Consider the following 49478-nt stretch of genomic DNA (forward strand, 5'->3'; position numbering starts at 1 on the left):
ATCTACGATCGCAACTGTTGGGTGGGCATCTCTTGCCAAATGTTTCAGAATTTGTAGTTCTACATCCATTGCCCTGCTTAGTTTCCAGAGTTTTTTCTTTGAATCCTTTTATTCAGAATACCCGGAAAGTGACAGAAGAGGGATAAGACTATCTAATAGCAAGAGTAATAATTTTTTAAATTGCTGCCAGCCCCCCAACGCTGGGTAAATCGGCTCACCCAAGCTTGGGAGATATCTAGGATTTTGGGGATCGCCTCAGCATTACTAATCGGCAGCAACAACCCAGAAAACAACAGCACCGAGATTTTAGTATTTGATAAAGTCAGGTATCTGATTGAACTTGAAGTTTTGCAGCACAAACCCATCTATTGCGTCCTTGTTCTTTAGCTTTGTACAAAGCTTTATCTGCTGCATCAATTAATTCTTGAGCAGAGCTTTTAACTGTTGGTATTTGAGTCGCCACACCTAAACTGACGGTCACAAAATTTTGAAAGCTAGTATTTTTTCTATGATAAATTTTTAATTCTTCAATAGACTTATGAATCAATTTAGCTACTTTAATGGCACCTGATTCATTCGTATTTGGTAAAAGGACAACAAATTCTTCTCCACCATAACGAGCTAGTAGATCCGTAGGCCGCTTTAATACAGCTTGTGCTACACGAGCAACTTGTATTAAGCATTCATCCCCTGCTAGGTGTCCATAATTATCGTTATAATCTTTGAAATTGTCAATATCAAATAAAACTAAAGATAAATAATTCCCTGTTTGTTGTAGTCGATTCCATTCCCGCTCTAATAATTCATCAAAACAACGACGGTTAGCTATTTTAGTTAGACCATCTAGCTTACTAAGTTTTTCTAATTTATAATTTACTAATTCTAAAGAATGGTTTGCTTGAGTTAATTGATTAGCTTGGGAGCAGAATTGAGCTAATAATTTTGAATGTTCTAGAGCTACATTAAACTGAGCTGCTAATTGTCGAATAAATTGGATTTCCGACGTTTTCCACTCGCGAGAACAATAGCACTGATGAACGCATAGTAATCCCCATAAAGTTTTTCCTTTCATTAGGGGTACAACAATTTGCGCCTTGATTTGAAATTGCTCTAACACTAAGAGGTGGCAATCTCGTAGCCCAGCTTCATAAACATTTGATAATACCTGTATACGCCCTTGGTGATAAGCAACTGCATATTTTTCACCAAAACAATGATCCAACACTTTTATGGCAATCACCGAATCGTAATCAGGCAATACATTCTCAGAGACAAATTCACCACAGGTATAGTTCGATTCCGGGTCAAATCGAAAGATCCCAACGCGATCTGCACGGAGAGCTTTACGCACTTCTCGTACAGTTGTTTTAAACAAAGTGTCTAAATTAAGAGACTCACGAATTTCAGCAACTAAATTAAATAGAATTTCCTGTTGCTGATTAGCTTTATGCAGCTCTATTGCTTTTTGTTCTGCTTGAGCTAACAATTCTGCTTGTTTAACTGCAAACCCTAACTGCGTTGCAATTTGAGACAGAAACTGTATTTCTAATTTTTTCCATTCATGTGGCTGTGAGTGCTGATAAGCAGCAAGAACTCCCCACAGGTTTTTTCCCACAAAAATTGGTGCTGTTGCATAAGCTCGAATATGGAACTGTTCTAAAATTTCTAAATGGCATTGAGATAAACCTGCTGAGTAGACATCTGAAATTACTAAAGTTTCATTATTACGATAACGTCCACCTTGATGTTCTTGTAGATAAGAGTCATTCCAAACTGTATTTTTTCCTAATGTTTCTACATCATCCCATCCAGGCTCGGCAAACTCAAAGTCGCTGACAAATTCTCCACCCCAGTTTTCATAAAAACGATAGACAGCAATCCGCTCGATACGAAGTAACTTGCAAGTTTCTTTAGTAGCTGTACGAAAAATTGTTTCTAACTCTAGAGAAGCTCGGATTTTACTAATAACTTTATAAAGCGCCCTTTCTTGTTCTTCTAGTTGCTGAATTTGAACGTTTTTCTCACACAATTCACTTTTTAAATCACTAACACTAGGCTGTCCTAAAAGTTTACAGAATAAATCAGCAGATACTTTAGTAATATTATGTAAAATTTTATTTATCATAAAATACCAACTACCAAATTTTGCGTATAATTACTGATAAAATATTAAAATATTTTATACTAAAATTGATCTGTACCAAAGCTTTCTTTCAATCTAACTTTTTTACAAATTATTCTGTTAAAAAATTTAATTAAAATAAACAGCAAGTATTATGCTGTTTATTAGCACTTTTAGCCACATCTTGCTGGTATTTATGATTATTCTTGCACGTAGTCAGTTTTTTTAAATTAATATTTATAGGTGCAATATATAAATAAACAAAACAATATTTAAGGCTTAACTTTGAGAATGTTACAAGCCAGACTCAACCTGTACGCTGGATATTACATTCCGGAAGCAGGTTATCGTCTGGAATCAGTTCTTATGACTGTTCAAGGTGATAGCGCAGGTTCTGCGAGTGATGCAGAGATTGAAGAAACTGAGATTGAGTAAACTTCGGTGGGCAGACAACTCAGTACAATCATCAGCAAGTCAGCCCTAACAGCCGGGCTACATCTGTTTAAAACTCGCCGCATCGCCCTATTACCAAGAACTTGGGCAACTTCCGCCACACCTTCAAGCACAGTTGGGAGTGATGATTCTGATTCAGCAATCAACATCGGGAAGTATGTACGGGCTAACCACTTTTCATCGTCGTCTAAGTCAGTCAAATTTTTATTACTACCGCTATTAAGACTATCTAATAGCAGGATTAATAATTTTTTAAAGTGTTGCCAGCCCCCCCATCTCTGGGTAAATCGGCTCACCCAAGCTTGGGAGATTTCGGCAATGTTGGCGATCGCCGGTTGAGTAATTTTCTGTTTTGACTGCTAAAGGTGGGTTAGAGCATTAACTATAGCGTGTCCTGTTTGCTCACTGGCGTTACCAGCTTCAGGGCAGAGTTGGAAAGCATCAACGCTTTCTAATTTAACTCCTGGTAATTCACGATCAAGGAAACCCAAATCATAGTCAGCGCAGAAGTAGAATGTTAGCTCCACATTGGAGCGACGATGAGCCCCGTAGCGGTCAGTGGGTAAAAGGTGTTGAGTTAACAGTTGGTGTAAAACTAAGAGTGCAGGTTGCAGCTGTGATAGAAGATTTGGTTCTAACAGTAGCAGTTTGCCCACGGTGGTTTCAAAATCGCCTCGGTTCACATTAACCGAACGCACGGGCTTGATGAGTGTGCCAGCTTCTTCCCATAACCGCCCAACGGTGAAAGTTTGGTCAGCAGCGTTAGTTAAGGTGACAGGGGTAGAGTCTGGGTGCGCTCTAAGTTCAGAATAATTTTGAATTGCACTGCGCTTTTGAAAGCGGAAGCCAAAACCATCCCCTTGAGCGAAACGGCACTGATTTTTAAGGGAACAACCGCCACAGATGGGGCTGATGCCGCTCTCTTCAAAATCTAAACTGTTAAAATTCTTGTTACGAAATGCGTTAAATAAGTAAGTTCTATGACAATTACCATCAGTGTCAGCAGTCTCACCCGCTTTAGTCCACAGTTTAAGGGACTTCCAGAAAATAAACTATTCCATTAGCAATAATAATAATCATTTTAAAGGGGGATGAAGGGGCTGCCGACGGCAGCCCCTTCATCCCCCTTTTGTAGTAATTTGAATAATGATTGAGTTTTTGAGTGTGTCAACTGGTGACTATAGTATTAACTGATTCTCTTAAAAAGTTGTTGATTGAAACTGCATCTCAATTGAAAGGTGCTGAAAAGCGTAAATTTATGGCACAGACAGTTCAGGGCTTAGGTTTAGGAGGGCAAAGGCTTGCACAATCAGAACTAGGATGGAATAGAGACACAATTCGGAAAGGGACAAGAGAATTAAAAAGCGGTATTACTTGTGTTGATAATATGAGTGGCAAAGGACGTTATAAGGCGGAAAAACACCTGCCAAATCTTTTAGAAGATATAAAAAATTTAGTTGACTTCTATAGTCAAACCGATCCGAGTTTTAAAAGTCAAAGACTATATACTAGACTCAGTGCAGCCGAAGTCAGAAAGCAATTAATCGAAAAGTATGGTTATAGTGATGAAAAGTTACATACATTCCTATTCAATTCGAGTCAAATTAAATAATTTAGGTTACAAGCTCAGAAGGGTAAAGAAAGTTCAGCCTCAAAAAAAATCCCACAAACTGATGCAATCTTTGAGCAATTAGACGTAGTTAATATTGATGCTTCGGAAGATAAGAGTGTTTTACGTCTAAGCATGGACGGAAAAGCCCGTGTTAAGATCGGCTCATTTGACCGAGGGGGTAAAAGCCGGGATGGGGCGAAGGCTGAGGACCATGATTATAATCCGAAAACAACTGTAACTCCCTATGGGATATTTCTTCCAGAGCTTGATGAGTTATTTTTGTACTTTACAGAATCGAAAGTTACAAGTGATTTTATCGTTGATATTTTAGAAGATTTTTGGTCTTGTGAAAAGCATCGTTTTTCTCAAGTTAAAACACTACTTCTCAATCAAGATAATGGGCCGCAGAATAGTTCACGACGTACCCAATTTATGAAACGTATAGTAGAGTTTGCTCACAAACATCAAGTAAATATACGTTTAGCTTATTATCCTCCATATCATAGTAAATATAATCCAATAGAAAGGACATGGGCAGTATTAGAAAATCATTGGAATGGAAGTATTTTAGATGAACTAGAAACAGCTTTAAATTTTGCTAGAACTATGAAATGGAACGGGAAACATCCAGCCGTCAAGCTAGTACACGAAACTTATGAGAATGGGGTAAAGCTTACAAAAAAAGCTATGGCTCAAATTGAAAAACAGATTGAGCGGCTAACCGATTCTACTCATGAAGTTTTCCCAAATTTAGGTAATTGGTTTATTGATATTTGTTGTAGTAAAACAAAAATTATTTGATTTTAATAACAGCATTTATTTAGCTACAAAACATACTAATTTTACACTGTTAAACTTTAAAGCAGACGACAAGTGTATAGATTCTTCATGCATAGATGAGGGGGAGAAAAGGGGTTGCCCTCGGCAACCCCTTTTCTCCCCCTTAAAATGATTATCATTCTTGATAAAGCCTCTCTCTTGTTTTTCTTGGAATAATTTATTCTTTGGAAGTCCCTAAAGTCCTCACCAGTAGGAGTTTGCGGGTGGGGTCTAGTTTAAAGCCGTTGTGACGCACTGGTAAGTCAACAAAATTCGTCTCAATGGGCAGTGTGGATGGGTTTCTGTGGTTGACATCCTGGTAAATTAGTTTATCAACGCCGAATAGCCCTGCCGTAATTGCCCCGCGTTGTAAGACTTACCTAGTCCTGGGTGGGAATTATCTAAGATTTGTGTCCAGCCCTTAGAAACAGCTTCCACCCAAGCGGTAATATGTTCTTTTGGCTGGCAGGAGATAGAGATATTGCCTGTAACTTCAGTTATGTACGGGATATTGCCGGGCTTGTAAATAATTACATTGGGCGGAGGCGTGTCAATTTCGGGTAAGGGCTTGGGTGTTGGTGGGGCTTTAAATCCTTTAAATATCGAAGAAAATGGCGCGATGGGCTGCGCCCCAGCGTAGCTGATCGCTTGCTTTAATAAATTTTGGAAGCTGCTCAAGTCCTCTCTGACTCGCCCAAGTTCCCACTGTTCACGGTTAATTAGTCCTTTGGGCTGGTATGCTTGGTACTGCCGTTGCGGGAAGCGAAAGCCATACTGTTTGGCAATATGAAACAGTGTTCTGATCGTAATTCCCCCACGTCTAAAACTGCGAATCTTGGCGTGGATGTTCCAAGTTGAGCCTTTGATACTGGGCGACCACTGTTCTGCTATGATTTCCGCTTCTGATGCCCCATAATGGTTAACCAGCGCCATCAACACCTGACGGCATTCGTCGTAGTTACCGCTTCCTGGGGTGCGTGGTGGGATGAATGAAAGCGTGTTCTGGATAAGCTGGTCAATATCCCAGCCTTCAGTGAGGGAAATCTCACGCCACTCTTTACGCCGTGACTCAATTTCTTGAATTCTTAGCTGATACTCCTCCCGTTCATGCAGCGCGATCGCGATCGCTTCCTGAATCCATTCTGCTGGTAAAGTGGCTTCACGGTTGACTAACGGGAATTCGGCTTCTGTGCTGCCGTAAAATACACGACTTGCATCTTTACAAGCTGGATCATGCGGTAACTGCTGCATCAGCTTACGGGTACAAGCTTCTACAGTATCAGCACCTTCAACATATTGCGGTAAAGGGAAAATCAACCGGAATTTATGCCAGTCTGGTTTATGACTGGCAGTGGTGTACATGAAAGCGCAGTGCTTTTGAATGAAGGAATGGGCTAGGGCTTCCTCAATGGTTAGTTGCGGATCGTAAACTTTGATAGAATTTCCGTTTTCGTCCTTGATTGGTTTGCCGTCTTCATCACGGGCGACATCGGAATTATCAATGTCGAGGAGCAATCATTGAGAACCGATGACATTAGCCTTACTGCGCCATTTCCCACCCAATAAGCCAGCACAGATAGCGTGACCTGCTTTAATGTGTTGCTGCACATCTTCTAGAGTGCCTTCTGTATCTTGAAAGTTGGCGGCAAGTTTCTTAAAGTCCCAGTCTTTATTTCTGCCTGTGGCATTAAACGCAAACTTGATTTTATTACTAGGTATGACTGGGGGTAAAAACGCGCTATCGTAAATAGATTTTTTCCCTGATAGCGCCGTTCTTCTGCTCTCAACTACGGGGTTTGTCATTTATTAGTCACTCCTTCTAGGAAACCGCCGCTTATCAGCCATTACCCCTCTGTTGGTACACGCCAGGGTGCTTATTGTGGGAAGTAAGGTTTGAGGGCAGCTTAAGGTTTTCAGTAGCCAAAAAAGTTTTTGACATTTTTGGACACCAGGAAATAATGCCAGATTGGCCAAAACCACTAGGCAAAACTGATCTAATTAATCTAATTAATCAGGGCTGTTTTAAGAGGCTACAACCCTTATGCAGCAAGGATTTCAAAAATGGATTGTCCGGGGATTCTAGAGCCTTTGTTTTAAGAACCAAAGCCTTACAGGGCAAAGCTTTAAAGCCAATTTTTTGAATTATTTTTTTTAAAACAAGACTGCAACAGAAAACCAGCCAACCACAGCTGATCATCAACTCGTAGTTGGGAAATCTAGAGTAATAATACTTAGTCTTGGATATCTAGAAGCGTTTGGATCTGGGTGGCTAGCTGTGGATTGAAGGTGCGCTCACCCCGTTCAATCAGGGAAATAAGGTTTTGAGATACGCCGATAAAACCAGCCAGTTTAGCTTGAGACCAGCCTTTAGCAATACGTGCTTCTTTAACTTGACTGCTAGTCAAGCTGATGTGTTGTTCCTGTGTGGGGTTGGCTTTGGGCTGTAACTGTTCTACTTTGGGTTTAACTTTCAATTGCGATCGTTCAACCGTGAGTTTTACCTTGGATGCTATAAGTTCCGGGATAGGGGTTGGGGGTTTGATGGTGAGTTTTGCATCCAACAGCTTATCAAGGTAGCCTTTAGGTTTCTTATCCTTGGAGTCTGGTCTTAGCTCTTCGGGGTAAGTTTCGGGGTCAAATGCAATCTGCCAGCCCAGTTTTAGTAGTAGCTTTATGGCACTATCCCAGTGCTGTTTTAAGTCATAGGCTCGGCGGCGATCTAATCGAGCTTTATCTATAATCGGTTTGACAAATGCAATTTCTAATAGCTCCTGTACTTTGTAATTTCCATCAAGGCGAATTCGACTATCTAATGTTAGATATATAGCCAGCCTTAGCGCGAGTTCATCATGGTAGGGATCAATTTTCAAAACTTGTTGGGCTAAGTAGCCGAACTGATATAAAGCGTCCCTTGATTTTGCTCCTGCTCTGTTCAAAAAATGTTGAGTCCAAGCACCGGGTTGAATAATTAACTGAACTTCATTAGGTTCTTCTATTTTCCCTTGTAAATTTATCTGACCATAGGGCACAACTGTAATGTTCCACATTCGACCTACAGGGGTACTAGCATTTATTCCACCTTTTTTGTTCCTACCTTCTATCCATACTGCTTTAACTAACAAACAATCTAATGCAAACGCAGTTTTGGCTATTTCTGAGAGTTTTTTATGTTTGGGTAAATCTGTTCGCTGATCCCAACCCATATCTTTTATCAAGTCGCTGGCATATGAGAATAAATAAGCTTTCCCACGGTCTTTCCTGTTTCATTGCATAGGCAGCAAAGATTAAGTGCAGTTTGGCGCTGTTAAACCCAAATTTATCAATGATTTGTAGTGCTTCATCCCAAGGGATCATGGAAATATCACCGGGGTTGGCAATATAATGCTCAATGAAGTTTTGAGAATTGCCCTTAGCTCTATGTTGTAAGTAGGGTATCCCATCTTCATTTTGCTTCCACAATTAGTGGAAGTTGCGGATTTAAATCATTGGCTGCCATAAGAAAACTCTCATCGAATGGAATTTATCTTCTAGGACTGCATGGGCAACAGCAGGCGGATTTCATCGATTGGTGTATAAGTTAGCCGCCATCTAACGCAGGGCAAACGCATCTAAATATAGTACATAGATACTAAAAAAGGATAAAGGCAGCGATCGCGTGTGGTATGAAGGATAAGCAATGGGGCATTGATGATAAAGTCATTGTAAAAGTAACAATATTGACCCAGTTTGCGTGAATCGCCCTTTCTACCTTCAGCAACTTACGCCGCTACTGCCACTCGGACTCCCAGCAGCCCAATCACTTGTTCGGCACTAGGAGCCACGCGATTGAGTCCGTACTGTCTAGGTCTTGCGTACCAGCTTTGTTGATTGCACCCGACGAAGCCAACAAAGTGCCCGTCTTGGTAGAGTTTGGTGCTGAATCCTAACCAATCGATTTCGCCGTGATAAAGACCAAAAACAGTGCAAGCTATTTCTAGTTCATCGCTTAATCGTTCGTTCCTTTCTAGTGGGGTTTCCGGTAGAGTCGCTTTAACCTCTGCAACTCTTGCGGCGAACCAGTCCCTATCAAAGGGTAGCCGTCCGCCTTCCACAAACTGCACCCATACTGTGATTCCGCCTTCTATCCAGATGGTGCGGATTGATTCGGGTTCGACTTCAATAATCTCGCCAATGATGCGGCGATCTCTGCTGGTGAGAGGATCTTGGGTTGGGGCTACAGCTTCGGCTTGGGATTCGAGGTGGCTGTACAGTTCTGCTTGGGCTATCGCTTGCTCGTCTTTGAAGGGAGTATTTGCAATTATTGTTTGATTGAGTTTGAAGCTTGAGGGTGCTTGTTGTGTGTAAACGGATTGCGTCATAATAAGGATCTCCTGCCTCTACACGGGGTTAGGTTTTTACAGAGGGTGATCACAAACTTTGGACGGGGAGTGATCACCTTTTGATCTGAGCAAATAAAAGCTGATTTCTGAAGCTGACACTAGACTGTTCCGAAACAACCTCAGCCATTGGCTACAGCAATCTCAACACCAGTATCCAGGAAACCTTTACTGTCATCGACAGATTCGAGTGGCAGGCGGTAAATGAAATCCTCCAGATGAGGGAACAGCAGCTTTACCTGCAAGCTGGATATAAGAACTTTTCAGAATACTGCCAGCGTGAATTATACGCCTGGGGTGGATACCGACGAATCAACCAACTGCTAGGAGCTAAAAAGGTCATAGATGCAGTTGGCGAGTTGGGCGGACACATCAAAAATGAGCGTCAGGCTCGTCCGTTACTTCGTTTAGTCTAGGAACCAGAGAAACTAAAACAAGCTGTAGCGATCGCTCTCAAAGACAACCCTTCCCCTGGTGAATCAGACTTTGCGGCTGCGGCTAAAAAAGTGGTTCCATTCCCTAGAAAACGCACTTACCCCGCAGAATATACGGAAGTGATCGCTGCTATCGAAGAACGCCATAAACAAGAGTTAGAGCGACTTTCCCAGGAATTGAGGATTGGTTTGCAAACAGAGGCCACAGCCAAAGCAGAAGAACAAGTGCAAGAGCAAATCCAATCTCTGCAACAACTCTTTAAACAACAGAAATAAGAAAATATCCAGTTACAGCAACGCCTCTCGGAGATGGAGGGGCTAAGGAAATTGGAGGCTGAGAATCAACAACTCAAGCAGCGTATTCAAGATTTGGAAAACGCAGTACAAGAACGTCCTCAACAGCAGTGGGGAAATACCATGACCCAGCAAGCGACCAAAGCTTTGAACAAGCAGGTAAAGCAAGCACTGGAAAAGACAATTGATCTGCGATCGCATATCAGGCCGAACAATTGGAAATGTTGCCCCAGGCGATTAGTGATATTCGGCGGGTCTTGTCAAAGCCTGGGTGTAGCTGGGAGGACTATTGGGATGTTGCCCAAGAGTACGAGGTGATTAAACCAGATTATTGGGCAGAATTAACCACCCAAGAGACAGAATTAATTACCGTACTCCAGAAAACATCCTCTCAACCGGACACAATTGCACTCGGTTCTACTGTTGCCCATGCTGACCCATACCGCACTTTGTATGTCGAGAGAGGTGAGGTGGTGCAAGATTTGGGCGAGGAAATAGTGGTGGCTTGGGATTGCTGGAAGGAGCAATCGAAAAAGACTGATAGGTATTTCCGAAACGAATTGCGATTCTGGCAACCGGAAAAAGAGTAGGTGAAGTTGTTGATTAGAGCGATTGCTTAGTTAAAAACTGTGCAATCACCTAGGGTGTTGATTTTGTTGGAGAAACTTAAGAGTTTCTTCATGCAGTTTCTGTGTCGCCAGTTGAGGCAGAAAACAAAATTCTCCTTTTTGAGAGCATAGATTTGCCAAAAACAAGAGCTGCCCAGTCTTCAACATCTAAAAAACGGACTGTCTCTAATGCTTCTTTCACAAGATTAGTTGTCAAATTCATGGTTGATAAACAAATACTCGAAAATATTTGACCGATTTGTTTAAGAGGGCAACGAGAAGAAAACTGTTTGTATTTACCAAATAGTGATTCTAAGACATCAGAAGTAGCTAATAATGTTTGACCTGATGTAATGTGAGATATTTCCTGTGTTAAATAGCCGATAATTTTTTGTCTAAACCCTTTTGAATAATCCATTCCTATTGTTAAATATTGTTGCATAATATTGAAGGTTTCTTGATTCAATCCATCAAGCTTAATTTGAGTTTCTACTCTGCGGTCATGTAAACCATTTGTTTCCAATCGTTCAGTGAGTCTTGATAAGATGCTAACCAACCCAACTTCTGTTTCAATTTAGTCTTAAGAACTTCTGGCTCAATATTTGGTACTAAATTGGTTAAAATATCTAGCGGTGAATTCAGCAACTTTTCAGCCCAATCTAAAAGTTTTTCTACGTTAAAGTAACGACACTGCGAGCGTTGTGAGGGAGGAGCTAAGAAAGATAGTTCGGTTTGTTGTACTTGTCTCCGACATTGACCACACTGCTGTATAAAAGACTGATATTTTTCGGAACCAGTTAATTCATGCTTGAGTAACAAAGCCATTGCATGAGTTACATCATAAGTATAAATTACATCAGGATGATTCTGTTTATACAGTTTAATTCCTCTTTGAATATCACTTCCACGGTCAGCAATGATTTGTTTAGGATGACCAAATTTTAGAGCAATTTCCATCAGTTTCTGCTCTATGAGTTCCCCTTTCGTTGATTCGCCAACTCTTTTGCTCTCGCCTGAGAATCAAACTTTAATTTATTATCCCACTGCTGTGCTTTGTTGAACTTTTCAACAGCGCCATTAATATCATCATTTCGCGCTAACTTTTCACCTTGGATAACTAACGCGATCGCACCTTGCACTAACCGCGATCGCGTTTGGCATGATTGCAACTCTTCTAACACTTCTGGATGACCAATAAAGTAATTATTCAGCAAGTTGCAACCACTCAGTAATAAATTATCGAAATCCAAATCCCATAAAATTATTGTTTTGTCATCACTAGCAGAAGCTAACTGTTGTCCATTGGGGCTGAAAGCGATACTATTGACCCTATCAGTATGACCAGTAAAAGTTTTGAGTAGTTGACCACTGTTGACATCCCATATCTTGATGGTCTTATCTCGACTAGCAGAAACTAACTGTTGTCCATCAAGGCTATAGGCGATGCTTCTAACTGCATCAGTATGACCAGTAAAAGTTTTGAGGAGTTGACCACTGCTGATATCCCAGATGCTGATGGTCTTGTCAGCACTAGCAGAAGCTAACTGTTGTCCATTGGGGCTGTAGGCTACGCTAATGACCCAATTCCTATGACCAGAGAGAGTTTTGAGGAGTTGACCACTGCTGACATCCCAAATTTTGATGGTGTTGTCAGCACTAGCGGAAGCTAACTGTTGTCCATTGGAGCTGTAGGCTACGCTAATGACCCAATTTCTATGACCAGAGAGAGTTTTGAGGAGTTGACCACTGCTGACATCCCAAATTTTGACGGTTTTGTCAACACTAGCAGAACCTAACTGTTGTCCATTGGGGCTGTAGGCGACACTAATGACTGTACCGTTATGACCAGTAAGGGTTTTAAAAATTTTTTTACTGCTGATATCCCAGATTTTGATGGTTTTGTCAGCACTAGCAGAAGCTAACTGTTGTCCATTGGGGCTGTAGGCGACGCTAATGACCCTATCGCTATGACCAGTAAAGTTTTTAAACAGTTTACCACTGTTGACATCCCAAATTTTGATCGTCTTGTCATCACTAGCAGAAACTAGCTGTTGTCTATTAGGGCTGTAGGCGATGCTATTGACTTCTTTGCTATGACCAGTTAGGGTTTTAGGGGGTTTACCACTACTGACATCCCAAATTTTGATGGTTCTGTCCCAACTAGCAGAAGCTAACTGTTTTCCATTAGGGCTGTAGGCGACGCTATAGACTCTACCGCTATGGCCAGTAAGGGATTTGAGGAGTTGTTTACTGTTGACATCCCAGATTTTGATGGTGTTATCATCACTAGCAGAAGCTAGCTGTTGTCCATTGGGGCTGTAGGCGACGTTAAAGACCCCACTTCTATGACCAATCATGGATTTGAGAAGTTGACCATTACTGACACCCCAGATTTTGATGGTGTTGTCAGCACTAGCAGAAGCTAGCTGTTGTCCATCACTGCTGTAAGCGATGCTCATGACCTCTTTGCTATGACCAGTCAGGGATTTGAGGAGTTTGCCACTGTTGACATCCCAGATTTTGATGGTGTTGTCAGCACTAGCAGAAGCTAACTGTTGTCCATCACGGCTGTAAGCGATGCTCATGACCTCTTTGCTATGACCAGTCAGGGATTTGAGGAGTTTGCCACTGTTGACATCCCAGATTTTGATAGTCTTATCCCGACTAGCGGAAGCTAACTGTTGTCCATTGGGGCTGTAGGCGACGCTATTAACCGCATTGCTATGACCAGTAAGGAATTTGAGGAGTTTACCACTGCTAACATCCCAGATTTTGATAGTCTTATCCCGACTAGCGGAAGCTAACTGTTGTCCATTGAGGCTGTAGGCGACGCTCCAGACTTCATCGCTATGACCAGTAAGGGATTTGAGGAGTTGACCACTACTGACATCCCAGATTTTGATGGTGTTGTCATCACTAGCAGAAGCTAACTGTTTTCCATTGGGACTGTAGGCGATGCTATTGACCGCGCTGCTATGACCTTCTAAAGTATTCACCTCGATCGCACGATTTTCTTTTGGCTCGTTTGGCTTTAAGTAAACCGCTTGCTGTAAAGTTGTCACAGTTTGCATTCGGGTATCGCTTCTATGCTGTGCCCAAATTGTATGCTTGAGTTTGCTACCTGCCCTTAATGCTGCTATTAAAGCATCTGGATGTTGTCTAGAAACAGCAAAGGCCTCAGAAGAATTATTGATGGCGTTAATTAGATGAACATTTGCCTCTACTGTCCACTGGAATGTTACCGCTGCTAACCCAGCAAATCCTAAACCTGCGGCAATTGAACTAAAAAGGGCGCGTTTGAGAACACGATTAAGTTTTGCTTCACTTTGTTTTCTTTGTTCTCGTTCTTTTTCCAGTTCCGCCATCACCTGCTTTAACTTCGGTTCCTGTTGCTGGCGGATAAAGGCGGCAATGTAGTCATGCACCAGTTGATAACGGTCATTTGGGTTTTCTGGTAGCAAAACTACTAAGCCGGATTGGACAAAAATCTCTAAGACTAAATCTAATTTACTGATTTCAGAAGTTTGTTTCGCCCTAGTTTCTGATCCCCCCGCCTGCGGCGATCGCCTTAAAAAGGGGATAGAAAGAATAAAGCCCCCCTTTTTAAGGGGGGTTGGGGGGATCTGCGAAAAATACGGCATCAAATCACGTTCCAACTCAGCGCGAGTCTTCAGAGGGCGAGTTCCTTTTTCATCAGTCAGTAGATACAGTAAAATGTCTGCTGCTTGCTGATTTTCTTCACCGCAATCATGAACAACTTCATTTAAATAACGCTTAACCAATTCCCCCTTAGTACCACGTTGCTGATATTCTGCCAGAGTTGTAATATTCTCCGTTTGCAGTTGCGCCCCCACAACCTGCAACTCAATGGGACGCACTTCACCCAATTCTCCGGCTAAATCTTGCACCAGTTGTTCTACTAAAGCAGGTTCTAAGCGAAAACTAGTATTCTCAGTTAAACGCTGAATAATTGACTTCGTATCAGCAGGTGAGAAATTCCCCAACTTGTAAAGCACATTATTACTGAGAATGTCATTGCCAATAATCTTGAGACTGGACAAATCATTGCACTCCAGCAAGTAATGAATGTAATCTACCCGCAGTGATAAGATAACTTTCACTGATAGAACATTCAAACACTCTCCCAGAAACTCAAAGAATTGCTTTCTTTGTGCAGGTTCGGTGTAAACAAAGAAAAATTCCTCAAACTGATCGAAAATTAGCACCGTGCGGAGATTGTGCTGTTCGTTTTCTTTAAGTCTGGATATTAAATATTGCGGTATTCCGAGTTCAGAGGTCGAACGTCCGAGTTCAGAGGTCGAACGTCCGAGTTCAGAGGTCGAACGTCCGGGTTCAGAGGTCGAACGTCCGAGTTCAGAGGTCGAAGTTCCGAGTTCAGAGGTCGAAGTTCCGAGTTCAAAGGTCAAACGTCCGAGTGCAGAGGTTGAACGTCCGAGTTCAGAGGTTGAAGTGCCGAGTTCAGAGGCTGAACGTTGAGGTTCTGACTCTCCCCAATCAGTAGAGACGCGATGAATCGCGTCTCTACAAACTCTCGATTCCTCACTTTCTCCTAAAAGCCTGCCCAACTCTTCCACCCAGTTGGTGTAAACGCGCATTACCACCGGCAAATAATCTTGAGTACCGATCGCTTTATTCTTTAAAGCTGGTAACAGTCCTGCATTCACCAGGGAACTTTTGCCTACACCCGATTGCCCATGAATTACTATCAGCTTATAATCAGGGCGACCCATGCGTTCAATCAAACGTTCTATATCCAACAGGCGACCAGATGCAGCAATTTCCGGGGCAATGTTTCCCTGGGGAGAGTTTGAGGGCAATGTCTCGACAAATGCCTGTTTTGTAGCTTCTAACCTACCCGCACCAATAAAAGCCCGCAAGCCAAATTGCTGTTCAATGGAACGCCGTTGCTGTTTAATTTTGTATGCTTTGAGATATTTTTTTTGTTCAAAATAAAGCTGCTGTAAAAACCTGTGAATATCCAAAAAAAGCCTGACATCTTCTAGGGAATTACCCACATCCTTAGCATTTTCTAAGCTGAGGGTTGCCTCTTGACTTTGACCTAAATGGTATTGAGAACGACCTAAAATAAATTGATATAAGCTGAAGTCTTTTGATTTTAAAACCTTTTCAGTAATATTAGATAAAAGCCCTGATATATTAGCTGATTCCAGATTTGTAATCGTAGCAAAAACTTCCAAGGCTTGCTTAACTAACTGATTTGCTTTAACCCAATTATTCTGAGCCAAAGCTACCTCAGCTAAAAAACCGTAATCTTTGGCTAATTCTCTTAGCTGGTTGTTAGCTCGATGGATTACTAAACCTTGCTCAGAAAGACTCTGCAACGTTTCCCACTTTTGCAAGTCTCGCAAGATATCACCAAACTTAATTACTGCATTAGCAATTAAATCTGGACTTTTCAATCGGTTAATAAAATTTATATACTCTTGGATATAATGCCAAGTTGCTTGCCAATCGGGATGATTGATATCTTGATGTTTAAAAGCTTTGAGATAATAGCAAAAGCCAATCTCACCCAGAACTTTTGCCCATTGCTCTAAATTATGATTTTGTTGCCAAAGTTCTAAAGCTTTGTGATAATGCTCTAATGCCGAATCTTTTTGATTATTTATCTGTTTGATGAAACCTAACAAGGATTCTAGATTAGCTTGAATTTCTAAATTATAAACATCTGGCTTGTTGAGTAAATCTCTTTGTGCCGTTTCTAACTCATTTTCCAGTTTAATATATACATCTACACTGAAATTAAAGCTATTACTAAACCATTGATTAGCCGTTTTGGTAATAAAATCTACTAATTCTTGTGTTGATATGGCAAAATCTCTCGTAGTTGCCCAACTTTCCAAATCTGGTGCAAGCTGTATTAATTGCTTGTAGATTTCATCGTCAATCCACAACACTAAGGGAAAAGCAAAATTCTTGCGAAACTCTTCCCGCACCTGATTCGCAGAAGTTAACATCACAGACAAATTCTGCACTGATTCCAAACCCACAACCATCACACAGGCTGGTATTTCTGCGCCGAATTCTTCCTGAATCGCAGTATAAAGAGTTCTGTTTGATTGCTGCACTGCCAAGATACGAATTTCAACTTGACAAATTTCCTGCAATCTAGAGATTAAGCGATCGCGCAAGCTGGCATAATTACACCGTGCCAAAATCAGCTTAAACTGTCCCACGGAGGATTCGATCGCCCAAGCTAATTGTTTCAAAGAGCGATCGCTGTTTATACGAGCATCTTGTGATGATTGCGAGTCTGTCATAACTTTATGAAGGCAGGGGGCAGGAGGCAGGAGGCAGGAGATAAGAGGTAGGAGGGATTCAAGACTTCATCTTTTGAATAGTTGACACCAAGATTCCTTGAAACCTATCAACTTCTTCCAAAATAGGAGTAAATATTTCCGGGGATGTCAATCCAACTTCCTTGGCAATAATCAATTGGGTATCGAGTTCTCGAAGCGAGCCTAGAGCAATATGAAGAAACTGGATATATTCGTTTTGTGTTTTTCTACCATAGCCTTCTGCTATATTTGATGGCACAAAAACTGCCGAGCGTCTAATCTGACTAGTTAATCCATAAAGTTCAGACTTAGGGAATTTTTCGGTAAGTCGATAGCAGTTAATAGCGATCTACACTCCGCGCTGCCATATAAATTGCTCTCTATAGCTCATGATTTAGAACTTTGAAGTTAGAAAAAACGAGATAATTTTGCACCTCCTGCCTCCTGCCTTCTGCCCCCTGCCTCCTGCCTCCTGCCTCCTGCCTCCTGCCTCCTGCCTCCTGCCTCCTGCCCCCTGCCCCCTGCCTCCTGCCTTCTGCCCCCTGCCTCCTCACTGCAATTCCCTCGCCTCAGCCAAAACCGGATTAACATCAAACCAAGACTCGCCACCATCCCGATATTCAAAGACAAACCGACTGCGAATCAGTTTTTGATATCCGTGGTCATCACTCACCTTTTTCTTTTCCTTGACATGGCGTAACAATTGCCACTCATCCTCAGAAATTGGCAACATGATTTCATTCCGCCGAGAACGAATCACTTGCTCTAAGGTTTCACGAGTTAAGGGAAGACTCATCTCTTCCATAATCCAGGTATTTAGCAGCCTCAGCACATCCCGCACATGACCACCGCTCATTTGACATAAACGCTCTAGGCTAGCAGCACTATCAAAAATCTCGGTAACTTTATTTAAACGCTCCTCTGGTGTCATGTCAGGAAAAGCTCTAGCAAGTACCATTTGCTGCATGAGTGACATTCCCTGTATATGAACACTGCCATCAGACCATTGTACAGGTACCATTGGTAACACTTTGGGGTCTTCTGGGAAACGCTGAGTCAGCATTCCGTAATCATTGGAAAACTTCAAAGATAAGGGCATGGTGTAGATGAGATGACAATTCAGCTTCGTCAAAAACTCACCCTGATCGACAAATAAATATTCTTGCTGCGGACGACCCCAAGGTTTGGCGCGATTATCTATGCGGTCAAGATTATCGACAATTACCACTAGACCATTTTTACCTTGCTGTTTGAGTTTAGCGATCGCAGGTTCTAATAATTCTTGATTAATCGCTTCCAACAACTTAGTTTTCTGCGGTGCTAAATACTGATTGAGTTTTTCGCGCAGGGTTGGGTCGTTTTTCATCTTCGCGGTGATTTCACCAATACCCATAGACAGAGAAAACTTATCTTTATCTGCGGATAAACCAACATCACCAAGCACGGGAAGCTTAACTTTTCCCGCCGTCACCTCGGAGTTTAAGACTTTCCAAGCACCTTGCAGCAACTCATTAAACTTGTTAGGTGCCTCCAGAGTAATTTTATCCAGACTTTGACTCACCCGACGAGCGATCGCCAGCAGCACATCAGCAATATCGACATCGGTCATTTCCAAATCGTCACTAGACTCAAAATAGACTACATGGAAACCTAATTTTTCCAGTTCTGCCTGTAACCGTAATAGTTCTGTCGATTTACCACAACCAATATGCCCAGTAAATAAAGTGCAGGTGGGTTCATTGGGCTTAAAAAAAGTAATTTTCTGCTTCAGCTTGCCAAGAATATCACCACCTCGGACTGAGGAAAAATCTATGTAATACTTGCTATCAGAGCTATTGTTGACAAATAGAGTTCTGCTGGGATCGCTAGCCTGATAAAATTCCCGTAAATCTATGGGCATAACTTGGTAGTGCAATTATCTGGTATTGTCTTAACACATCCTTGTTGAAAAGGATCAAGTTATTTACATCTTTGCATCTCAAGAATGCCATAAAACATACATTTAGCGGCGTGCGATCGCTAATCTTGGTTCATAATTTAGATCAAATTGTGGGTAAAAGTATAGAATCTCCCATGTTTCAATCAAGAGAGATGTCAATCTTTTAATTGATATTAAACGTTTGATTCCTCTTGTACGTAATTATTATTTTGATAATCATCTTGCTTAGTAGAAGATGTGAGTTCTTCCAAAATTTGAATTGCACCACTAATCCGCAGTAAGGTATCGCGCAGATTTGCTTGTTTAGCCTCTAAATCTGCCATGACTTTTTGTCCTGATAGCAATTCGGCTTTGAGTTCAGTGAGGCGTTTTTCTAATTGTTCTTTCATTATTTAATTAAGTTCCTTTGACTTTGCTATTCACAGAAATAAATGTGCCTGTACCGGAATATTGGGGGGTTGCGTCGGGAATCGGACTAGGTACAGAAGGTTGTTGAGCGGGAACCAGGACTTGAAATTTGGCTTTAAATGAAGCACCTTTGAGCAGTACTGGTTTACCACCAGATTTTGTCTTTTTGGCTTTTTGGTTTCCAGCAAGGGATTCAATGGATAGTATCCCAACTCCAGGGATACTATATTGGGAAGTCATATAAGGACAACCAGGGACAATGACTTTTTTTTCGTCACCATCTACACAGACTACTTTCTGGTTAACTTTATCCTTGCCTGTGCCAATTAGATCGCCTGGACGGACGGTGACAATGGCTTGTCCAAAAGTCGGGTTAAACATGGCTTGATCGCCAGTGATAAGAATGAAGTCAGCCATTAGTGGGTAATAGTAATCAAACGTTTTTAGAGATAAATAAGGAAAGTTCTATGATTATCACGCTGCTCTAAAAGTAATGCCATCTAAAGAAACCCACCCATTGTTTCCCAAAACTACTTGGACTTGTCCATCAGTTAGAATATCAAGCCGACCTATTGTATTATTAAAGGTTTGAATTGCTTGAAGTTCCCGATTAGACGGTCTATAACCAACAGGAAGCGTAAAAATAGTCGTATTATTAGTTCCACTCCTTACTAAACCTCTGAGGTGAACTATCCCCAAGCTATCTTTGAAATATCCAGCGGGGTTATAAGTGTTGTCATAATTAACCCAATTGTTTTGGAATGTTGGCGTTTGCCATGGTTCTTGTTGCGTTATGTTTTGTAAACTTAGTAGTTGATAATAGGTAGTTTTTAAATGGGCATTAGAACCTTGATTAGGTTGTAATACTTCTATACATCTTGATTGCCCTTGAATAAATAACAGTGTATAAGGATAACGACCTGGTATTGATTGAAATACTCGCCCAGCATTAATGCTTCTTAATAACGTTTCTGCTGAACCACCTGTGGGAGCAATGTTTAAAGCGTCATAGCTGGCAACAGCAATTACATCACCAATAGCAGCAGTTGTATTAACCCAAGTAGCCCAACTATTCCATATAGTAGGATTACCAAAAACGTCATGAGTTGCCTTGTTCTTAAAAGTTCCATTGGGATTGAGAATAACTGTATTTAGCCCTCGGCTACTAGTCATACCCAAGTCAATATTGGCAATTTTTAAAAATGTGATATTTCCTTCAGATGATTCAAATGCTGATCCTCTTAAATAAATTTCGTAATTTTCATAAGCCACAGGGTTTCCACCTGCATATATTGTCCCAGCAATTTTTAAACTTCCTGTAATAACTCCATTGACTGTTAAACTCCCTTGGATTAACTGATTGCCTTGCACATTTAATTTGTATTCGCCTGGATTATTTGTGCCAATACCAAAATTGCCATTTGCTTTAATTCTGACAACTTCATTTCCTTCTTTAGTACCTCCAGATTGCACAGTAATAAATCGTAAGTCATCCTCTGGGTCGTCTCCCCAAGCAATTATGGCATCTTTTCTATTAGTTCCTTCATCCTTCAAACCAATAAATAGATTATCGCTATCCCAAGAAATCTTCATTCCTTTCGTCATCCAATCCCGACTTCCACCTACATTCCCGGTCATAGGTGTATCACCAATTGCTAAAATATTTGTGACAGCACCATTACTACATTGAACAGTACCACTAACCGTTAAATTTCCACCAAAAGAAGAATTTCCTGTTCCTTTGACTGTTAACCCACCATCTACAGCAGTGCTTAACAACATTCTTTCAATATTTTGATTATCTCGCCAAGAATGATTACCGTTAGCTGTATAGAATAAAGTAGAACCATTAACACCAAGTCCGTATCCACTCCAAAGTTGTAATTTCAGTTGGTTTGTAGTTCCAGTATCTGAAAAAGCAATTTGTTGACTGCCATCAAGACTAATTTTACCTTCCTGAATAGTTAAACTACCTTTAAGCAACTGATTGCCTTGCACATTTAATTTGTAGTTTCCTGGCTCGATCGTACCGATACCAACATTACCATTTACAATTAAACTGCCAGTGAAAGAAGAATTGCCTCTGCTATTCACTGTTAAATCGCCATCAATTTTTAAGCTACCTGTCAAAACTGCTAAGTTTGGATTAGTGTTTCCCCCAGAGCGAAGAGTTAAAGCTTTACTATTAGAATTTGGTAACGATAAACCAGAATATTCCCGAACATTAGCATCGAGAGTAATGGTATTTTGAGCTATTGTCAGCTTTCCCAGTTTGACGCTATTTTCAGGAATTGTAGTCGCAAATCCCAAAATAGGTTTTTCAATCCAACGAGTATAGCTATCTGGTACATCTTTTTGCTGTTGAACCTGTTTATCTTGAGCATATTGGATGTAGAGTACAGCGTCAGTAAGATTTTTGAAGTCAGAAAATGTAATATTTTCTTTTGAAATAATTAAATCACCATTACTATTGATAGCCGATCCAGATTTAATTTGAACAGATTTTGTATTCTGAACAACTATAACTTCCAGCCCTTCAATAATCCCTGAAATATGAAGACTTTGATTATGGTAGCGTTGGCGATCGCTAAGATATTTGTGTTGAATTTCAAAATCATCTTCTAGGAGATATTGCCCTGCAAAATAGTTAGGACGTTCATTACCAAAGTTGGTGAAATCAGTAGTTTGAGCCATGTTTTATCCTGAATTTAATTCAATGATTGACTAGTTGTTCCTAGAATGGTGTTACCAGAAACAATTTTACCTTCCTCGTTTTTACGGCAAATTTGTAAAATATTATAGGGAGAAACGGCTGTGAGGTTAAAGGTTTGCTCTAGTATTTTATAAGTAGATAAGCGCTGATTAATATTTAAGGAAGCTTGAACAGTTACTTTCCCAGCAATATCAAGATTATTGAGGTTTTTGACTGTCACTATAAATTTATCTATAGTTTGCATAAACTCTTGGTAGTAGAGGGTACGCTTAATTCTAATTGTATTATTTTCTTTGACAGTTTCTGGTGTCAATAAATAAAATTCTGAAACATCATCTTGAAGGCGGACTGTGATTTGATTTAGTAAATCTAAGTTGATGGTACTTGGTTGGGAAATTTCTACAATTGCCGCAATTTCCAGTTTTTCAATAATTGCAGTTATATCAGGTTGTAACTCTTGAGTTTTTGGTGGATCAAACACTAGAAAATTATATGGCTTAGTCCATATAGTTTCTGTAATCTTCATCCCCGATTGTTGTGGCTGAATATTTTGTTTAAAAATTGTATTTCCTGCGATAATTTCTCTTTTCTCGTTTTCACGACAAATTTTGAGGACTGGTGATAAATTTACAGGTTGTTCTAAGAGTGTATTGTTATATTCAATTTCATTAATTGAAAAATATAGCTTTATAGTTAAATTTCCCACGAACTCTTTATCGGTTCGGTTTGACAATATAATATTGAAACCTGCCAAATTTTCTTGTAAGTGTTGATAATTTAACTTTTGTTTAATTGAAAATGATTGATTATTGATAATTACTTCTGGTGAGTAAGGGGTAATTGATTGCGAGTTTCCTTGGATCTGAATAGCTAACTGGTTCGCTAATTGGTTAATTGGAACATTATTAATTTTGTTGGGAGTGATTGTGGCTTCTATAGCAAAGGTTTGATTTTTTGGGGGTGCAAATAATTTGCAAGGATAAGCAACGTGCGATCGCTTAGTTAGTTGCATAGTTGGCACAAGAATTTTTAGGGAATAAAATGTCTGTGCCGGCTTTTCTCTGTCGATAATTGCTTTAGCAATTTTAGCCTGTCGCCAATACTTATCAGGATCGCGGTCTTTTAAGGTTAGTTGAACTTGAAAATAATTCGGAAAATTATCAAATTGATCGAATACTTCAACTTTTTCTCCAAATCCTGAATTTTTTAAATAAATACTCAAAATTTCGATTAACCCTGCTTTCGTCCCTCGCAAACCGTATAAGTGAACAATTTGTTGAATAAATGCTTGTTTGACCTCTACTTCCCAATCGTCCCTTAAACTCAAGGCTACCCAACCCGCTAACCAAGGTAAAAATTCCTTTGGAGTATGTTGAGGATTGAAATAGACATGAATATTATCAATAATTTCTTCTAATCCTGGTATATTCTGAGTCTTAGCTGTAATAATTTGCTCTTGATTTGGAGTTTCATTTAATCCACTGAGAATTTTTTCAAATGACAGCAACAACTGAGCAATAAAAACATCTTTTTGGAGAATTGCTGGTAAATATTGATGATAGGTACTAATTGATTCAGATTTTTTTTCGTTCATTACCAACTTCTACCAATATTGTAAATTTGCTATCTTGGATATTGATTTTTACTAACTGATTATCTGCTAAATTAATTTCGGATTTAGAGTTATTATTGTTATCTTTAATTTGCAGGTTTTCAATATAGTCAACACCTTCCAATTCATCTAATAATTTATATAATTCTGATAGGTAAACACTCCGACCAAAAGGCCATCCTTTTCCCTGCCAATATTTTCCCGATCGCAAGGGTGCAAAAAATATCTTGACTTCCTTTTCTGCCTGTTTTTTAACTTCTTCTGCTTGTGCGCCATCCCGAAGCACTAATTCTGCTTCTATAGCTATGGATACATACTCAGGTTCTAAGATATGCAGGCGGGTAGTTAAAAGTCTGCGATCGTCAAGAAATTTAAATAATAGTTCATATTTATTTACTTGATTTATTTCATTATTTTCAGGAACAACTACTAAACTAATATGTCCTTTGGCAAAGTTATCAGATGTTGACTCTAGATTTCGTTGTGCTAAACATTTAACTCTGGCAATTTTTAAGTTATCAGCATCTTCTGATTTATTCCAATCAATAAGCACCAATTTTTCAAAATCTGCTGGAGTAACAGCTCGATAAATTTTGCGTACTTCTAATAAAGTCTTCTGAATTTCTGATTGCAAAATATTTTGTCGTTCTTGGCTAGAAATATTAATGGGTAAATTCCATTCTTCGCCTTTAAGTAAACTCAAAAAACTAGCATAATTATCATCAGGAATTTGATTAACTCGGTAGAGAACCATTTCTGTTAACCATGCCAATAATTCAATCAGAATTATTCCCGTATCTGTAGGATTATGATCCGTCCATTCCGGGTATTCAAGCGGAATCTGAGAAATTGCCTCTTCTAGTAAGTTGGCATAGCTGCGATCGTCAAGATTGGGTAAGGGTAGAGTCATGATTAGAGGAATGGGGAATGGGGAATGGGAGATGGGGAATAGGGAATAGGCAAATAGGCAATAGAGGGTAAGGAATAGTTTTTAATTTTTTAATTTTTTGAGAAGGGAAATAATCAAAATAGCATTTCTCAGCAATTTCCATACCTTTTTGCCAAATTATTAAGTCTTTAAAATCCCGAATATCTGACATTTTTCACTCCTTTCTTATATTCACGAACCATTTACCTATTTGCCTATTCCCCATTCCCTATTGCCTATTGCCCTCTACCTTGACGTTGTGATTGCCAGAATAAATTAAAGAATCAGCACTTAGTAATGACTTGCTTTCTGTTGCAGGTAACTGTACCTCTAGGGAATTAACATGATCTACTCCCGTAATGGATTGAATAATGGCGTAAAAATCGGATTTTTGCGGGTAGCGTCCAAATTGCCAGCCCTCTCCTGTTCCTCCAGTTAAGGGATGGAGAAAGGCTTCTAAGTGTTGTCTAACGATGTTTCTCACTATGTCTGCATCTTCGATCAACACAGGAGTGATAGTTGCAGTTACGGTGACTTCTCGCCATTTTGGGGCTGTAACCACTAAATCTACTGTCCCCGCACAACGGGAACGAATGTAAGTTTCGACTTGCTCTAGTAAAGCTAAACTAGGGGTTGGTTGGCGATCGCTACTGTAGGGCAGAACGATCAGCTTAACTTGTCCTGCACGGCGGTTAATTTCCCGCATCATTTTTTCAAAGTTATCTGCTTCGGTAGCATTAATTGTCTGCAACTTTTCCCGGAGGCTATCTTCAAATAACACATTTGGTTTAGTCGGATCGAGCCAAAGTTTTTCATTGAGAGGGCTAAAATCAGTTGTCAGTAAATCTGGTGTAACTACTTTGACTCTAGCCACATCTGTAGAAGCTTCGTAAGCTAAATCTGCTATGTCCTCAAGAGTGACAGCGCGATCGCGGTGACGTAATTGTTTTGGTACTCGTTCTTTCAGGCGATCTAAAGTTTCCTGTTGCGCCCCACCTGCTGCTGCTTCCAGGTTAATTACCCCATCAATGTAGGGAATGGTAGTTTTCAGTTGGCTAATGGTTTGTGCAGTGACGTTTCCCTGTTTACCTCCTCCAGTACGATAAAAAGACAGTCGAATATTATTGCGTCCTCTGGGAGGAATCATCCCAGCTTGTCCGTTTCCAAAACGAATTTCGCCTGTTTGTCGATCCAAAGTGTAATGGCGATCGCTCGCACTAGAACCGTAGAAATCTGCTACTTCCTGCCAAAATACCCAAACTTCTTCAATTTCCCCCAAATTATCTTTAATTACCTTGATGCGATGAGATTCTATGTTAAGGGGAATTTCTCCTTCTTGAATTTCTAACTGCTGTCCCATCAAAATGGGAATATTATTGGCAATAAAAACCTGATTTGGATCATAGTTACTTGAACCTAATACTTCTTCTCGGAGACTAATTGCCTGAACGGCCCACGTAGTATTAGTTAACAAGCGACGTAGACGAGGTTTAACCCGAAAATTACCTGACACCCAACGCACTCGCAACCAATATAGTTTTTTCCCAAAGTTTTCTCGAGGGCTAAAATCTGCGGGAGCAATAAATTTAATTAAACCTGGTTGCGAAAATGCTTGAGTTTCGTCTTCTACTCCCAATGGTTGCCAACCCAGAGAACTAGAAGATTCCCAAACTAATTGTGGTTGTTGGAGGCGAATCACTGGGGTATTCTGAGGATAATTTTGTTGCAGAGGTTGATTGGTGGTAACTAGGTTTTTACTAATATTACTAATAATATAGTTATCGTATTGTTTAGCGTTGAGTGGGTTCTGAATTTGGATGTGATCGCCTGTTTGCCAACCAGTTAAATCAGCAATTTGCAGCGTTTTCTCTCCAATATTTACTGTTGATGTAAGGACGGTTTTTTGTGTAATCTCAGCAGATAATTCATTTGGTAATGGGGCTTCAAACTGTGCATAAAGAGTAACTGTTTTATTATTAAATGATTTATCAAATCCCAGATAGAGGGTTGGTTCTCGATCTATGGTAGGTGTAAAGGGCTGAAAAGAACTCAAATTTTCTGGATGAGAATAGGTAAAATCATTCTCAGCAAAATAAATAGCTTTTTCTATCAGAGTAAATTCGTAGGTTAATTTTAATGACTTAATCAGAGGTGGATCGTAAGTTGGAGGAATCGTCTCCGTGATAATTAACTTACGCATGATTCGCGTCCCAACCCCTAAAATGGTGTTCAAAACTCCGGTTTCTAGCTTCAGCCTATTAGTCTCTTTGATGATTTGTGTAATTTTATTTTCTTCTGGAAACCCTCCAGTATAAGGAAGAATACGAATTGTATCACCAGTTTTAAATAAATCTAAAGTATCAACTTCAATTTCGTTGGCTCCTTGTTTAAATTCCTTTCTCAGAACTGCCAAGTCATCATAAACAGGATATGTGCGCTCATCTGCGGCTTTACCATAATGACCTTGAGTAATCCGAGCGCGAATCCAATAACGAGTTTCTCCATTTACAGTGCTAGGAAAAGGTATATTTTCTGCGTTAGGAAATTGTAACTTCGCCTGGATAGTATCTTTTTCAGTAAACTGAATTGCTGATGATTTTTCTATCCATTTAAGTTGATTATTTTTATCTGCTATTTCTTGCCATACTTGACCGTTACCAATTTCCCAGACAACTTTTAAATTATTTATATTTACAGGTTTGCGAGTTAAAGTTATATCAATACTAATAGTTACATTTGGCTTAATAAATGTATCGTCTAAAGCAATATAAAATGTATCATTAAGTTCGGGCTGCTCACCAAAAGGATAAAAATCTTTAGTAAGTTCTAAAGGAGTATTATTAAATAAGCAAATTTCAGGAATTAAGTTAGATTGTTTGATATTGATACTACCTTGAACATTGGTAACTTGAGGTAAGTTTCCCAATAGGGAAGATATATTATTTAAATTGGCTTGCAACCATCTTGCTGTTTTTCCTTGAAGCTCATAAAGAGCCGGAATAGGTAAATTGGCAAAAGTAAAAGTAATAGTCGATTGATTATTGTTCCGACTTTGGCTAGGAGTTGGAATGGCTTGCCATTGAGAACCATCCCAATAAGACCAATTAAGAGGTAAATTTTGTAATTGATTAGCACTTTCAACAGCATTATTGGTAGTAATAATTAGTTGTAGTTCCTTTAACTCTGGTAAAGCAAAAATTTCGGGACAGGTTATATAAAGAGAATGGGTAATAGAGCGATCGCCTTCCAAAGCTAAGAAAGCTGCATCTTTTTGTCCTGTTGCTGCCAAAGTGGGCTCTGAGGAAAGCATCTCAGAGAGATCGCTATACTTATCTTGATTGGGTTCGCGTAGGAATATTGCTTGTAATTGCGTTGTTGTGACAACCAACTCTCGATCCGTTTCAAATACGATTTCTTCGTCTGTGCCTTCTGCTGGTGGTGCCGAAACTTGAGTATGAGCAGGAACTAACCCATCTGTGGGGCTTCCTTGTGCCAAATAAAAGGTTAAAGGAACTTTCGCAGGCTGAGGTGGTTTGAGTTCTCCCCCAAGTAAATCAAGGAAAGCCAGAAAATTTTTCTCTGGAACTTGGTTGATGCGATCGCTGACTAATTTTACCATCCGCCCAAAGATGCGAATTAATGCTCTGCCAGCATCAGTTTTCTCTCCAGGTGCAGGTTTCCAGGTGGTATATTGCTCTACTAAATTCTCCGTTTGCTGAACAATTTCCTCATAGGTACGCTGGTCTATTTTGGGAGGTAAAGAAGACATAAAAATTACTGTAAATAAAAAGGATAAACCAAATTAAAAATATTATTAGTTGTCCGAACTTGATAATTTATTTGAATTAAAATTACATTCGGTTGGTTAGGATCGGGAATGGTATCTACATCTAAAACATCAATGCGAGGTTCCCATTCAATTAAAGCATCTTGCACATCACTAACAATTTGCCCAACCGTTCCTAAACTGTTAGGAGAAAATACCTTTTCGTGAATATCACAGCCAAAATCAGGGCGCATTACCCGTTCTCCTTTGGCAGTACTGAGAATCATCCAAATTGATTGACGCACAACATCTTCATAACATGCCACCTTAATTTGAGCATTTTCATCAAGTTGGACAGGTAAAGTCCATCCCACACCTAAAAAATCAATCTCCATTACATCACCTCCAATGAGCCATCATTTATTTTCACTCCGGCTGCACATTTAATCCCTAAACCAGATTGTGCTTCTAGTTCATATTTGGATTTAGCTTTAATTGTACAATTTGCACCTGCTTCTAATTGATAATTTTGTTTAGTTTTTATTCGTAAATTTTTACATTCGATCGATATATCATCATCGCTACTTTTTAATGTGATTTTTCCTTTAGTTTCAATAGTTAAATCTTTTTCAACTTGAATATTCATTTTGTTTTCTTTAGAATTAATTACAATTTTATTTTTTCCAGTCTTGTCTTGAATAATAATCTGTTCCTTTCCGTCAGTATCATCTAAAACAATCATGTGCCCGCTTCGAGATTTAATAACTCTTTGATTATTTTCCCCATCTTCATTTGTTATTGGTGGTTTATCTTTACCATTCCACAAAGCGCCAAGAATATAAGGAAAATTCATATCACCTTGTTCAAAAGCAACCAAAACTTCATCATCAACTTCTGGCAAAAAGTAAAGACCCCTATCATTTCCTGCCATTAGAGTTACAACTCTAGCCCAGTAACTTTCTTCCTCTAAAGATAGCCAAGGAAATTTTACTTTGATTCTTCCTAATTTTTGGGGATCTTTATTATTAGTAACTATTCCAACAGTTACACCGTAGAAATGATTATTTTGATTGTTGGATATTAGAATATCAAGTCCGTTCATGTAGCATTCCTTCTCACTGTGAATGAAGTTTTATAAACCTGGTTTTTTGAATAAGTATGTTCTGCGCTTATAATGTAATAAAGCCCACTAAATCTTTTGCCAAGTCCAACAATTTCAATCACTTTTCCAGCACGTAAATTGGGATTTCCTTGACAATTTCCTTCACCAGAAATGTAGGCGATCGCCATATCCTGAAATTGTCCCAATGCCATGCTATCGGCTTCTTCTTTACTTGACACAGGTTGATTTACAATCGTATAGCTCGATTCACCAAAGGCTTTTTTGGTTGCTTTTGTTCCGGAAGTTGAACCTGCCATTGTGCCACCTTCTTTTCCTACTGCTGCCTTACCCAATACCTCTTTCTTATCTTTAGGAATCCAACCTTTTACTTCTAACTGTTGTACCTGATTCATGGTACTTAAACGGGGAAAGAATTCTTGTAAATCTTCTCCATAAGTTAGAGTTAAAACTTTTGCCTTAGCGTTATTATGGGGGCGAAAATAGAGAGTTTTTTGCTCCACTGCAACTTCATAACCAATGCGTTTAGCTCTCTCTTTTAAAAACTCCCAATCGGTTTGATTATGCTGCAAAATATATTCTAACTTTACTTTACTATCAGTAACTTTTGCTGTAAGTCCCCTAGTTCTGGCAATTTGACTGACAATTTCACTATCCTTAATCTTTAGAAAGGATTTTGTGTGGCTACCTCGCAACAAACGATGGCGTAAATCATGACCACGTACCACTAATATAGGTGCTGCATCCTGGGTATATTCTGGCTCTAACCCCGTAATTTCCCCCACCATGAGAGTTTTAAGTTCTTGTTCGTATCCAATCTGAATTTCTACTTCATTGCCAACATCAAATAATTTGTTATCTACCCATGTCATTTCTTGTTTTAATAAGTCCCAAGTAACTAATTGCAGCTCGAACATACTAGGTGCTTCTAAATCCTCAGATACCAAAACTGATACTAAATCAGCTTCTATTTCTGGGATTAAGGGCTTATTTTGAATCAAAATTTTGACATTAGGATTTAATAATGAAGCATCACTTGGCATGGTTTAACTCCTCTGAGTCAGGCTACTAATTCGCAAAGGAGGAATCGTCAGCACAGTTCCGGGATTTAAGATCCGAGGGTTGTTTAAGCGATTTTCTGCCGCAATTACACGCCATAAAGCCGGGTCGCCATATTCTTCAGTAGCAATACTACTTAAAGTTTCTCCTCGTTTAACGATTCTCACAGGATCATCAATAGGGTTAGCAATCTTTGCCTTTTTTTTCGGTTCTTTCCACTCCTTGAATTGACAGCTTAAGGTGGCTCTAACAGGTGTACCATCTTCGAGAAAATGAGTCAGTTTTTTGGTGACACTTTCTAAAAAACCATCAGGTAATAACAAGCTATCTTTACCTGATATAGTTCCCCAAATTAGTTGACAACGAGGGGGACGTTTGGGATTTTTGCCAATTCGAGGCTGAGTCAAACTAAAAATTTTGCGGGTATAGTTTTGGACATTTTCTGGGGGAAATCCCATCAATGTGGTGTCAAAGAACAAATCAAGACTGAGTTTAGTTAATTCTTTAGATGCAACTGGGCCATAATCTCCCATTGACCAGCCTGATTTGACAATTTCTACTTGATTAGGGTTAAAAAGAACTTTAAATTTATCAGCAAAATCTCCTGGGTTATTTTTTTCGGCTTTGATAGTTAATTTCTCTAGTGCCATCGATTTTTACCTCTGCGTTCACTTTCAATGACTAACCGTCGCATTAGTTTGCGTTCAACCTGACTAGCTATAGCATCAACGTCAATATTGGATTGAGTTGCTATTGGCGAGACCGAGGTTTCTATTGGTGATACAGAACTACTAAAAGTTATAGGAGGTGAATCTGTATTCGATATTGAATTGCGGTTCGATATGTTCGCTTGATGGCTATTACTCTTTGATGATGGGGTAGTTTTAGCTCCAGGTAAAGGCAAAGATTGAGGTTTTAAGGATGGGTTACTTGTAGAACTTATAGAGACAAGGGGAAGGGGAGATGTGTTTTGCTTGTGATTAATTTGTGAGGTAGAAATAGTAACAGGTTGTGTATTAAGGGTCGGTACAGGTTTATTTTGAGAAGCTGGTGAATTGATAGCAAATGATATTTCTTGCTTAGTCAAATTAACTTGAGGACTTATTGGTTGAGCAGTGACGATGGGAAGTTTTTTTGAGGAGATTTGAGATATTAAGTTTTTGTGCTTAGTTGAACTTAAATTGTCTGCTTGTGCTTGTTGTTGGTCAGCTAAATTATTTAAATCATTAACAATAGAAAGAGATCCCTGTGGTCTAGAATAATTCTGGAATTTTGCTTGAATAAGAGGTAGTTTTGTATCAGGAAGGCTGGTAAATTCCTGTGATGACGGCATTTCTGCTGTACGTGGCAATTGTTCAGTGATGGATTGTGGCGAAACTACGGGAATTTTTGATGAAAAGATAGAGTTGGCATCTACAATCGGTTGAGATGGGTTATTGAGATTGGATTCAGCGTTATTAGGCGGAAATGTTTGTGAGTCTGTCAAATCTCCTAACGTCATTTCTCCTATATGTGGAAATTGTTCAGCGATGGGTTGTGGCGAAACTACGGGAATTTCTGATGAAAACACAGACGTAGAATCTACAATCGATTGAGATGGGTGATTGAGATTTGATTCAGTGCTATTAGGCAAAGATGTTTGCAAGTCTGTCAAATCTGCTGTTTTTGGCAATTGTTCAGTTATAGGTTGTGGCGAAACTACGGGAATTTTTGGTGAAAAGATAGAGGGGGTATCTACAATCGGTTGAGATAGGTGATTGAAATTTGATTCAACGCTATTAGGTAGAGATATTTGCGAGTCTGTCAAATCTGCTAACGTCATTTCTGCTGTTTTTGGTAGGTGTTCATCAATTGATTTTGGCGAAACTACCGGAACTTCAGATGAAGATATAGAGGTTTTATCAATTTGCGTTTTTAAAGTTAAAGATTGTGTTGCTTCATCCGCAGAATGAGAACTTGATAACTCTGTAATATTTTGGACAGGGATAGTATTATTAACTGCTCTAGTTGGTAAAGACTGAGAAGAATCTAATTTTCTTTGAATTATATTAGCCGAAGGCTCAACTTGGGAGACAGTTGGCAAATTATGTACTCTATTCTCTACTTGTTGTTCTTGTGCTAATGAAACAGGCTGTGCATAAACAATCGGCATAGACTCCGACGATAGAGTATTAGTATTACCCCAACGTCGCATTTGTTGATTCAAAAGAGGTAAACGATTTAAAAAGCGATCGCAACGATTAATAATGCGCTGACCCATTGCCATTTTCATCATTCCCGGTTGACGTAGGGGACGATGAAGGCGATTTACCAACCCCTCATCAAGCGAATCTTGCCAATTGGATGAATTTGCCATGCTCCAACATAAAACTCCTATGCGATTTTTACTAAGCTGAGTACAACTATAAGAGTCTCCTTACCTATTGCCTCTAGATTCCTATAACTTAGAAATTCCTTGATGCACCAATTCAATTTTTTCTACAGCAATTTCATCGCTACTAGCGTTAAAATTTGGCCCTTGCCACTTAACGGGATATGCTTTTTGAAATGTCCACCACATCACCGGAACTTGCTGACTATTAAGCAATAAAATCGTACCGTTTAACTGCTGAATCCATCCTTGACTAGTTGCTTTATACCAAATATAAAACAAATCAATATTTACTAATCCTCGGCTCAAAACTAAATTGGGATAGGTGGTATGTTTGGGAAATTTGTGAACAAAATCGTTTAAGCCTCCTTCCTGATAAGATTCCAACTCAATTTCACTACTTAAACCGCTAACTTCGCTAAAACCACCAACAACAACTCCTCCAATTTCTACAGCAAAGTTATAAGCCATGTAGGGATCGTGTCCCAATAAACTGGCTGTTGAACCTGCGGCTAAAGCTGCATTTAGTGCGATAAGTTTGGGATTCATTTCTTTCTTGCTCAATCGCTAAGTCGCTGATTAATTTGTGCTACCTGCGTCACCCACTGCTGACGTTCTCGATGTTCCATTGTCATAATCTGTTCGTAAGACCAATGAAAATTGTAGGCAAGGTAAGCTACCTCCTCCAGCAGTCTTTCTGTGGGGTAGCAAACTACTCCCCCACGGGAATAGTTTCCACTTCAAACTCTCCGTCACAGTGGGGACACGCTACCCGCAGACGACTATGGCCGTTTTGATTAATCCTTTGATAAAAATCTTGTAAATAGACTAAATCTCCTGAAAATAAACCCTCAATTATTTTGGTATTAATTTGGTCTAATGTTCCTAGTTGGACTATCGTCCTTGCTAAGAGAATAATCACCAAATAACCAGGATTTTTCTGCACTCTTGGATCTCGGATGGGGGCAATTTCATCATAGGCAGTTGAAAGACGCATAATGCCTTCACGGTGAGTGTTACCTTCCGAGTCGAGATATCCTTGAGGCAAGATAAAAGGAAATTCAGTTTGCTGCATGATTTTGCTGAAAGGAAATATTAACCAATGGTGATACCTTCATGAACTAGTTCAAGAGTTTCTATCGCTACTTCGTCCGAGGTAGCATTAAAATCTGGAGCATTCCAAGTAGTAGGCCAGCTATTTTCTAAATTCCAGCGAATTTTTTCTTCTCCTTGGTCGTTAGCTAAAATAATGGAAAGATTACGTCTATCTGTTTCGCCATTTTGTAATTTTTTGTGCCATTCCCACAGTTCTTTATTATCAGTAATTCCCCGTTTTAGGGTAATGTTGCCATAAGTATTAAGACCGGGAATTTGGCGTTGATTTAATACTTTATCTGTTCCTTCCCGATAAGTTCCTGCTTTACGAGTCGCAGTCAAACCGCTACATTCACGAAACCCAGCATGAACAATACCATCCCATTCCACCCAAAAATTATAACCACTGTATGGATCGTGGGGATTAGAAATTGTTGGCATAATAGAACCTCCTGCAACAAATTTGAATTAAGTAAGTGTAATTCCGCTACTACTTTGAACAACTAAAAGTTGAATAAATTCTCCCGGAATAGTAGGGGCTAAACCTATTTCTGCTATTACTTGTCCCATTTCTCGATTTTCAGGGGGATTATTTTCGGCATCACATTTGACATAGAATGCCTCTTGGGGCAAAGCACCTTGGATAGCGCCTTGTCGCCATAAAGATTCACAATAAACGCTTAATTCCCTTTGCAGTCGCACCCATAAAGGAAAAGCATTGGGTTCAAACACTGTATCGGCTAAGTTACGATTTACCCAGCGTCCAAAGGTGAGAAATAAGCGACGCACGTTGACATATTGCCATTCAGCAATGGGGCTGAGGGTACGCACTCCCCACACTCGCATACCTCGTCCTTGGAAGCTACGAATACAATTTACTCCCGCTTGATTTTTTGGATTCAGCTGTTCTTGGTCTGTGGGGGTTAGGGGAAAACTGAGATCCAGTACCCCTGCAAGTGGAATATTAGCAGGTGCGCCATGTACCCCGACTGTGCGATCGCAACTTGCATATATTCCTGCAATATGACCACAGGGAGGAATAGGATCGACGCGAAATTCTACTTTTAGCCAAGGTGCATATAATGCCCCGTTTTGGCTAGAAATTCGTTGGCGTTGCTCATTTAGTTTTCCTAGATCATTCAAAGCATCAAGAATGGCAAAGCGATCGCCCATCTGCTCACAATAGTGTAATACTGCTTGCTGCATTTGCATCACTTCTGCATCTGCAAGCTGCATAATATCAGGAACACAAACTAAATCCGCATCCTCCAAGACTTCACTCACTTCTAAAGCTTTTTGCAGAGTTTTCAGAGTGTTATCTTTTAAAGCTATCACATAACAAAGCAGACCTCCGTTAGCAAAAAACCCTTGGATGACATCTCTTAAATATCCCTGTGCTTGTTGAGTATCCTGCTGGAAATATTTATCAAAATCAGTCGCTAAAGTTAGCTTTTTCCATTCATCTTGTGATTGGTTTGTTAGTGGTTTGAGGGATGCACAGCCAAAGAATATTGGCACACCTGTAAGTAATGCAGGTTCTGGTGTAGGAACAACATTGTTTAAGGAGATACCTGGTATTTTTGGCTCTGAAGTTAGCATTTGTTTGTAGTTCGTAGTTTGTAATATCCCCTATCCCCTATTTCTCCGCACCAGACCATTGACTGAGACGGAAAATCACGAATTCCGCAGGCTTCACTACTGCTAGACCAATCTCTGTGACAACTTGACCCAAATCTCGAATTTCTGGGGGGTTGGTTTCGGCATCACATTTCACATAAAAAGCTTCTTCGGGTGTTGTGCCGAATAATGCACCTTTGCGCCACTCTACCACTAAAAAAGCACTGATATTGCGCCGGATTTTTGCCCAGAGTTCGGGGGTATTGGGTTCAAAAACTGTCCATTGAGTCCCTTTATCAATGGAGTCTCGCAGGTAACTAAAATGACGGCGAATATTGACGTATTTAAACTCTGTATTTGCATCTCCGCCTAAAGTACGCGCACCCCAAACACGGATATTTCCGTTTAACTTGCGAATCACGTTAATGCCATCGGGATTAAGCCCATCTTGTTTGGCTTTGCTGAGATTATATTTTAAATCTAAGGCTCCCAAAATAGTTTCATTGGCAGGGGCTTTGTGTACTCCTCTTTGTCCATCAACCCTTGCATAAACTCCCGCAATATGACCACTTGGGGGAATAAAAATATTGCTATTACTTGCAGGATCAAATACTTGAATCCAGGGGAAATACAAGGCTGCATAGGCTGAGTTGAATGGTTTAAGAGTATTGACAACTCCTGTGGTACTAAGGTCGATGGTATCTATGCTATCGAGAATTGCAATGCGATCGCCAAGTTTTTCTGCATGATCTTTGATATCATCTCTGAGGGCTAAATTTCCTGGTGCGGCGACAATAGTGATTTCATCAATAGCTTCAAACGCATCTAAAACACCAGCAAGTTTATTTTCTCCAGATATCCAGGTGACATAACAACGAGTTCCACCATTTCTAAAAAAGCCATAAACTGCATGAGCTAAGGTGTTTTGTCCTTGGGTATCGCCAGTAGGTGGTAAAAAATCACCAAAGAATTTCTTAAATTCACTAAAGTTTGTGATTGATTTAATTTCCCCTTCTTGGGCGATGTTGGGGTCGCTGGGAATTACTGTTACAGGTAGTTGGACTTGGTAATATCCGGTAATTTTTACCCCTGAAGCAACTGCATCTTTAAATTTTACGGTTACAGATTTTTCGGCATCGTTATTGGTAATAGGGTTTGTATCATCTAAAATAACAGGACTTCCACCAACGAAGAAGCCATAAGTCCCCACTGTGGTTACTAGTGGGTAATCTCCTGATAATAAGGAATAATTTTTTTGGTTTCCACCTTTACCCTCACCAATCTCAACTGGGCTTGTAGAGCTACCCACAGACTTAATTGAGGTGTTGTTAGTATTAGTTGATGACCAAGCATTGGCTTTAATCGTACCAATAAAAGCAGCAATACTGGTTCCAACTCCGACAATTGGGGCAGAACCGGAAGCTATTTCTTCGACGTAAACACCTGGAGAAAGATAGGTTGGCATTTCATTAGCTCCTTGATAGTAAGTAAGTCGGAGTAAATTGTTGGAATCAGGAAAATAGGGAATAGGCAATAGATATAAGAGGATGTTTGAAAAGTCCTCTTGTCGGTATCAAAAGTTTTAGATCCCTCTAAATCCCCCTTAAAAAGGGGGACTTTGATTCCAGTCCCCCCCTTTTTAAGGGGGGTTAGGGGGGATCTAAAAGTACCTAAAGTCACAGAGGAAAACTTTTAAAACCATCTCTAAAAGTTTTAGCTTAGTTTGTTTTTCCTCATAATAGTTGATTATTGTGCCTACTTACATGTCCGACAATTATGAATAGTTATTTGGGTTTTAGAGCAAAATTCTGCTCCGAAATTACTTGGCCGCGCTGAATATTGAGTAAATGGGAAGCTTGTTGATAACCTGTTGCAGAGACGATCATGGTGATGTTTCGCTGACCTGATTTTGGTGATTCTAATCCGATTAAGCGATAATTACCTTGTTGGTCACTAATAGTAGTATCTCCACTATCTTGAATCTTGACTTTGGCATTTGTAATCAACTTTTTTGGCTCGTTTGCATCAGTAATTCTTCCTTTAATTCCTGTGGGTGAAAGCACAATATCCGCCATTGTTGTGGAAATTTTGCCATTGATAGGGGAAGATATTTGAACTTTTGTTTTGACTTCGTTGTATCGAGTTGGGCTGGTAGGTAACGATGCTTCTAAAAGATATTCCCCAGGGGGTAAATTAGTAAAGTAAAAATAACCATCATTGCTGGTAATTTTGCGGTCAGGTCGCTCAGGCATTTTTTCCCATCTCGAACCGTATTGCAGTGCTTTTAGAGATAAAATAGCTCGGAATTTTTCTGGCATCTCAATAATTGCAACTATTGCACCAGAAATATTCTTTTGCGTTTCTCCTTGCAAAACTTTACCTGCGATCGCTATTTGTTGGTTAACTATAGATAGTTCGAGCATCGCTACTCCTGAAACTAAGAGTTTGGTTGATGAACTCCCACCAGTCCCGCTTCTTCTCCTGCTTCATCCACAGGAACGGAGATAGTGACAGTACAATGCAAGACAACCTTGGGTCTAGTTCCTTCCTTCCCCCCCATTGCTTGCCAAAATTCCCCAAAACTTTGTAAGTTACTGGGACGTAAACTAATTAGTCTTAAAGGAAGTTCTTGTCCTTCCAAATTATCTGCAATCAAGGTTTCGGGGAGTTTTCGATGTCGCAGCAATACCTTCATCACTGCTCCTAAAAGTTGATGTTCTGTCTGGACATCCTCTTCATTTTGTGGCCAAGCAGTAATTAGATAGGAACAATCTACCCTAGCTGGGGGACGTTTTCTAATTGCTCTGCCATTAGTTTGGCGTTCCACTGACCAAGCACTGCTGCGTAACTCCAGATTCTCCTGCACATCATAAAGAAATAAATTAATCGCTGGTTTTTGTTTAATTGCTCCTTGGTAAGGTGTAACAAAACTGATAAATACCTCTGTGTCTCCTGAAGGAACATCAGGTGGAAGTTCTCGCTTCAGTAGCAATTCTAAGGTAGTGTCTAGACCATCTAACATAATCTAAACAATGTTCGTTTTATGACACTGTTCATTTTGAAAGCTTATGAAAGAAAATAACTGATAGTTGAAAATAATACAACCAGTTACTAGCTTTATGAATAAAATATACATTAGTTAATGTCAATATTCTTGTAACTATTAGTAATATTTGCAAAAACTGTATTTAGGAAAAGTCTGCTAAAATCGATTGATTAAATTTAAAAAAAGGAACTTAACGTTGCAGAATCTTGCTGCGGCGCTCAAAACTGGGTTGGTTTTGCTCCGTGTTTTAAAATAATAATGTAATAATTTAGTCTACTAGTGCTGAATATAATAAATACTGAAAATTTATAACCAGCACAAACACTTAAGTATGTGTCATCACTATTTTTTATAGCAATCCCTAACCGAATGCCGGAGACGAACCATGTACCAAAAACAAATATTTCAAAAAGTTGCACCCTCGCTGCCATCAACGCCAATAAGTAAAGAGATTGCCTCTAGTCCCAGTTATGGATCATTGTCTTCAGTTGTGCAGAGAGTGCAACAAGACCCAAATAGCGTGAGTGGGGATGAGAGACAGGAGTTAGAAAGTGCGATCGGTACAAGGTCAACACAAGAGATTTTGGCGGGGAAGCAAACGCCGTGGATACCTGAATTTCAGGGGATTTCCGCCCAGCTTTGGGGTGGTGCTGGGCAGGTAGCGGCACCGATACAGGCGAAGCTGATAATAGGGGAAGCGGGGGATAAGTATGAGCAAGAAGCGGATCGGGTAGCTAAGGATGTGGTGCAGCAGATGAACACACTACAAACAAATGCACTGCCAAAGAAAGATTCAGCGCAAACACAACCGAATACTTTACAACGCCAGCAAACAGATGAAGAAAAATTGCAACTAAAGCAGTTACCAGAGATCGTGCAGCGCCGAGAAGCTATTTCTGGGGGTGAAGCATCAACAGATTTGGCAGACTCTATTAATAGTGCGAGGGGTGGTGGACAGTCTTTGGATGCCAGTCTGCAACAGTCAATGGGGCAGGCGATGGGAACAGATTTTAATGGAGTCAGGGTACATACGGATGCTCAGGCTGACCAGTTGAATCAATCAATTCAGGCGAAGGCGTTTACCACAGGGCAGGATGTGTTCTTCCGGCAGGGTGAATATCAGCCAGGGAATAGAGGAGGACAGGAGTTGATTGCCCATGAATTGACTCATGTAGTGCAGCAGAATAGCGGTGCCGTTCAGTCTGCTGTAACCCAAAAACGTGACAATTGGGGAGAGGCAGATAAGTTTCTCCAAGCTAAAAATTATGTTATGTCAAAAGCACCTCAGGGTGTCATCCAACGCGGAGGAGCGGAAGATACCAGCAAGGATAATAGGACTGAAATAGAAGTGCTAAAAGAGGAGGGAGGAGTAAAAATTCTCTACTCTCAAGACAAAAAATATCATTATGTTGAAGCCCGAAAAAACATAACTTTCAAAGGTTCGGTATGGCTTGGAGAGGTGAAAATAGAACCTCCTAAAAAAGGTTATACTGTCCTCCACACTGATGCAACACAGGAGGCTCGTGGAGGATTGCTTACAGCTTTGATTCCTTTCGCTCTGAAAATTGTTGCGAAAAACCATATAGAGGAAAACGGCATGGTTATATTGCCAATGGGGGGTGGTGCAGTCATCAAGAGTATGGTGAAGCTGCTGAGTGAAAAAATAGGGGACACAGATACACATAGTGAAGCTACCAAAATAGAAAAGGGGCGCAAAGCTAAGGAAAAACAATATGTAGAAAGTTTAGGGTTTTTTGACAAAAGAAGCTACGAGAGTGCCAAAAAAGCAAATGTTAGTGAATGGAACGAGACATTCGATCAAGAACACGAAAAGCATATGGAGGCAATATTAAACACTCGCAAAGGCTCGTCTATTAACTTCATGTCATCAAAAGGGAGTGTGAAACGAGATGCTGAAGCAGAAAACCTTGGGCTAGAAGTCGATATCCCAACGTATATAGAAACATTAAAAAAGGCAACTACCATGACAGTAGAGATACCTGCTGCTTTAGTAAGGGAAATAGCCGATCAAATATAATAGAAAGTTATTGTAGTGCGATCGCCATTTTAGCGAAAGTAATAAAGGAGATTGAAAAAAATATTTAGGATAGTGCGATGCCTACAGCAGGCGTTGCTAACGTCCACAATCTCTCTCCATTTCCATATACTGCTCACTCAAGGAATATCCAGTGTATTCAACAGCAGCAGAAGCGCAGATATTTACCAAACCTATCTCCCAAGCTGTAGAAATTAGTCGCGATTTAAATGGATTGCAGCCTCTCCTAATCCGTTTAGATTGGCTAATTAAACAAGCGATTTTCACTCTGCAAACTCAGGAAAAAGTAGAGGGAGAATTCGGAGTTTCATGGTTGCAACAAACTGAAATCTCATCAGAACAACCGTCTATTACAATTCGGTCAGATTCGGTCTTAGCATGGCTGCAAAATACTTTTGGTTTATCTACTTTTGACTTAGATATACTAGCTATTTCCCTAGCACCAGAATTAGATCGTCACTATGAAAAAGTTTATGCCTATCTCCAAGATGATATGAGCAACAAAAGGCCTACAGTAGATATGGTCTTAAACTTGCTCTGTTCTAGCATTCCTGAAAAGCTATCACGACGTAAGCATTTTACTACTAACTCACCCCTCATTTACCATCGTCTGCTCCATCTCTGCTCGGAAACTCATCAGCAGCAATCGACACTTCTTTCTCATCGTCTAATACTCGACTCCCAAGTGGTGAGGTTGTTATTGGGTCAACCAGGGTTAGATTCCCGACTCATTTCTTGTTGTCAACTACTAGAACCAATCATATATTTCAATACTTTATATCTCAAGGCAGATGTACAAAAAGCACTAGAAGCCTTGCTGATAGAAGACTGGCAGAAACAACAACCCCTACTGCTCTATTTTCAAGGGACTGATCGCACGGGTAAACGCCACACCGCCCAAATTCTTGCTAAAACCCTGGAAGTTCCCTTGTTAGTTGCCGATTTAGCAAAGATGGTAGAGGATAAAGCCAACTTTGAGGAAAAATTGCAACTTTTATGGCGAGAAGCCTGGTTCTTTAATCGTTTGCTGTATCTCGATAACTTCGATATTCTTTACCTTCAAGATCATCAAGTTCTTTATCAATCGTTCCTCAGAGAACTAGAGAAAAATATAGGTATTACTATTCTCTCAGGAGTGCAAAATTGGATACCCACAGCGACGGCTGCAACAGGGTTAATTACAGTTCCTTTTACAATTCCTGAGCCTAGTCAACGCCGAGAATGTTGGCAAACTCACCTCAAAGTAGCCCAGATAAGTATTGAAGATAGAGAGTTAGATGTGTTGTGCGATCGCTTTCTTTTGGCTCCAGATCAAATCGCTGATGCCGTCGCTACAGCCTATAATACCGCTCGTTGGCAACAACTTAACTCAACTAAATACAATAGCGATCGCAAAACAGAAAAACCACTACTGCCATTTTTTAACTTATGTAGTGCAGCCCGCGCTCAATCTGGTCACGATTTAGCGAACCTCGCCCAAAAAATTACACCAAAATATACTTGGGATGATATTGTATTGCATCCCAACCAAATAACACAACTAAAGGAAATTTGCAAAGAAGCAGAATATCGAGATTTAGTACATCAAAAATGGGGTTTTGCAGATAAATTATCTTTAGGAAAAGGTCTAAATGTGCTGTTTTCTGGGTTTTCCGGTACAGGTAAAACAATGGCAGCAGAGGTGATAGCCCATCAATTGCAACTAGACCTTTACAAAATAGATTTATCGCAAATAGTTAGTAAATACATCGGTGACACAGAGAAAAACCTCAATCGTATTTTTCATGCTGCCAGTAATTCTAATGCCATTCTATTTTTTGATGAAGCAGATGCCTTATTTGGCAAACGTTCTGAAGTGCAAGATGCCCGCGATCGCTATGCTAATATCGAAGTGGGTTATCTATTACAAAAAATGGAGGAGTATAAAGGAATTGCTATTCTAACTACTAATCTTCGTAGCAATATAGATACAGCTTTTGAACGCCGTCTCCGATTTATTATTGAGTTCCCCTTACCAGACACAAAAAATCGTTATCTAATTTGGCAAAGAATTTTTCCGAAAATTGCGCCTTGTAGCTCCGAGTTGGATTTAGAGTTTCTAGCAGAAAATTTTGAGATTACTGGGGCTAATATTCGCAACATTTCTTTGACAGCAGCTTTTTTAGCAGCAGATGATGGGAAAGTAATCACTATGAAACATTTGATTGGGGCGTTGCGTAGGGAGTATCAAAAGATGGGACATATTTTAAGAGAAAAAGACTTAGGAGAATATATAATTTGGCGTTGATAGACGACTGTCCCCAGGTCAAACCCTATGGCGAACGCATCTAAATATTGAAGATCAATAATCAAGATTGAATTCCCCAAAAATAGACCACACACGGCTTTCAGAGAATTAAGCATCAAATCAAATAAGAATGATAATCGTTATATGGAGGTAAATTTGTGGCAGCCGTCGGCTGCCAAGTAAAACGTTGTTTAAGCAACACCGAACGCAAGTACTGCCGACAAGCTGCTTCTCCCCGATCAATCAAAATCCGCAGCGCCTGTACTTCCTGTATCGGAGAAATACTTTCTCTCAGCGATGGCTGGAATTAAATTCTGTTGCTTCTGCACATAATCTTGATGCTGCCGCTCTAACACAGCAATTTTGGAGTTTAACTGTTGTATCTGCCGCAATGCTTTTGTCAGGGACGATTCTTTGTTTTGAGAGCGATTATCCAAAGTGAATGACATATTTATTGCTCCTGTGTACAACATGATTTTCTTGATGAGCTGACCAATCAGGACATTTTTCATCAAGTAGCCGTGGGGATGAACAGCGCAATTGATAATCACGCCGTTGCCTTCGACTCCGTAAAAGTATTTGCGACCTCGGCACGGTGCAGGAATAGTTCTTGACTTGAGTAGTTCCTCTAATTCTGCGGCTGCAATTCGGCTGGCGGCGATTAGTCTCAATTCAACTAAATGCAGTAAGGGGTCGCCCGTTATACCTGTAAGGATTAGGCGAAGGTGGCAGTCACCTAATAAACAATCGTTTTTTTGAAATTCACAGTTTTGCACTTGCCTCATGTTCTGTTTTTCCTGCTTGCTGTGTAAATTGTTCGACTTCATCAATCGCCTCTTCAACTTCAGCTAGTACATTTATGGCATCGCCGAGATAGACATCATTCGTTGTTGAGAAGTAATGACTAGATTGGATCTGCCTATACTCTCGTGTACTCTATATCTGCTCAAAAAGCCTTTATAGCGAGTGAGAAATTTCGTTTATCTCGTCATCGTTATAATCAGGTAATAATGGCAGTATGTGGACTTGTCAGATTGCGGCTTAATTGCTCATGGTTTTTATCTGTTAATAATTGAGTTTATCGGGGAGAGAATAAATTTTTATATCTAAGGAGATATGTCTTAAGTTGATATTTGCCATAGTGTAAGGCTATGTTCATTGTCTATTTACTCACCTCGCTTTGGAGCGGGGTTTTTATTTATGGAGTGTAGATAAATTCCACTCCATGAACTAAACGATTCTATTCCACTTCGTTGTTAGTTGAAAACTCAGTTTTAGGTGTAGAAGTCAAAGCAGTTGATGAGGGCTATTGTTCCGCGCTACCCGTGTCACCAACTGAAAAATGGTCACATGAGGCGATTGTTGCAAGGGCAAATATGCGACCTGTAAGAAGGGAGAAACTGAATCGAGCGGCTAATTCGGGTGAGAATCCGGGTTTTAACTTCTTGCAAGAGTGCTGGAGTGACGATCCGGCTTTGCAGATTGTAATCAAGAAGCTGCTGGTGAAGTTTCCGCGGCGTTGCATAAATGTGGGATGAATCAGTTAATCACGAGTATTTCTCTATACTTTAAATAGTGAAGTAACAAGCGGATTGAGCATTTAAGCATATCTACTGTCTTGGAATAGCATAATGTTTTGCAATAGCGAAGCGGTAGCGACGTTAGGAGCGTCTGTAAGCGTGCCAGATAATGACGTAACCGTGTATTTTCACCTTCTACTCTGGTCATATATGTTTTACTGACAATATGATCTCCTGCCTCAATAAAACTGGGGTAAACTTTCCATCCATCGGTAACATAAAAAAGCGCAAAGCCAGCAGCAAATAATGTCCCACAAAGGTTTAAATGTTTCAGCGCTGTGATCTCCTAAAACCCAAGCTAAAATTCCTTGACGGAAGTGGTTTACTGCTGTCCACAACCAAATTTTGTTTTTTTTAAACCTACAAAAGTTTCGAGTTCATCTAACTCTCCAACTTCTGGTATCTCGTTGATTGGCGGTGCATCTGGAAGTTTTTCACCAATAAGTTTTAACCAATAAATTACGGTTGTATGGTGAACTCCCTTATCACGCTCGATCGCTCGAAATCCCATGCCATTCACGTATGACCTTAAACAGTCTTGTTTTATCTCATCTGAGTATCCTTTTGGTGGACTATAGACATCGATAAATTGACGACCACATTTTACACAAATGTGATTTTACTTACCTCTTCGTTTACCATTTTTTCTAATCTCAGTAGAGTCGCAGTATGGACAATACACAGTACAATGCCTCAATTCATCCCTCTATTATGCAATGCCGGAATCCCCTTCTGACAACCGCAGATATGCGAAAGCGTTTTGACGTTAAAAGTTTTACAATCTATTTATCAAAAAATTTTGTGCTTTAACTGAAGCTATCTGAGACTAAAGATTGATTTCTCAATTATTTTCCACTAATAAGATTAAAGAATCACTACATTTTTGTAGATAAAAAATCATATAATTTTTCAATTGTTACCATGTCCAACAGTGTTTTACCTCAAAAGGATTCTCAACAAGAAATAACATCCCAAATCAGAACAGTACAAGAGTTCCTTGCTGGTGGACTAGATCCAGATGTCTTTGACTGGCAAGAAGTTTGGTATCCTGTTTGTTACATTGAAGACTTAAACAAATCTCAAGCAACTCGCTTCACCTTGTTAGAGCAAGATATTGTTATATGGTGGGACCAAAAAGAACAGACATGGCGAGCGTTTATAGATCAATGCCCACATCGATTAGCACCACTTTCGGAAGGCAGAATTAATCACGAGGGATTGTTGGAATGTCCCTATCATGGTTGGGCTTTTTCAGGAACAGGGCAGTGTGAGCGCATACCACAGCAAACACAAACAACAAAAGCAGAAGTTTCTCAACGGGCTTGTGTAGCAACATTAGCAACCATAGTTCGTCAACAAATGTTGTTTGTCTATCCTGGTCGAGCAGAGAATGCAGCTAAAACTAAAGTCCCGATTGTTGAACCATTAGAACAAGACCCAGATGGTTGGATTTACCTTAACACCTTTAGAGATGTACCTTATGATGCTCTAACATTAATGGAAAACGTTCTTGACACCAGCCATATTCCCTACACACATCACCGCACTGTCGGCAATCGGGCAAACGCGTCTCCAATAGATTTAGAGATTATGGAATCAGGAAAGTGGGGGTTTAAAGGAACTTGGGCACAAGGGCCACGCAAAGGAACTTTAGGGCGGCAAGATACTACGTTTATTGCCCCCGGATTGATGTGGCACGACCTCACCTCCAAGCAGTATGGCAGAACATTAACAGTGGTCTATGCAACTCCTATTCGTAAAGGAGAATGTCGATTATTTGCCCAGTTTCCCTTCAAATTCTCATCCAAATTACCAGGGTTATTCCTCAGGGTGACTCCGCGCTGGTATTCTCATATTGGTCAAAATCGCGTACTCGAAGACGATCAGATTTTTTTACATTACCAAGAACGCTATTTTGAAAAACTTGGTGGTAGTGCCAACTTTACTAAAGCTTTTTATTTACCAACCAAAGCAGATCTTTTTGTATCTGAGTTACGTTCTTGGGTAAAGCAATACAAGGCTGAACCATTTAAATCAGAGTGTCTACCACCACCGCTACCAAAAGAAGTATTACTTGACAGGTATCATTCCCACACAAAAAAATGTGCCAGTTGTAGACCTGCTTTAACTCAATTACAGCGATTGAGAGTAGGAGTAGCAGTGGTAGCAGCCTTAATTTGGGGGTTTCTTCCTTTATTAATGTTGATTCAGAATCCGATTTCTATCATTAGTGTTATTGTTTTAACCCTAGTTATGATATTTAGTGTTTTGATTTGGCTTGGTTTGGGCAAGTTAGAGCAACAGTTTTATCAAGGAGGAGAAATTCCACCTAGAAATCTGCCAGAGAAAAATTAGCAAAATTTTCGTTAGTTAATAGGTGTAGATAAATGCGATTAGCCCTAGCAGTTAAGAAACCATAAAATTTAGTGTTTTTCCTTATAGGATTGTATCAAGTTAATCTTGAGCTATACCTTTGAGTGGTCAACAAATATTTGGACGAAATGTGTTACGTAGGTGCGATAAGCTCTCGCTTAAGCCTTCTCTTATGAGGCGCTACGCTCTCGCAACCTTTCTCCGTTCGCGTAGCGTTCCCCAGGAAAGGAGTACGGCGATCGCATATCCTTAACAACACAAAACTTAACCGTGCCGTGCTAATTGCGGTTTAGAAGCAGAAATTTCCTCAAACCGTAGCAGTAACCTATTCCCCTGGTCATCTCTGCAATCGTAGAACATACCCAAGCTATGACCATCCACAATACCGCGAACTGTAACCCGCTTGCCATATTGCGGCATTCTAGATTCGCTAACGTAAACCTTCTGCCAATTTTAAAGGTAGTTTCGTTCTGCATCGTGCATTTGTACTACTGTGCTAGCGGATGCAGAAACTCAAAGTGGCGGGGAATTCGGGGGAGAATCTGGGGTTTGACTTTTTGCAGGAGTGTTTGAATGATGACCCGGCGAAAGCAGATTGCGATCAAGAAGCTGTTGGTGAAGTTTCCGCAGTGGGGATTGGTGACGGCGGATGGGGTGTTGGTGAAGTGTGATGAGTAAAGTGTATTATGTCAACTACAAGCTAGACAAGTCAATTCAGATGCGCGGACAGTTTAAGGCTAAAGTAAGCAGAGGATGAAAATTTAGCACTTTCAGCTTATTTGGTGATTTGTGATCCTAAATTGTTGCTATTTATGACATATAAGCAGGAAATCATCAATTTTTACAATGCCAGAACCAATTATGATTACGATGTCACCCTCAATCGTGCAATTGCACTTTTTGACTACGTAACTCCAAGCCCTGGGCAATCCGTCTTAGATGTGGCGACAGGAACAGGAAATATTGCAATCACATCTGCTCAAAAAGTAGGTCCAAGTGGTTATGTGATTGGAATTGATATCGCAACAGAACTACTCAAGATTGCTCAACAGAAAATTCAAGCCGAAAACTTATCCAATGTTCGGCTAATTGAAGTTGATGCAGAAGCATATCAACCTGAAGCAGACAAGTTTGATGCGATCTATTGTTCTTACGCCATCGTGCTTTTTCCCAACATTCCTAAAATTCTCGAAAATTGGTATCGTTGTCTCAAGTTCGGTGGATTCATCGCATTTACCTGCTCGTCTGAAAATTCATATTTAGCATTGTCGATTGTAGAAGCTTGTGCAAAAAATGGAATCACACTGCCAAATCTACATGAACCATTGGGAACACCAGAGCGAATTAAACACCTATTAACTCAAGCCAAGTTTGACCAAATTGAAATTCATCCTCGACAGATGGGGACTTACCTGAGCATAGAAGAAGCACAAAGCAGATGGAATGGACAATTCTGGCTACATATCGATAATCCGTTACGGGAATTAACACCTCCAAAAATTTGCCAGATCAAAGCCAGCTATGATGAAGAGATCGCGGCACTAGAAACTGAGCAAGGTGTATGGTATGAGGAGTTAATTTACTACGTTGTTGCTCGTAAAACATAGCAGTTTCGGCTCAATAGGTAGATTCAGCGCACGCTGAGGCGGTGTTGGGAGAATGTACCGGGTGCGATGGCGCAAGCGCCCAGCGTAGCTGATCGCTTATTTGAAGGAGGTGTTACGAACTTGGCAAGGGGTAAAGTCACCGAAGTCCGTATTTGTGGCTGCTTGTAAGGAGGGGAAAAAACCGGAGTCCACGTAGGTAAAATCTGCTGTAAAGGATTGGTTTGAGTGCGCGAGGCGGCAGAGGATTGTAATTGCAATGTCAGGTAGTGTGATATTTACGCCAGAAGGTGAGGCGGTGGTGTTGCAAGAGATGATGCGGCAGTATCCGATGTGCGCGAAACTTCCGCTTTTTCAGCGATTACAAAGCATCTGTGCGATGTATGGATTCAATCAACTCCTCAACTTCTTCTTCGTCCAGACATTGTTTCACTTGGGTGCTGAACCACTCAAATTCTTCCGGTTCTGTATCCGTGACTCGGTAGACGAGTAATGTTCCTGCAACGCGGGCAAGAGTAAGAGGTGATGGGGAAACGTAGCTCAGTAGATCGCACGCATTCTGGTATATTTCCATGACTGATAATTCGGACCAAGGAGATCCCAACTGAGCAGAAAGCTGTTTTAGATTCTCCTGAATAGATGAATGGAAGTCTGGATCTTCGGGATGGGAAAGAGGGTTACTCATAATTGTCGTTCAAATGCCATTGGATTGGGACTGGAAACAATGTGTTAAAGTAAGTTACGCCTAATGTGAATTAGGAAAAAAGGCGGGAGAAGTAAGAAGATGAAAGTTACCAGCTTTTCAACTCAGACTTCCCCCATGACTAGCATAGACTTTGGAACGTTAATCACAACAATCTTTGTCA

At 40.1% G+C, this 49478-nt stretch carries 47 protein-coding genes and 3 pseudogenes; 13 read left to right on the forward strand and 37 right to left on the reverse strand.

Features of this window, described 5'->3' with window-relative positions:
• Window positions 1-322 precede the first annotated feature (322 nt).
• Window positions 323-2125, reverse strand: a complete 1803-nt coding sequence (locus IQ274_RS30365) for a sensor domain-containing diguanylate cyclase (protein ID WP_194144454.1) — start codon at window positions 2123-2125, stop codon at window positions 323-325.
• Window positions 2126-2413: 288 nt separating this feature from the next.
• Here IQ274_RS30365 and IQ274_RS30370 point away from each other — a divergent pair, with 288 nt between their 5' ends.
• The gene (locus IQ274_RS30370; protein WP_194144455.1) at window positions 2414-2557 is read left to right on the forward strand and encodes a hypothetical protein; all 144 of its coding nucleotides are present in this window, start codon (window positions 2414-2416) and stop codon (window positions 2555-2557) included.
• Between the two features lie 6 nt (window positions 2558-2563).
• Window positions 2564-2914, forward strand: coding sequence for a hypothetical protein (locus tag IQ274_RS30375; RefSeq protein ID WP_194144456.1), 351 nt, complete (start codon window positions 2564-2566; stop codon window positions 2912-2914).
• 20 nt (window positions 2915-2934) lie between these two features.
• On the opposite strand, the gene IQ274_RS30380 is transcribed toward IQ274_RS30375, so the two are convergent.
• A complete protein-coding gene (locus IQ274_RS30380) occupies window positions 2935-3273 on the reverse strand; it encodes a hypothetical protein (protein WP_194144457.1) in 339 nt (112 codons plus the stop codon).
• A gap of 476 nt (window positions 3274-3749) precedes the next feature.
• Here IQ274_RS30380 and IQ274_RS37550 point away from each other — a divergent pair, with 476 nt between their 5' ends.
• Both IQ274_RS37550 and IQ274_RS30385 read left to right on the forward strand, forming a co-directional pair.
• Entirely contained in the window at window positions 3750-4187 is a 438-nt protein-coding gene (locus IQ274_RS37550) for a hypothetical protein (RefSeq protein WP_265578583.1), read from the forward strand.
• A gap of 27 nt (window positions 4188-4214) precedes the next feature.
• Window positions 4215-4988 (forward strand): annotated as a pseudogene (locus IQ274_RS30385) (ISAzo13-like element transposase-related protein); the annotation flags it as partial.
• Between the two features lie 342 nt (window positions 4989-5330).
• Here the strand turns inward: IQ274_RS30385 and IQ274_RS30390 are convergent.
• The 5 genes from IQ274_RS30390 to IQ274_RS30400 all read right to left on the reverse strand — a co-directional run bounded on the left by IQ274_RS30390 (window position 5331) and on the right by IQ274_RS30400 (window position 9364).
• Window positions 5331-6521, reverse strand: a complete 1191-nt coding sequence (locus IQ274_RS30390) for a PriCT-2 domain-containing protein (RefSeq protein ID WP_228058456.1) — start codon at window positions 6519-6521, stop codon at window positions 5331-5333.
• On the reverse strand, window positions 6522-6809 hold the full coding sequence (locus tag IQ274_RS36855; RefSeq protein ID WP_228058457.1) for a hypothetical protein: 288 nt from the start codon (window positions 6807-6809) through the stop codon (window positions 6522-6524). It lies immediately after the preceding gene.
• 428 nt (window positions 6810-7237) lie between these two features.
• Window positions 7238-8209 (reverse strand): helix-turn-helix domain-containing protein, encoded by a 972-nt coding sequence (locus IQ274_RS30395; RefSeq protein WP_228058458.1) that lies wholly within the window; start codon window positions 8207-8209, stop codon window positions 7238-7240.
• Window positions 8172-8465 carry a hypothetical protein gene (locus tag IQ274_RS36860; RefSeq protein WP_228058459.1) on the reverse strand — a complete coding sequence of 98 codons (294 nt, stop codon included), beginning with the start codon at window positions 8463-8465 and terminating at the stop codon, window positions 8172-8174. Before IQ274_RS36860 ends, IQ274_RS30395 begins: the two co-directional genes overlap by 38 nt.
• Before the next feature lie 299 nt (window positions 8466-8764).
• Complete coding sequence (locus IQ274_RS30400; RefSeq protein WP_194144458.1) at window positions 8765-9364, reverse strand: hypothetical protein; 600 nt, start codon at window positions 9362-9364, stop codon at window positions 8765-8767.
• Window positions 9365-9600: 236 nt separating this feature from the next.
• On the opposite strand from IQ274_RS30400, the gene IQ274_RS37830 reads away from it, so the two are divergent.
• From IQ274_RS37830 to IQ274_RS37845, 4 genes are all read left to right on the forward strand, one after another.
• Window positions 9601-9798, forward strand: a complete 198-nt coding sequence (locus IQ274_RS37830) for a hypothetical protein (RefSeq protein ID WP_322745378.1) — start codon at window positions 9601-9603, stop codon at window positions 9796-9798.
• Between the two features lie 90 nt (window positions 9799-9888).
• Complete coding sequence (locus IQ274_RS37835; RefSeq protein WP_322745379.1) at window positions 9889-10092, forward strand: hypothetical protein; 204 nt, start codon at window positions 9889-9891, stop codon at window positions 10090-10092.
• A gap of 51 nt (window positions 10093-10143) precedes the next feature.
• The gene (locus tag IQ274_RS37840) at window positions 10144-10428 is read left to right on the forward strand and encodes a hypothetical protein (RefSeq protein WP_322745380.1); all 285 of its coding nucleotides are present in this window, start codon (window positions 10144-10146) and stop codon (window positions 10426-10428) included.
• A complete protein-coding gene (locus tag IQ274_RS37845; RefSeq protein ID WP_322745382.1) occupies window positions 10425-10700 on the forward strand; it encodes a hypothetical protein in 276 nt (91 codons plus the stop codon). The genes IQ274_RS37840 and IQ274_RS37845 overlap by 4 nt, the downstream gene beginning before the upstream one ends.
• Window positions 10701-10788: 88 nt before the next feature.
• On the opposite strand, the gene IQ274_RS30410 is transcribed toward IQ274_RS37845, so the two are convergent.
• The 24 genes and pseudogenes from IQ274_RS30410 to IQ274_RS30515 form a co-directional block, all read right to left on the reverse strand.
• Window positions 10789-11241, reverse strand: a complete 453-nt coding sequence (locus IQ274_RS30410) for a hypothetical protein (RefSeq protein WP_228058460.1) — start codon at window positions 11239-11241, stop codon at window positions 10789-10791.
• A complete protein-coding gene (locus IQ274_RS36865; protein WP_228058461.1) occupies window positions 11208-11675 on the reverse strand; it encodes a hypothetical protein in 468 nt (155 codons plus the stop codon). Before IQ274_RS36865 ends, IQ274_RS30410 begins: the two co-directional genes overlap by 34 nt.
• An 11-nt stretch (window positions 11676-11686) precedes the next feature.
• The gene (locus IQ274_RS30415) at window positions 11687-17020 is read right to left on the reverse strand and encodes an NACHT and WD repeat domain-containing protein (protein ID WP_194144459.1); all 5334 of its coding nucleotides are present in this window, start codon (window positions 17018-17020) and stop codon (window positions 11687-11689) included.
• 58 nt (window positions 17021-17078) lie between these two features.
• Entirely contained in the window at window positions 17079-17387 is a 309-nt protein-coding gene (locus tag IQ274_RS30420; protein ID WP_322745386.1) for a four helix bundle protein, read from the reverse strand.
• A gap of 201 nt (window positions 17388-17588) precedes the next feature.
• On the reverse strand, window positions 17589-18938 hold the full coding sequence (locus IQ274_RS30425; RefSeq protein ID WP_194144460.1) for an AAA family ATPase: 1350 nt from the start codon (window positions 18936-18938) through the stop codon (window positions 17589-17591).
• 212 nt (window positions 18939-19150) lie between these two features.
• Window positions 19151-19366, reverse strand: coding sequence for a hypothetical protein (locus IQ274_RS30430; protein ID WP_163930735.1), 216 nt, complete (start codon window positions 19364-19366; stop codon window positions 19151-19153).
• A gap of 7 nt (window positions 19367-19373) precedes the next feature.
• Window positions 19374-19802, reverse strand: a complete 429-nt coding sequence (locus IQ274_RS30435) for a hypothetical protein (protein ID WP_194144461.1) — start codon at window positions 19800-19802, stop codon at window positions 19374-19376.
• A 57-nt stretch (window positions 19803-19859) separates the two neighbouring features.
• Entirely contained in the window at window positions 19860-22079 is a 2220-nt protein-coding gene (locus tag IQ274_RS30440) for a hypothetical protein (RefSeq protein ID WP_194144462.1), read from the reverse strand.
• Window positions 22080-22093: 14 nt separating this feature from the next.
• A complete protein-coding gene (locus IQ274_RS30445) occupies window positions 22094-23692 on the reverse strand; it encodes a phage tail protein (protein ID WP_163930729.1) in 1599 nt (532 codons plus the stop codon).
• Entirely contained in the window at window positions 23673-24620 is a 948-nt protein-coding gene (locus IQ274_RS30450) for a baseplate J/gp47 family protein (protein ID WP_163930726.1), read from the reverse strand. The genes IQ274_RS30445 and IQ274_RS30450 overlap by 20 nt, the downstream gene beginning before the upstream one ends.
• Before the next feature lie 247 nt (window positions 24621-24867).
• The gene (locus IQ274_RS30455) at window positions 24868-28407 is read right to left on the reverse strand and encodes a baseplate J/gp47 family protein (RefSeq protein ID WP_194144463.1); all 3540 of its coding nucleotides are present in this window, start codon (window positions 28405-28407) and stop codon (window positions 24868-24870) included.
• A 5-nt stretch (window positions 28408-28412) separates the two neighbouring features.
• A complete protein-coding gene (locus IQ274_RS30460) occupies window positions 28413-28799 on the reverse strand; it encodes a GPW/gp25 family protein (protein ID WP_194144464.1) in 387 nt (128 codons plus the stop codon).
• Window positions 28799-29506 (reverse strand): phage baseplate assembly protein V, encoded by a 708-nt coding sequence (locus tag IQ274_RS30465; protein ID WP_163930720.1) that lies wholly within the window; start codon window positions 29504-29506, stop codon window positions 28799-28801. The genes IQ274_RS30460 and IQ274_RS30465 overlap by 1 nt, the downstream gene beginning before the upstream one ends.
• Window positions 29503-30567, reverse strand: a complete 1065-nt coding sequence (locus IQ274_RS30470) for a phage late control D family protein (protein WP_194144465.1) — start codon at window positions 30565-30567, stop codon at window positions 29503-29505. Before IQ274_RS30470 ends, IQ274_RS30465 begins: the two co-directional genes overlap by 4 nt.
• Window positions 30568-30570: 3 nt before the next feature.
• Window positions 30571-31233, reverse strand: coding sequence for a LysM peptidoglycan-binding domain-containing protein (locus tag IQ274_RS30475; RefSeq protein ID WP_194144466.1), 663 nt, complete (start codon window positions 31231-31233; stop codon window positions 30571-30573).
• Entirely contained in the window at window positions 31224-32939 is a 1716-nt protein-coding gene (locus IQ274_RS30480) for a hypothetical protein (protein ID WP_194144467.1), read from the reverse strand. The genes IQ274_RS30475 and IQ274_RS30480 overlap by 10 nt, the downstream gene beginning before the upstream one ends.
• Before the next feature lie 81 nt (window positions 32940-33020).
• Complete coding sequence (locus IQ274_RS30485) at window positions 33021-33503, reverse strand: phage tail protein (protein ID WP_194144468.1); 483 nt, start codon at window positions 33501-33503, stop codon at window positions 33021-33023.
• Window positions 33504-33514: 11 nt separating this feature from the next.
• A pseudogene (locus IQ274_RS37850) lies at window positions 33515-33649 on the reverse strand (DUF6760 family protein); the annotation flags it as partial.
• A gap of 17 nt (window positions 33650-33666) precedes the next feature.
• Window positions 33667-34029, reverse strand: a complete 363-nt coding sequence (locus IQ274_RS30490; protein ID WP_012408133.1) for a hypothetical protein — start codon at window positions 34027-34029, stop codon at window positions 33667-33669.
• A 20-nt stretch (window positions 34030-34049) separates the two neighbouring features.
• A complete protein-coding gene (locus tag IQ274_RS30495) occupies window positions 34050-34490 on the reverse strand; it encodes a phage tail protein (protein WP_163930709.1) in 441 nt (146 codons plus the stop codon).
• 27 nt (window positions 34491-34517) lie between these two features.
• Complete coding sequence (locus IQ274_RS30500; protein ID WP_194144469.1) at window positions 34518-35648, reverse strand: phage tail sheath family protein; 1131 nt, start codon at window positions 35646-35648, stop codon at window positions 34518-34520.
• Window positions 35649-35685: 37 nt separating this feature from the next.
• Entirely contained in the window at window positions 35686-37131 is a 1446-nt protein-coding gene (locus IQ274_RS30505; protein ID WP_194144470.1) for a phage tail sheath family protein, read from the reverse strand.
• 319 nt (window positions 37132-37450) lie between these two features.
• Complete coding sequence (locus IQ274_RS30510) at window positions 37451-38089, reverse strand: MSCRAMM family protein (protein WP_194144471.1); 639 nt, start codon at window positions 38087-38089, stop codon at window positions 37451-37453.
• Between the two features lie 14 nt (window positions 38090-38103).
• Complete coding sequence (locus IQ274_RS30515) at window positions 38104-38688, reverse strand: DUF4255 domain-containing protein (RefSeq protein WP_163930701.1); 585 nt, start codon at window positions 38686-38688, stop codon at window positions 38104-38106.
• Between the two features lie 409 nt (window positions 38689-39097).
• Here IQ274_RS30515 and IQ274_RS36870 point away from each other — a divergent pair, with 409 nt between their 5' ends.
• Window positions 39098-40750 (forward strand): DUF4157 domain-containing protein, encoded by a 1653-nt coding sequence (locus IQ274_RS36870; protein ID WP_228058462.1) that lies wholly within the window; start codon window positions 39098-39100, stop codon window positions 40748-40750.
• Window positions 40751-40901: 151 nt separating this feature from the next.
• Window positions 40902-43055 (forward strand): ATP-binding protein, encoded by a 2154-nt coding sequence (locus IQ274_RS30525; protein ID WP_322745385.1) that lies wholly within the window; start codon window positions 40902-40904, stop codon window positions 43053-43055.
• Window positions 43056-43170: 115 nt separating this feature from the next.
• On the opposite strand, the gene IQ274_RS37555 is transcribed toward IQ274_RS30525, so the two are convergent.
• The 3 genes and pseudogenes from IQ274_RS37555 to IQ274_RS30535 all read right to left on the reverse strand — a co-directional run bounded on the left by IQ274_RS37555 (window position 43171) and on the right by IQ274_RS30535 (window position 45317).
• Window positions 43171-43302, reverse strand: a complete 132-nt coding sequence (locus tag IQ274_RS37555; RefSeq protein WP_265578584.1) for a hypothetical protein — start codon at window positions 43300-43302, stop codon at window positions 43171-43173.
• Window positions 43295-43882: a hypothetical protein gene (locus tag IQ274_RS36875; RefSeq protein WP_228058463.1), complete on the reverse strand. Its 588-nt coding sequence runs from the start codon at window positions 43880-43882 to the stop codon at window positions 43295-43297. The genes IQ274_RS37555 and IQ274_RS36875 overlap by 8 nt, the downstream gene beginning before the upstream one ends.
• A 712-nt stretch (window positions 43883-44594) precedes the next feature.
• Window positions 44595-45317 (reverse strand): annotated as a pseudogene (locus IQ274_RS30535) (IS1 family transposase).
• A gap of 239 nt (window positions 45318-45556) precedes the next feature.
• Here IQ274_RS30535 and IQ274_RS30540 point away from each other — a divergent pair.
• Entirely contained in the window at window positions 45557-46990 is a 1434-nt protein-coding gene (locus IQ274_RS30540) for a Rieske 2Fe-2S domain-containing protein (protein WP_194144472.1), read from the forward strand.
• 282 nt (window positions 46991-47272) lie between these two features.
• Here the strand turns inward: IQ274_RS30540 and IQ274_RS30545 are convergent, their stop codons facing one another.
• On the reverse strand, window positions 47273-47428 hold the full coding sequence (locus IQ274_RS30545) for a hypothetical protein (protein ID WP_228058464.1): 156 nt from the start codon (window positions 47426-47428) through the stop codon (window positions 47273-47275).
• Window positions 47429-47511: 83 nt separating this feature from the next.
• Between IQ274_RS30545 and IQ274_RS30550 the strand changes: the two genes are divergently transcribed.
• Both IQ274_RS30550 and IQ274_RS30555 read left to right on the forward strand, forming a co-directional pair.
• A complete protein-coding gene (locus IQ274_RS30550) occupies window positions 47512-47679 on the forward strand; it encodes a hypothetical protein (protein WP_163938755.1) in 168 nt (55 codons plus the stop codon).
• 141 nt (window positions 47680-47820) lie between these two features.
• Window positions 47821-48615, forward strand: coding sequence for a class I SAM-dependent methyltransferase (locus IQ274_RS30555; RefSeq protein WP_163938769.1), 795 nt, complete (start codon window positions 47821-47823; stop codon window positions 48613-48615).
• A gap of 23 nt (window positions 48616-48638) precedes the next feature.
• Here the strand turns inward: IQ274_RS30555 and IQ274_RS30560 are convergent, their stop codons facing one another.
• Complete coding sequence (locus tag IQ274_RS30560; protein ID WP_194144473.1) at window positions 48639-48872, reverse strand: hypothetical protein; 234 nt, start codon at window positions 48870-48872, stop codon at window positions 48639-48641.
• Between the two features lie 101 nt (window positions 48873-48973).
• A complete protein-coding gene (locus IQ274_RS30565; RefSeq protein WP_194144474.1) occupies window positions 48974-49297 on the reverse strand; it encodes a hypothetical protein in 324 nt (107 codons plus the stop codon).
• Between the last annotated feature and the right edge of the window lie 181 nt (window positions 49298-49478).

It is taken from the genome of Nostoc sp. LEGE 12447 (assembly GCF_015206985.1).
Classification (GTDB): Bacteria; Cyanobacteriota; Cyanobacteriia; order Cyanobacteriales; family Nostocaceae; genus Nostoc.

What these genes read in the sequence shown, in the direction of transcription:
- IQ274_RS30365 (WP_194144454.1), bottom strand. Translation starts at nt 2,125, where the DNA reads ATGATAAATAAAATTTTACATAATATTACTAAAGTATCTGCTGATTTA.
- IQ274_RS30370 (WP_194144455.1), top strand. Translation starts at nt 2,414, where the DNA reads ATGTTACAAGCCAGACTCAACCTGTACGCTGGATATTACATTCCGGAA.
- IQ274_RS36855 (WP_228058457.1), bottom strand. Translation starts at nt 6,809, where the DNA reads ATGACAAACCCCGTAGTTGAGAGCAGAAGAACGGCGCTATCAGGGAAA.
- IQ274_RS30395 (WP_228058458.1), bottom strand. Translation starts at nt 8,209, where the DNA reads ATGGGTTGGGATCAGCGAACAGATTTACCCAAACATAAAAAACTCTCA.
- IQ274_RS30400 (WP_194144458.1), bottom strand. Translation starts at nt 9,364, where the DNA reads ATGACGCAATCCGTTTACACACAACAAGCACCCTCAAGCTTCAAACTC.
- IQ274_RS37830 (WP_322745378.1), top strand. Translation starts at nt 9,601, where the DNA reads ATGAGGGAACAGCAGCTTTACCTGCAAGCTGGATATAAGAACTTTTCA.
- IQ274_RS36865 (WP_228058461.1), bottom strand. Translation starts at nt 11,675, where the DNA reads ATGGAAATTGCTCTAAAATTTGGTCATCCTAAACAAATCATTGCTGAC.
- IQ274_RS30415 (WP_194144459.1), bottom strand. Translation starts at nt 17,020, where the DNA reads ATGACAGACTCGCAATCATCACAAGATGCTCGTATAAACAGCGATCGC.
- IQ274_RS30425 (WP_194144460.1), bottom strand. Translation starts at nt 18,938, where the DNA reads ATGCCCATAGATTTACGGGAATTTTATCAGGCTAGCGATCCCAGCAGA.
- IQ274_RS30430 (WP_163930735.1), bottom strand. Translation starts at nt 19,366, where the DNA reads ATGAAAGAACAATTAGAAAAACGCCTCACTGAACTCAAAGCCGAATTG.
- IQ274_RS30435 (WP_194144461.1), bottom strand. Translation starts at nt 19,802, where the DNA reads ATGGCTGACTTCATTCTTATCACTGGCGATCAAGCCATGTTTAACCCG.
- IQ274_RS30440 (WP_194144462.1), bottom strand. Translation starts at nt 22,079, where the DNA reads ATGGCTCAAACTACTGATTTCACCAACTTTGGTAATGAACGTCCTAAC.
- IQ274_RS30445 (WP_163930729.1), bottom strand. Translation starts at nt 23,692, where the DNA reads ATGAACGAAAAAAAATCTGAATCAATTAGTACCTATCATCAATATTTA.
- IQ274_RS30450 (WP_163930726.1), bottom strand. Translation starts at nt 24,620, where the DNA reads ATGACTCTACCCTTACCCAATCTTGACGATCGCAGCTATGCCAACTTA.
- IQ274_RS30455 (WP_194144463.1), bottom strand. Translation starts at nt 28,407, where the DNA reads ATGTCTTCTTTACCTCCCAAAATAGACCAGCGTACCTATGAGGAAATT.
- IQ274_RS30460 (WP_194144464.1), bottom strand. Translation starts at nt 28,799, where the DNA reads ATGGAGATTGATTTTTTAGGTGTGGGATGGACTTTACCTGTCCAACTT.
- IQ274_RS30465 (WP_163930720.1), bottom strand. Translation starts at nt 29,506, where the DNA reads ATGAACGGACTTGATATTCTAATATCCAACAATCAAAATAATCATTTC.
- IQ274_RS30470 (WP_194144465.1), bottom strand. Translation starts at nt 30,567, where the DNA reads ATGCCAAGTGATGCTTCATTATTAAATCCTAATGTCAAAATTTTGATT.
- IQ274_RS30475 (WP_194144466.1), bottom strand. Translation starts at nt 31,233, where the DNA reads ATGGCACTAGAGAAATTAACTATCAAAGCCGAAAAAAATAACCCAGGA.
- IQ274_RS30480 (WP_194144467.1), bottom strand. Translation starts at nt 32,939, where the DNA reads ATGGCAAATTCATCCAATTGGCAAGATTCGCTTGATGAGGGGTTGGTA.
- IQ274_RS30485 (WP_194144468.1), bottom strand. Translation starts at nt 33,503, where the DNA reads ATGAATCCCAAACTTATCGCACTAAATGCAGCTTTAGCCGCAGGTTCA.
- IQ274_RS30490 (WP_012408133.1), bottom strand. Translation starts at nt 34,029, where the DNA reads ATGCAGCAAACTGAATTTCCTTTTATCTTGCCTCAAGGATATCTCGAC.
- IQ274_RS30495 (WP_163930709.1), bottom strand. Translation starts at nt 34,490, where the DNA reads ATGCCAACAATTTCTAATCCCCACGATCCATACAGTGGTTATAATTTT.
- IQ274_RS30500 (WP_194144469.1), bottom strand. Translation starts at nt 35,648, where the DNA reads ATGCTAACTTCAGAGCCAAAAATACCAGGTATCTCCTTAAACAATGTT.
- IQ274_RS30505 (WP_194144470.1), bottom strand. Translation starts at nt 37,131, where the DNA reads ATGCCAACCTATCTTTCTCCAGGTGTTTACGTCGAAGAAATAGCTTCC.
- IQ274_RS30510 (WP_194144471.1), bottom strand. Translation starts at nt 38,089, where the DNA reads ATGCTCGAACTATCTATAGTTAACCAACAAATAGCGATCGCAGGTAAA.
- IQ274_RS30515 (WP_163930701.1), bottom strand. Translation starts at nt 38,688, where the DNA reads ATGTTAGATGGTCTAGACACTACCTTAGAATTGCTACTGAAGCGAGAA.
- IQ274_RS36870 (WP_228058462.1), top strand. Translation starts at nt 39,098, where the DNA reads ATGTACCAAAAACAAATATTTCAAAAAGTTGCACCCTCGCTGCCATCA.
- IQ274_RS36875 (WP_228058463.1), bottom strand. Translation starts at nt 43,882, where the DNA reads ATGAAGTCGAACAATTTACACAGCAAGCAGGAAAAACAGAACATGAGG.
- IQ274_RS30540 (WP_194144472.1), top strand. Translation starts at nt 45,557, where the DNA reads ATGTCCAACAGTGTTTTACCTCAAAAGGATTCTCAACAAGAAATAACA.
- IQ274_RS30545 (WP_228058464.1), bottom strand. Translation starts at nt 47,428, where the DNA reads ATGCCGCAATATGGCAAGCGGGTTACAGTTCGCGGTATTGTGGATGGT.
- IQ274_RS30550 (WP_163938755.1), top strand. Translation starts at nt 47,512, where the DNA reads ATGCAGAAACTCAAAGTGGCGGGGAATTCGGGGGAGAATCTGGGGTTT.
- IQ274_RS30555 (WP_163938769.1), top strand. Translation starts at nt 47,821, where the DNA reads ATGACATATAAGCAGGAAATCATCAATTTTTACAATGCCAGAACCAAT.
- IQ274_RS30565 (WP_194144474.1), bottom strand. Translation starts at nt 49,297, where the DNA reads ATGAGTAACCCTCTTTCCCATCCCGAAGATCCAGACTTCCATTCATCT.